The organism is Caldimonas manganoxidans ATCC BAA-369, from assembly GCF_000381125.1.
GTDB lineage: Bacteria > Pseudomonadota > Gammaproteobacteria > Burkholderiales > Burkholderiaceae_C > Caldimonas > Caldimonas manganoxidans.
Genome location: NZ_KB905929.1, coordinates 1 through 56,688, shown reverse-complemented (window position 1 = coordinate 56,688; position 56,688 = coordinate 1). Strand labels below are relative to the sequence as shown.

Sequence of the window (56,688 nt, the reverse complement as noted above, 5' to 3'; positions counted from 1 at the left end):
AGCCCGGCGTGTTGGCATTGGAGATGTTGTTCGCCGTGGTGTTGAGCTGCGCCTGCGCAGCGAACATCGTGCGTGTGCCCAGGCTGATGAGTCCGCTCATGATGGATCCTTAACTCATGGCACGCTGCAGTCGCAAGGTGGTGTTGATGACGCGCGTGAGTTTGTCGGCATAGGCCGGGTCGGTGGCATAGCCGGCCTCTTGCAGTCCTTGCGCGAAACCTTGGGCCGTTTGCCCCTGCTCGATCACGCGGGCATAGCGCTGGTTGTTCTTGATCAGGCGGGCGTAGTCGCGATAGGCCTCGTGCAGCGAGTCGTACGAACGGAATTTCTGCACCATCTTGCGTGGCACGCCGTTGACATACTCGGTGGTGACGACCTCGGCCACCTTGCCCTTCCAGCCCCCCGTGGCCTTGATGCCAAACACGTTGTACGAAGGGCTGCCATCGGCATTGCGGATCTCGCGCTGCCCCCAGCCGGATTCGTGGGCAGCCTGCGCCAGAATGAACTGTTCCGGAATGCCGGTCTCGCGTGCGGCCAGCTGTGCGGCCGACCAGTGTTCCCGCAGAAACTCACCCTGCGGCCCCACGGCACGCGGGGCGGACAGGGCTGCAGGCAGCGGGCGCGGCGCCGCCGGGCCCGGGGACGTGGCCGGCGGGCCGATGTGTCGCTCCAGCTGCCGCACGATCATGTCGGCCAATCCGCCGGGCAAGCCGGCCAGGCCATTGGCATATTGCTGGTCCAGCAGCTCGGTGCCCAGCTCGGCGCCGGCGTTGTCGGTCAGGCCAGAGGCCATCGTGGTGGCGCGCATGCTCTTGAGCAGTTCCTGCATGAACACGGCCTCGAACTGACGGGCCGCCTCCTTCACGGCCGCTCGCGGGTCCTGTCCTGCGCGAGCACGAAGCCGATCCAGCGACTGGACGTCGCTGGACAGGCCTTGCAGCGGCGTCAAGGGCGAGTTCATCAGATCACCTCGATTTCGGCCTGCAAGGCGCCGGCTGCCTTCATGGCCTGCAAGATCGCCAGCAGGTCCATGGGCGTGGCGCCCAAGGCGTTGAGGGCGCGCACCACCTCGGTGAGCTGCGTGCCGGCCGGCACCTCGATGAGCGAGCCGCCGTCTTGCTTGATGCGGATGTCGGCCTGCTCGGCCACCACGGTCTCGCCACGCGAAAACGGCGCGGGCTGGCTGATGACCGGCGTGGAACTGATGGTGACCGACAGGTTGCCATGTGCCACGGCCGCCGGCAGCAGGGTGACGGCCTGGTTCATCACGATGGAGCCGGTGCGGGCGTTGAGGACCACCTTGGCCGCCGGAGCCGCACCCTGTACGCTGAGGTTTTCGATGTCGGCCAGAAAGGCCACGCGCTCGCCCGGCGATTGGGGAGCACGCACGCGCACGGTACGCCCGTCCAGGGCCTCGGCCACGCCCTCGCCCTTGGCTCGGTTGATCGCCTCGGCCACCTGGCGCGCCGTATGGAAGTCGGCGGCGTTGAGGTCCAGTTGCAGATACTCGCCCTGGTGCAACGGGGTGGGCACACTGCGCTCGACGGTCGCCCCGCCAGGAATGCGGCCGGCACTCAAGTGGTTGACCTGAACCTTGCTGCCGCCGGCCGAGGCCCCGGCCCCGCCGACGATGAGGTGTCCTTGCGCCAGCGCATAGATCTGGCCATCCGCACCCTTCAGCGGGGTGGCGATCAACGTGCCACCGCGCAAGGATTTCGCATTGCCCAGCGAGGCCACGTTCACATCGATGGTCTGGCCGGGTTGAGCAAAGGGGGGCAATTGAGCCGTCACCATCACCGCGGCGACGTTCTTGAGCTGCATGTTGACGCCGGGCGGAATGGACACGCCCATTTGCTGCAGCATCGCGGTGATGCTCTGGGCCGTGAAAGGCGTTTGCGTGGTCTGGTCACCCGTGCCGTCCAGGCCCACGACCAGGCCATAGCCGACCAGCTGATTGGGGCGCACCCCCTGAACGGAAGCCAGCTCCTTGATGCGCTGGGCCTGCGCCGGCACGGGCCACCACAGCGCCGTGCTGGCGGCCACGGCCGCCACGGCGATGGCCAAGCGCAGAAATCGATCGTAGCGGGTATTCATCGGCCCATGTCCTCGAAACTTGAGGACATTGTTGGCCTCGCTTAGAAGGGAATAACGCTCAAAAAGAAGCGGGCCAGCCAGCCAATTCCCTGCGCTTCAGCCTGTTGGCCGCGGCCACGGTAGTCGATGCGCACATCGGCGATCTGCGAGGAATTGACGACGTTGCCGGGCTGGATCGAACGCGGATCGACACGGCCGGTGAAGCGCATCACTTCCACGTTTTGATTCAAGCCGATCTGCTTTTCGCCACCGATGATCAGGTGTCCATTGGGCAGCACCTCTAGCACGGTAGCGCTGATGGTGCCAGTGAAGTTGTTGGTGGCTTCCGTGCCCCCTTTGCCGGAGAAAGTGTTCTCGGACTTGCCGCCCACACTGGCACGCCCGAACGAGTTGGGATTGATGCCAGGCAAGGCCGTGATGCTGCCGGAGATGCTGCCGGTTTTCTCCACCGTGGAGGCCGAACGCTGACTGGCCTGCACGCGCTCGACGATGTTGACCGTGAGACTGTCGCCCACCAGACGGGCGCGATGATCTTCGAACAATGGTCGATAGCTGGCCGCTTGGAACAGCCCCCCGTTGTGAGCCGGCGCATAGGCCACGGCCTGGGGCCGTGCGGTCATCGTCTCGGGCATCTCGACCTTGGGGGCCAGGGTCTGGCAGCCGGCCAGCAGGCCCGCACCCAGGACCAGACTGCAGGAGATCCAGCGTTGCATCATCGGTCCTCGATCGGTGAGTCTCAGAGCTGAGCCAGGCGCTGCAGCATCTGGTCGGAGGTTTGGATGGCCTTGGAGTTGAGCTCGTAGGCTCGCTGGGTTTGGATCATGCCGATCAACTCCTCGACCACGTTGACATTGGACGTTTCGAGAAAGCCTTGCTGCAAGGTGCCCAAGCCTTCGCTGCCGGGCACGCCGGCCGTGGGCGGGCCGGATGCGGCCGTCTCGACGTAGAGGTTTTGCCCCCGCGGATCCAAGCCGCCGGGATTGACGAAACTGACCAGCTGCAAGGTGCCCAATTGCACCGGCTGGGCCGAGCCGGGCACCACGGCGGTGACCACACCATCGGCTCCGATGGTGATGCTGCTGGTATTGGGCGGGATGGTGATGCCTGGGGCCACCGGAAAGCCATTGTTGGTGACCAGCCGGCCGGTGGCATCGGTCTTGAACGAGCCGTCCCGGGTATAGGCCGAGGTGCCATCGGGCATTTGGATCTCGAAGAAGCCGTTGCCATTGATCGCCACGTCCAGCGGGTTGCTGGACTGTTGCAAGCTGCCTTGGGTGAAACTGCGTGCCGTGGCCACAGCGCGGGTGCCCAGGCCCACTTGCAATCCGGTGGGCAACTGGGCTTGCTCGGCCGTGTTGGCGCCGCTTTGACGCAGGTTCTGATAGATCAGGTCCTCGAATTGGGCGCTGGACCGCTTGTAGCCGGTGGTGGCCACGTTGGCCAGGTTGTTGGAGACATGATCCAGCTGGATCTGTTGAGCCTCCATGCCGGTCTTCGAGATCCATAGCGAACGCATCATGGCAGGAGCTCCTTCAGGGGTTGGTCGACAACAGCTTGGCCGAGACGTTTTCGTTTTGCTCGGCGGTCTTGAGCATCTTCATCTGATGCTCGAACTGGCGCGCCGCGGAGATCATGGCCACCATGGTCTCGATGGCGCTCACGTTCGATCCTTCGAGCGCGCCATCTTGGAGGCGGGCATTCGGGTCGGCAGGCAGTTCCTGGCCGTCGGCGCTGCGAAACAGGCCGTCCGCCCCCCGCTTGAGCGCGGCCTCGGGCGTCACCAACTTCAAGCGGGCCACCGGAAGGTTTTGTCCATTGGGGGCTCGCGCACTGACGGTGCCGTCCGGCGCGATGCTCAGCTGCGCATTGGGCGGGGCCTGTATCGGCCCGCCATCGCCAAGCACGACCAGGCCGCTTTGCGTCATCAACGTGCCGTCAGCCGCCACGGTGAGCGCACCGGCACGGGTGTAGGCTTCGGTGCCGTCCAGCGCCTGCACCGCCAACCAGGCATTGCCTTGCAGGGCCACATCCAGCGGCCGGCCGGTGTGCTGCACCGGGCCGGGCGCAGCGTCGTAGCCGGTGGTGGTCTCCAACGCATAGACCCGGGTGCTGGCACCGTCGCCGCGCACCGGCACGGCCCGGAACGCCTGCAACTCGGCGCGAAATCCGGTGGTGGACACATTGGCCAGGTTGTGCGCCAGCACATCCTGGCGCTGCATCGTGGCCTTGGCGCCGGACATGGCCAGATAGATCATGCGGTCCATGGAGGCTCCTGCGGTTTAAGCCTGAGGATCAACGCAGGCTGACCAGCGTCTGCAACACTTGGTCCTGCGTGCGGATGGTCTGGGCATTGGCCTGGTAGGCGCGCTGTGCGGTGATCATGTTGACCAGTTCGGCCGTCAGGTCGACGTTGGACTCCTCCAAGGCGCCGGCCTGAAGCACCCCCATGTTGCCCGAGCCCGGCGCACTGACGGTCGGGTCGCCCGAGGCATAGGTGGCCGCCCACACATTGCCACCCAGAGGCTGCAGACCCTGCGGATTGCGGAAGGTGGCCAACTCGACTTGACCGGCCGGGCGCGATTGACCGTTGGAGAAGCGGGCCATGATGATGCCGCTGCTGTCGATCGTCACCCCCACCAACTGACCCGGCGCATAGCCGTTTTGCGTCAGGTTGGTCACGCCGAAGGTGGTGCCATACTGGGTCGAGTTGCCCATGTTGAGCTCGATGCCGTTGATGGGCAAGGTCGAGCTGCCATCCGGACGCACGGTGGCCGGCACGTCGATGGGGATGCGTCCGTCCGTCGAAGTGCCACCCCCGCCCATGTAATAGGTGATCGAGCCGCCACCGGCGGCCGTGGGGTTGCCGCCCGAAGCCGGTGGGTAGTTGATCGTGGCCACCGGAGCCGGGCTGGCGCTGGTGCCCATCAGCGGCACGCCATTGGCCGTGGCATACACGTCCCAAGTGTTGGCCGCGGTCTTCTGAAAATAATAGGTCACGGCAACGTCTTGTCCCATCGCATCGAACAGCGTCACCGAGGTGGCATTGTTGAAGGTGGTCGGGTCGTTGAAGTTGATGCCGCCACCGCTTGGGCGGGTGATGGCCGCCCGCGAGTCGAGGTTGAATTCGAGTTCGATCGCCGTGGTGGGATTCGGGTTGATGCCCGCGGTGGGCAGCTGGATCGGGCGCGCCTGCTGAGGTGTGATGACCCCGGTGGCATTGGCCACATAGCCCAACAAGACCTGCCCTTGATTGTTGACGATGTAGCCGTTGCGATCGACCTTGAATTGCCCATTGCGCGTGTACAACGGCGGCCCATCCATCGTAGGCGGCGTGTTGGGAGCGGCATTGGGGTCGCGCACCACGTCGGCCACTTGGAAGAAGCCTGCGCCATTGATGGCCAGATCCAATGGGTTTTCGGTGGTGGTGATGTTGCCCTGGGTGAATTGCTGGGCCACCGCGGCCAGGCGAACCCCGATGCCGATGTTGGTGGCGCCAGAGCCGTTCATCGCGGCGGCATACATGTCGGCAAACTCGGCACGTGCCGTCTTGGCCCCGAAGGTGCCGGCGTTGGCCACGTTGTTGCCGATGACGTCCAGGTTCTTGCTCGAAGCATTCAAACCGGAGAGACCTTGCTGGAAGCCCATGGTGCGTTGTCCTCGTGGATGGTGAAGCGGGCTCGCTTCAGTGGTAGACCACAGCAGCGACCTTGTTGTACGGCACGGTCGCTCCGCTGAAGAGATCGAGTTCGAGGCCGTTGGCCGTGGTGCTGACGGCGCCGACGGTTTCACGGGCGAAGGTGTCGGCTTGGATCGTGGTCTTGCCCGATGTGGCGCTCACTTTGAAGCTCACCTGCGACGGCTGCGTGCCTTGCGGCGGCGTCCAGACGAAATGATGGCGGCCCTTGCCCAGGGCGCCCAGGCTGAGGCGGTCGATCACCTGGCCCGATGCATCGATGATTTCCACATTGACCAGGTCCGCATCGCCGTGCAACTCGAAGGCTGCGCGTGCCTCGCCGTCGACGATGTTCATGTGGTTGCCCGCGACCAGCACGTCGCGCCCAATGAGCGCCGCGCCTTGCAGCGCCTGGGCCTGGGTGAAGGAATACGCCATGGTCTGCAGGCTGGCATTGAGCTTTTCGATGCCGGTGACGGTCTGGATTTGCGCCATCTGGCTGGTGACCTGCGCGTTGTCCAAAGGATTGAGCGGATCCTGGTTCTGCATCTGTGCCACGAGCAACTTCAGGAAACGATCCTGCGCCCCGATGTCATTGCTCGTGGAGATGCCCGAGGTGCTGCTTTTGGTGGTGCCGTTGATGGCGGACAGGTCCATGGTTTGCCTTCAGGGGGTGCGGACTCACTGGCCCATTTGCAAGGTCTTGAGCAGCAGGCTCTTGGCCGTGTTCATGACCTCGACATTGTTTTGATAGGAGCGCGACGCGGAGATCATGTTGACCATTTCCTCCACGACGTTGACATTGCTGTAAGTGACATAGCCTTCGGCATCGGCCTGCGGATGAGACGGGTCGTGTACGCGGCGCCCAGGGGTGGCATCTTCGACGACCTTGGCGACTTTCACGCCGGCGGCCGAAACGTCGCCGGAGTGGGCGCCCATCAGCACGGTCTGGAAGACCACTTGGCGCGCCTTGTAAGCCTGACCGTCGGGGCCGGCCACGGTGTCTGCATTGGCCAGGTTGCTGGCCACCGTGTTCAGCCGTTGCGACTGAGCGCTGACTGCGCTGCCCGAGATGTTGAAGATGTTGAACATCGACATGCGTCGCTCCTCACTGTCCGGTGATGGCACTGAGCAGGGTGCGCACACTGCCATTGATGAAGCGCAGCGTGGCTTCGTAGCGCACGGCGTTGTCGGCAAAGGCCGCTCGCTCGCGATCCATGTCCACGGTGTTGCTGTCCAGGTTGGTTTGCGCAGGCCGTGCGTACAGCAACGTGGTGGGCGTGCGAGCGGGGGGCGCCGCAGCGATGTGTGCGGCATGGCTGGTGAGCATCACTGGGCCTGCGGCTGCATTGCTGCGCCCGGCGGTGGCTTGTTGGAGCGCCGCGGCAAAGTCCATGTCGCGCGCCACATAGCCGGGGGTGTCGGCATTGGCGATATTGCTGGCGATGATGCGTTGGCGCTCGGCCCGCAGCACCAAGGCCTCGGACTGGAAGTTCAGCGATTGAGTCAGACGGTCCAACATGGCGCCATTCCCGTGCGCCCATGCGGGGCGCGGCGTCCGGCTCGGCAGCCCCAAGGGGATGCAGGGCCGGCAGATTGAGGGCCATTGTTCTGCGCCAAGCCGCCGAACATTAGTGGAAATAGCCGCACAAAACCTGTCCATTTCCCGCCCCGCAGGCCACAGGCGCGGCACTAAAGTGCGCTGGGTCGAAGTGCCAAACGCCATGAACCCCGTCTGCACGCCCTACCACCGCCTCCTGCACCGACCGACGCTCGGATGCTGGCTCGTGTGGGCTGCCTGCGTGGGCATGCCCGCTGCCGCAAACCCCTTGGACATCGATCTGCCCACGCAGCTGCGTTCGCTGGCCCAGGCTCATCATCAGCAACTGTCGAGTGCCGCGGGCGCGCCCGCAGCCCGCCCCACCCGCATCGAGGTGGAGGTCGGTGCGCTCGATGCCCGGGTGAGACTGGCGCCGTGCTCACGCATGGAGCCCTATCTGCCGGCCGGTGCGCGGCCATGGGGCCGCACCCGCGTCGGGGTGCGCTGCGTCGAAGGACCCACACGCTGGAACGTGTTCCTGCCGGTGACGGTGCGTGTGTTCGGTCCGGCCGTCGTGGCCGTCAGCGCGCTGCCAGCAGGCACGCGGCTGCAAGCATCGCTGTTGCGCACCGTCGAAGCCGACTGGGCGGCCGAGCCTTCACCAGCGCTCAGCGATGCATCCGCACTGACCGACCGGGTACTGGCCCGGCCTCTGGCAGCCGGCCAGGTCTTGAGAGACAGTCATCTGCGGCCGATACAGTGGTTTGCCAGCGGCGATACGGTGCGCATCATCGCTCGAGGCCAAGGTTTTGCCGTCAGCAGCCAGGGACGAGCGCTGACGCCCGGACTGGCCGGTCGCCTAGCCCGCGTGCGAACGGACAACGGCCGCATCGTCACCGGCGTGGCCAGCGCCGAGGGCGTGCTGGAGGTGAATTTGTGACCAAATGTAAAAATTTCGAGATCGGGGCTCAAGTTCGCCATCGAGCGGTCGATACAGCGATCATGTCGGACCGGACTCGGTCCAGGAGCAGGTCATGAAGATCGTTCACACCACGGATTCCGCTGCCCTTGCAGCAGGCCAAAGCCGCCTGGCCGCAGGTGAGGCACGTCCGGCTGCCGCTGGCACCGCCACCGCAGCCTCCACCCCCAGCGAAAGCGCCACCGTGAAGCTGTCCAGCACCGCGGCCAGTCTCATGGCCAGCACGCCCGAATTCGATGCCGAAAAGGTGGCCGCCATCCGCCAAGCCATTGCCGACGGCACCTTCAAGCCCAATGCCGAGGCGATTGCCGACAAATTGATCGCCAACGCGCAGGAGCTGCTTCAACGCATGAATCGCTGATGCCTGCCCGGGGCCAGTTGCCCCGGCTCCTCTCTGATCCAGACCTTCTCCTCCGGACCGAGCCACCGATGTCTGCACACGCCCTGCCCCCGACCACGGCCGCCCTGGCGGCCACCGCTGCTTGCGACCTGGAACCCGCCATCGCCGAGGTGGAGACGCGATTGCAGGCCCTGGGCGATGCGCTGCTGTCACGCGATGCCACGGCGCTGGAACGCTGCGCCGGCGAACTGCATCGCGCCTTGACCGAGGCGGTGACACGTTTCAGCCTAGCGGCCCGCCACGGCGCTCAGGTGCCCCGTGCGTTGCGCCAGCGTCTGGTGCGGGCCACCGGCGCCGTGGCGGCCCAGCGTGAGAGCCTGTCGCGCGCCACGGCCGCGCTCGATCGCGCCATGGACGTGCTGATTCCCACCGAGCCGCAGCCCGTCTACCGGGCCGTGCCAGGGCGCGCCTTCGGCACCGCCACACGCGGATCGCTGCGGGTCTGAGCCTCGAGCCCCCTGTTGAAGCCGCCAGGCGCGGCCGCGCCCGGCCTCAGGCCGCAGGCGCCAATTGCGCAAGCAGCTCCCGGACATGGGCCGCCAGCTGCTGCACCTGGGGAGCGCGCAAGATGCTCAAATGGTCGCCGGGCACTTCGCGCACCACGAGCCGGCTGAGCACGTCTTGCCATCCCATATCGGGCGTGAGCGCTTCGGTCTCGAGCGCACGCACGAGCATCACCAAGCCGTCGTAAGGCCGCGGCTGGTAAGCGCGGCGGGCTCGCTGATACAGGCGTTCACGGGCGCGAAGCAGCTCGGCGTCGGGCCCCTCGCCTCCAGCGGCCTGCGGGGGGGCCACCGTCACGCGCCCGCGCCCCAGGCGTGCGGCCAGCGGCAGGCGGCCCCGCGCCAACCGATGGCCCTGACGACGCAGCCATTGCAAACCCTCCGGCACGAGGCGCAGGGGGCGGGCCGTATCGAACATCAGCACACAGTCCACCACTTCACCGGCCATGCGCAGTTGCCTGGCCATCTCGAGGGCCAACAGTCCGCCGAAGGACAGCCCGGCCAAGCGATACGGTCCGCTGCGCTGCCGTTCGCGCAACAAACACAGGTAGTCGGCCGCCAGACGCTCGACGGTGAGGCCGCCATGACAGGGATGCCCGTGCGCATCGAGGAATCCGAGCTCGGCAGGAACGAACAAGCCATACACAGGCATCTGCGGAGCCAAGGCGTCGGCCAGCGGCTGATAAATGTGCACACCGCACACACAGTGCAACGGTGGCTGCGTGCCCTGCGCTTGCAAGCACACCATCGTGGCTTCGTGCAGCCGGCACCCGCTGTCCAACGCCTCGCACAGGGTGGCCACGGTGGGATGCTCGAACACCTGAGCCAGGCTGCAGGGCACGCGCAGCCGAGCCTCGATGCGTTGGACCAATCGAACGGCCAACAAGGAATGCCCACCCAGGTCGAAAAAGTCTTCGTGCACGCCGAAGCGGCGGTGTCCAAGCACGTCGGCCCAAATGTCCCACAAGGCCTGTTCGGCCGCATGGCGAGGAGGCACCCACCGATCGGATGCCGTCGGCTCGGCCGGGGCTGGCAGGCGACGACGATCGAGTTTGCCATTGGGCAACACCGGCAGGCGGTCGATGAAGACGAGGTGCTGCGGCTGCATGTAGTCGGGCAGGCGGGCGCGCAACCGCTCGCGCAAGGCATGGCGCAAATCGTCGTGGGCGGCGGCCGGCACATCGGCCTGGACATAGGCCACCAGCCGAACATCACCCGGACGGTCTTCACGGCGGATCACGACAGCCCGGTGCACCTGCTCGTGCGCGGTCAGCACGGCCTCGATCTCGGCCGGCTCGATGCGGTGGCCACGCAGCTTGATCTGATCATCCCATCGGCCCAAGTGCTCGAGCTGGCCGTCGGCGCGCCAGCGCACCCGGTCGCCGGTACGATAGAGGCGCTGCGGCGGCTCTCCAGGGCCCATGCGCCACTGGATGAAGCGCTCGGACGTCAGTTCCGGGCGGCGCCAATAGCCCAGAGCCAAGCCTGCCCCCCCGAGATACAGCTCACCGGCCACGCCCTGCGGGCACGGCTGGCGCTGCGCATCCAGCACCCAGGCCACGGTGTTGGCGATGGGGCGTCCGATCGTCAGCTGTTCAGGACATGCGGAGACGATGCGCGCACAGGTGGACCACACGGTGGTCTCGGTGGGGCCATACAGGTTCCAGACTTCGGCCCCCGCCGCGAGCAATCGCGCGGCCAGCTCTTGCGGCAGGGGCTCACCGCCCACCAGGGCCTTCAAGCCGCCGGCAGGGCCATGCCAGCCGGCCTCCAGCACCGATTGCCAGCGCGACGGCGTGGCCTGCATGCCGGTGATGCGGCCGCTTTCAAGCCAGTGCCTGAGCGCGCTGCCGCTGCGAGCTTGCTCGTCCGTGGCCAGCACGATGCATGCACCGCAGCCCAGGGGCAGCAAGGTTTCCAGCACGGCGATGTCGAAGCTCAACGTGGTCACGGCCAGCCACCGCTGGCCCGGCGCCATGCCCGGCTCACAGGCCATGCTGGCCAGAAAGTTCACCACCGCGCCGTGCGGCACGACCACCCCCTTGGGGCGCCCGGTCGATCCCGAGGTGTAGATCACGTAGGCCGGGTCCTGCGCCGCGATGGACCAGACGGCGTCGTCCTCAGGCAGTGCCTGCCCCTGCTCCACCAAGGCGGCCACAGTGGCCGTGGCCACCCCCGCGGCCCAGGATGGCGCGGTCTCGGCAATCAGCAAGGCCAAGGCGGCGTCCTCGGCCATGTCGGCCAGGCGGGCGCTGGGATAGGTCGGGTCCAAGGGCACGTAAGCCGCCCCCGAGCGCAGCACGCCCAATTGAGCCACCAACAGGTCGGGGTGCCGGCGCAAGCTCAACCCGACGCGCTGCCCCGTGCCGATGCCACGCTGGCGCAAGGCGCGCGCCAAGGCCAGGCTGCGCCGCCCCAGTTGCTCATAGGTCAGCACGCCATCGGCGCTTTCCACCGCCGGCTGGGTGGCCTGCCGCTCGAAGGCCGGTGCCAGCCAAGACCACACGTCGCCCGCAGGCAAGGGCCGCACCGGCCCTGCGGCCCAGGCGCGCAAGGTCTCCAGCTCCTGCGGCGCGAGCATGGGCAGCTCGGCAATGGGCCGCGTCGGCATGCTCACGACGGCCTCGAGCAAGGCAAGATAGTGACGCGCCCAGCGCTGCACGGTGGACGGCTCGAACAAATCGAGCGCGTACTCGAAGATGACCGAGCGATCCAGCTCCGCATCGACGATGACGGCCACATCGAACTGGGCCGCCTGGCGGTCGAAATCCAGCCGTGACCAGCGCAGCCCGGGAAATTCGATCTCGCCCAGCGGAACGTTGACCATGTTGAAGAGCACTTGAAAGAGCGGGGAGCGGCTGCTGTCACGCCCCACCCCCAATTCGCGCACCAACAGCTCGAAAGGCATGTCCTGGTGAGCATAGGCTTCCAAGGCGGTGTGACGCACCTGTGCCAAAAAGGTCTCGAAGCTCGCGCAAGGGTCGAGCCGGTTGCGCAGCACCAGGGTGTTGACGAAGGTGCCCAGCAGGTCTTCGGTGGCCAAGTGGTGGCGGTTTGCGATGGGCATGCCGAGGGCCAGATCGGTCTGTCCGCTGTGCCGGTACAGCAAAATCTTGAAGGCGGCCATCATCACCATGGCCAGGCTCGCCCGATGGCTTGCCCCCAGGGCCGTCAGCCGGTGCAGCACGTCCGCCGTCAAGGGCAAACGCACGCGCGAACCTTGGTAGCCCGGCTGAGGCGGGCGGGGATGGTCGGCCGGCAGCTCCAAGGGCTCCAAGTCGGCCAGCTGCTCGCGCCAATACGCCAGCTCTTGGGCATGACGGCATCCCGCATACCACTGACGATGCCAAGCCGCGAAATCAGCGTACTGCCATGACGGGGCGTTCGGCGCAGGGCCCGGCTTGCCACCGTGGTGGCGGGCATACGCGGCCGCCAGCTCCCGAGCCAACACGGCAAAGGACCACTGATCCCCGATCAGATGGTGTTGCACGATCAGGAACACGTGCTCGTCGCTGCCCAAAGGCAGCAGGTACAGGCGCATCAGCGGCCCTCCAGCGAGATCGAAGGGCTGTTGCGACAGCCGTGCCAGCAAGGCATGGACGGCGGGATCGTCCGCCCCCCGCACCTGCCCCGGCGGCTGCACGGTCTCGATGGCGATGGGCGCTTCGGCCCGCACCCGGGGACGCACGGTCTGCCCCTCCAGCACGAACACGGTGCGCAGGATGTCATGTCGCCGCACCAGTTCGTCGACCGCGGCTTGCAAGGCCTGGGCATCGAGTCGGCCGAGCAAGCGCAAGGCCAGCGGCATGTGGTAGGCCGTGCTGGCCGGTGCCAGCTGTTGCATGAACCACATGCGTTCCTGGGCAAAGGACAGCACCGGTTCGACAGCCACAGGCAACGGCGTGGGCGCCAAGGCCGGGGCCCCCGTCGCGGCCTGTTCCAAGCACCGGCTCAAACCGGCCGGCGTGGGCGACTCGAACAGCTGACGAACCGACAGCTCGACCCCGCTGAGAGCCCGCAGCCGCGACACGAGCTGCGTTGCCGTCAGGGAGTCGCCGCCCTGCTCGAAAAAATGGGCCTGCGGGTCGGCCGCCCGTCCGGCCCCCAGGACCGCGTCCCAGGCGGCCGCAACGGCAGGATGCACCCCCTGGGGCGCTGCGGCCGCGACCTCGGGGCCAAGTGGCCAGGCCTGCGCCCGCCAGCCATCCTGCCGGTAGCGTTCCCGAGCCAGTGCCCGTTGGGGTTTGCCGCTGGCGGTGCGCGGCAAACTGCCTGCGCGCAGCACCAACACCTCGGCCACCTCGACCTCGAAGGCGGCCGACACGGCGGATCGAACGGCTTGCGCGATCGCCCTTGCCTCGGTGAGGGCCATGCGGCCGCGGGCTTCGGCCAAGACCACCACCGCCTCGCCTGCGGCGGCCTCGACGCCAAAAGCCAGCGCCGTCCCCTCGGCCAGCGCCGGGTGGGCCCCCAGCGCTTCGGCCTCGATGTCCTGGGGATAGAGATTGCGCCCGCCGACGATGATGAGGTCTTTGAGCCGGCCGGTGATGTACAGCTCCCCTTCGTAGACGAAGCCCAGATCGCCGGTGCGCAGCCAAGCCTCGCCTTCCCCCCGCAACCGTGCCGAGAACACCTCATCGGCCGCGCCCTGCCAATAGCGTTGCGCGACACTGGGGCCACGCACCCAGATCTCGCCGACCTGTGCCTCGCCCAGCGCATGCGCTGCCGCCGGGTCCACGACCTGCAGCATCAGCCCCGGCAAGACCGGCCCACAAGACACCAAGGTGCGCGCGTCAGGGGTATCGGGGGCGACCGGTTGGACCCGCCCCTGCTCGAGGGCGGCGGCCGACAGCACCAGACGCCGTGGCGCACGGACCTGCGGCGACAGGCTGACCGTCAGCACCGCCTCGGCCAAGCCGTAGGCCGGCGCGAAGGCGGCAGGGTCGAATCCGAAAGGCCCGAAAGCCGCTTCGAAAGCCGCCAGCGTCGGCGCCCGCACCGGCTCGGCGCCACAGCTGGCCAGTCGCCAACATCGCAAGTCGGCGCTCCACCCCGGCTCGCGAGACAAGGCGCGCACGCAAGCGGCATAGGCAAAATCCGGGGCCCCGCTGATGGAGATGCCATGACGCGCAATGGCTTCCAGCCAACGCAGCGGTCGCCGCATGAAGACCCGCCGCGGCATCAAATACGACACGCTGTCGCGCAGCAAGGGCTCGATCACGCCCATCACGAGCCCATAGTCATGAAACCAAGGCAACCAACTCAAGGCGCGTGCCGGCAGCGACGCCCGCTGGCCCACGACATGGGCCAGTGCCTGCCCATGCGCCAGCACCTGGGCATGGGTGATCACCACCCCCCGAGGGGCCTGCGTGGAGCCCGAGGTGTACTGCAAATACGCCGCATCCTGGGGCTGCACGCCTGCGCCATCGGCCATGCCCGCTGGGGCCGCCCCATGCGCATCCCACAGGGTTTGTGGCGTGACCCATGCCATCGGCCCCAAGGCTGGGGGGGCCTCGCCCCGATCGCCCCCCCCACACACGCCGAGTGCGGCGTCGGCATCTTCGGCGATGCGATGCAGACGGTCCCAGCCTCGCGCGCCCAGGCGCAGGTCCGGCGCGGGCGCGGGGATGGGCACCAGGGCAGCCAGCACACAGGCCCAGAACAGCTCGACCGCCTCGACTCCGCCCTCGAAGGCCAGCAACACCCGCGCGCCCGCCGGGGCCCGCTCACGCAACCCGTGAGCCAGGTGCGTGGCGCGCTCGAGCAATTCGCCACGAGCGCGCGTCCAAGCGACCTCCCCTCGCTCATCGAGCCCCACATAGGCCAGCGCCTGCCCATCGGCACGGCAGCGCGAAAGAAACAGCCCCGCCAGCGTCTGCGCCGATGCGCAAGCGGCGCGATCCGGCACCTTCGCAGTGGATGAACAAGCCCCAGGAACGAGGACGGACGACGACACGATGAGGACGCGGAGAAGGCACTCGCGCCCTCCCCGATGCATGGAAATCACCGACGATGATGACCGATAGGCCTGCGGCGTTCATCCTCCATTTGGGGGAGCGCCCCCGCCGGCGCAGGGCGGCACCGAGCGATGCCCGGGCCGCAGCGCCACGCCGGCGGCCCGGCCGTGGCTCAAAACTGGTAGGCCAGCCGCAGGCCTCCCCAGTGCCGCCCCAGCACCTCGATGGGTGCAGAAACCTCCTTCATCAACACGAAGCGGCCGCCGCCCATGTCGCGGCGGTAGGTTTGCAGCAGGAAGGGCCGACGGTTGCGGGCGCTGGCCAAGCCGGTGCGGTCATTGAAGATGCGGCGGTAGCGGCTGTGGGCGGTGTTCCACTCCACGTCACCGAGACGCTGGGGCTGGCAGTACTTGCGATTGTGGGTCGGCACATAGCCGTTGCGGTCCACGGCAATGCAAAACACCACTTTGGGCGACAGCTGCAGCATTTTCTCCTGCACCTGGGGAAACAGCCGGTCGGCCAAGGCCACGAAGCGGGTTTCACACTGGGGCGGATTGGTCCCAGGAAGCGGACGGTATTGCTCGTCGAACAGGTCCTCCAGGCTGATCGCGCCGCTGCGCACGGCCTCTTCCAACAACTGCGCGATCTCGGAGGCGGCTTGCTGAGCCGCTTGGATGTAGGGCGTGTCCTCGGTTTCGATCCCGCTGGCGGCGGTCAGCTCCATCATGCGTTCGCTCAGCTTGAGGAAGGATTCGCTGCGCTGCAGGGCCTGCTCCAGGGCCTGGGTCGTCTGAGCGGTCTCGCGCTCGATGAGCGCCATTTCCTCATTCATGCCAGTGCTGAGCTGCCGGCTGTGCGCCGCCGCTTGGGCGATGCGCTGCACGCCGCTTTCGACTTCGGCCAATGCGGCGTGGAATGTGCCTTGTCGGCCTTCACTGCCGTCGCTACGAATCTCACGCGCCAGAGTGCCGATACGCTCGTCCAGCGTGCCAACCGTGCTCATGATTTGTTTGGAAGAAGCCTCCACACGCGCGGCCAAGTCCTTGACCGCGTCGGCCACGACCGCGAATCCTCGGCCGGCCTCGCCGGCCCGCTTGGCCTCGACCGACGCATTGAAGGCCACAAGCCGCGTCTGCATGGCAATCTGCGTGATCTGCTGCGCAGCATCGGCGACTTCGCGCAGCGTATCGACCACGCCAGCCACACCGTGGCCCACGCCTTCGACCGCCTCGCGCGCGCGCCCCACGGCCTGCAGACTGTGCTCGGTGACGTGGCCAATGCCATCCTGCGCTTCGACGATGGCGCGCAGATGTTGGGCCAGCGTCGAGACCGCCTGCTGCTGGCGTTGTGCACTGCGAATGCTGTCATCGAGCACGCCGCGCACCTCGGCGGCCTCGCGGCCGAGGCCCGAGGTCTCCTGCTGCAGCGACTGCACCAGCGTGCGTGCATCCATCGCGGCGCCCACGGCAGGCTCGGTCATCGGGGACTGGGGGGCGGGTGCCGGTTCAGGTCGGCCTTTGAACAACATCAACATCGTGTGCCTCCTCACCGTGCAGCGCCGCAACGGCTCGTTTCAAAAACTGGACTCACCAATCGCGCAGCTTGACCCGCAGCCGGGCGATCGACTGGCTGTGCAGCTGGCACACCCGCGATTCGGTCACGCCCAGCACGGCGGCGATTTCCTTCAGGTTCATGTCGTGTTCGTAGTACATGCTCATCACGAACTGCTCGCGCTCGGGCAGGGTCTTGATGGCCGCGACCAAGGCCTCGCGCAGTCGCCGGTCGTTGAGCTGGCTCAGCGGATCGGCCTCTTTGTCGACCACATGACGATCGAGGTAGTCGTGGTCCCCCTCCTCGCCACTCATGTCCTCCAGGTAGACGAGCTGGGTGCCACGCACCTTGTTGAGCAACTCCTGGTACTCCGCCAAGCTGATCCCCATTTCCTGGGCGATCTCGCTTTCCAGTGGCGCGCGGCCCAGCTTTTGTTCGAGCCGATGCACGGCCGCCTCGATGGAACGCTGCTGCTTGCGGCTGCCACGACTCATCCAATCGGCCCCGCGCAGCTCATCGAGCATGGCGCCACGGATGCGCTGGGTCGCGAAAGTCTCGAACTGCACGCCCTGGCTGGTATCGAAGCGGCTGAGCGCCTCGCTCAGACCGATCATGCCGACCTGAATGAGGTCGTCGATCTCCACGTTGGCCGGCAGCTTGGCGATCATCTGGTGCGCCAACCGACGGACCAACGGGCTGTATTGCTGCAGCATCGCGTGGTGGTCGAGGCGGCCTTTGGCGGTGTACATGGGCAAGCGCTCCACAATCAATTGAACGCATGAGCGGTGGCCGGATTCGTCACGAACCGGGCCGAGCCACCCCAGTCTTCGCTTGGGTCCTCAGGCATCGAGAACGACAAGGCGTGGTGCAACAGGGTGGTGGACAAGGGGTGCAACGCGCGGGCCAGATCGGCCTCGGACTGCAGTGCCGTGCAAGCCACGGCCTCCAAATACACCGTGCCGCCCAGGAACTGCTTCACACAATGCGCCAGGCGAGTCGCCGCCACAGGCACCCCCAAGGTCGGCGTGCCCAGGTCCATCACGACGGCATGCTCTCCCAGGCCGGCGTACTGCAGCAAGATCTTGATCGACGCATAGGCCTCGGTCAGGCTCGCGGCATCATCGCCGGCAAAAATCAGAGGGCGCACCCGCCTGCCGGCGAACAAGCCACTGAGCAGCGCGGCATCGGCGTGAAAGACGATCACATCGGCACTGGGGGCTGCTTCTCGCAAAGCTTCGAACAGCAGCGCGGCCGAGCCGGGCGCCTCGCCGAACCAGGCCAAGGTCGGGCTGGCCGCCAGCACACTGGTGTGGGCATCGAGTGGGTCGATCCACTGGCCCAGGTCGAGATCCCGAGCCACGGCTTCGGCCACGTCCACCCCGGTGGTGTAGGGGCTGGGCGCCGCATCGACCACCAAGGTATGCAAATCCTGGGCCGCAAAGCCATGGCACAGTCCTTCGAGGAGCACATGCGCCCCCGGCGTGAACGGATTGGCCGCCACTGGCAGCAAATGCACGGTGTGGTGGGCGAACAGGCGTCGCAGCCCGTAGGCCTGATCGACGGCACGCTCAGACATGCACCGCTCCGGCAGCCAGCGCCCGCGAGGTCGGCGGCGCAGTGAAAACAAGATTCACGTCATCGCTGTCCAGGCGGTAGGCCGCGCTGCCTCCGCCCCGCAGCGCCCGGTGCACCAAGGCCTGGGCCGACATGCGATGCCAGTCCTCGGGCACACGCTGCCCGTTGGCCACGCCCAGCACCGGCAATTTGTGGCGGATCATCGCGTCCAGCGCCGGCCCGAGCTTGACCGCCTCATCGATCTTGGACAGAACCACTCCCTTGCACTGGTTGGCGCGGTACCCGATGAGCACGTCCTCGATGGTCTCGCCCTGCGCCGCAGCATTGACCACCAGCAGGCGCTGGATGCGCCGGTGACTGACCATCTCCAGCAGTTCCTGCGTGCGGGTGTCGCGCTGCGCGATGCCCGCCGTGTCGATCAACACCATGCGCTTGGAGGCCAGCAGATCCAGCAAGTCTTCCAACGCGGCACGATCGTGCGCCGTGTGCACCGCCACCCCGATGATGCGACCATAGGCCCGCAATTGCTCGTGCGCGCCGACACGGTAGGCATCCAAGGTCACCAGCCCGAGGTTCGCTGCACCATAGCGCGCGGCAAAGGCCGCGGCCAGCTTGGCCGTCGTGGTGGTCTTGCCCACGCCGGTGGAGCCCACCAGGGCGTAGACACCGCCCTCGTCCTCCAGCGCCGGGCCATGCTCGCTGGTCAGCAAATTGCGCTCCAGCACATTGGCCACCCAGGCATGCAGGTCGGCCGCATCCTGCGGAATGTGGGAAGCCAGCTTGCGAATCAGCGCCGGGGAAAAGCCGCAATCGAGCAGCTTTTGCGTCAGCTGGGCCTGAGCCGGATTGCGCTGCATCTTCTCCATGAAGGCCAGCGCCCCGAAGCGCTCCTCGATCAGGCCTTTCATCTCACGCAGCTCCGCAAGCATCGCGCGGTCCTCGGCCGACGGCGTGGCCTGAGCCGCCGGGCTGCGCAGCGGCTCGTCAGCCAGCGCGGGCACGGGCGCTGCGGCGGCCGGCTGCGGTGCCACGCCGAACTCCTGCGCCGCTGTCGTCATGCGGGCCGCCTTGCGTTGCGCGGCCCGCTCGGCCAGGCGTTGCTCCACAGGCACACTGGCTGCCGACGGCGCGGCCGCAGCCGGCGCGGCCGAGGGCATCGCCGCCGGATGCGTGGCGGCGGCGGCCATCTGCGCTTGTTGTTGCAAGGCCGCCTGCCGCCGCTTGAGCATGCGCTCACGGACATAGTCCTGGAACGACAGCGTGCTCATCGCCAGCTGCTCCACGTCCTTGGCCACCGCGGGGGCCGCAGGAATGGTCTTCGGTGCGCCCTCCGGATGGCGGGTCGGCGCCTTCGCAGCCGCCGTCGGTTGACTGAAGGTCTCCAGTGCGGCGATGCTCTCGGGTGCCATGGCCAGCACCTCCACCCCTTCCTTGCAGGGGCGGGTGGACAGGATCACGGCATCCTGGCCGAAAGCCTGGCGCACCTGCACCAAGGCGTCGCGCGACGTTTTCGCGACAAAGCGTTTGACGTTCATGCGGTGCCTCCAATCACGGAGCCGATGCGAATGGTGTGGGTATCAGGAATTTCGCTGTGGCCCAGCACAGCCAGACGCGGGGCCGCCCGCCGAAGCAGCCGGGCCAACGCGGGTCGGATGGCATCGGGCACGAGCAGGCAAGCCGGCACCCCCAGATCCTCTTGCTTCTTGCTGGCCTGGGCTGCAGCCTGTGTGAGATGCTCGGCCACGCCGGGATCGAGGGTGGCGCCGGCAGGTGAGGTCAGGGCCTGGGTGACCAAGCGCTCGAGCTCCGGTTCGATGGCGATCACATTGAGCTCCTTGACCGGACCGAAGATCTGCTGAACGATGGCTGGCGCCAAAGCCACTCGAATGCGGCGCACCAGCTCGGCCGGATCGGTCACGCTGCCGGCATGTTCGGCCAGCGTCTCCACGATGGTGCGCATGTCGCGGATGTGCACCGACTCCTCCAACAGCATCTGGAGCACCTTTTGCAGCGTGGCAATGCTGATCATCTTGGGTACCACGTCTTCGATGAGCTTGGGAGCCAACTTCGTCACGTGATCCACCAGCTGTTGCACTTCGGTGCGGCCAAGCAGCTTGGCGGCATGGACTTGCATCAAGTGTGAGAGATGAGTGGCCACCACGGTCGAGGAATCAACCACGGTATAGCCGGCCATTTGAGCGCTTTCTCTTTGGGCTTCTTCGATCCACACCGCCGGCAGGCCAAAGGCCGGATCGGTGGTGGCCGTGCCGATCAAGGGGGTGTTGGCATGCCCTGGGTTGATCGCCAGCAGCAAGCCTGGGAAACATTCGCCTTCGCCGACCACGGCGCCGCGCAGCGTGATGCGGTAGACGCTGGGCTTGAGCTCGAGGTTGTCGCGGATGTGCACCGACGGCGGCAGAAAACCCACTTCCTGCGCGAACTTGCGCCGCACGCCCTTGATGCGCGCCAGCAAATCCCCCTGCCGATCCTTGTCCACGAGCTGAATCAGCCGGTAGCCCACCTCCAGGCCCAGAACGTCCACGGGCTGCAAGTCGTCCCAGCTCGCCTCGGCATTCGGGCTGACTTGCTGGGCGGCGGCCGACGTATGCTGGGCTTGGCGGCGCGCCCGCTGCTGGTGCTCATGCAAACGGTAGGCGGCAAAACCCAGCCCGGCGGCAATGGCCAGAAACACCAGGTGCGGCATGCCCGGGATCACCCCCAACAGCCCGATGACGCCCGACGTGATCCCCAAAGCCTTGGGCGACTGCAGCACCTGGCCTGTGATTTGTGTGCCCACATCATGCTCTTTGCCCACGCGCGAGACCACCATCGCAGCGGCAATGGAAATCAACAATGCAGGGATCTGGGCCACCAGGGCGTCGCCGACGGCCAGCAAGATGTACGAGTTGGCCGCTTGCGAGGCACTCAAACCGTGCTGGACCATGCCGATGACCAGCCCTCCCACGATGTTGATGATCAAAATCAAGATGCCGGCGATCGCATCGCCACGCACGAACTTGGACGCACCATCCATCGAGCCGAAAAACTCCGCCTCCTCGCCGACCTCGGCGCGACGGCGTTTGGCCTCTTTTTCGTCGATCAGGCCGGCGTTGAGGTCCGCGTCGATGGCCATCTGCTTGCCTGGCATGGCATCCAGCGTGAAGCGCGCACCGACCTCGGCGATGCGCTCGGCGCCTTTGGTGACCACGACGAAATTGATCACCACCAGAATCGCAAACACGATCAGGCCCACGGCGAAATTGCCGCCGATCAGGAAGTGCCCGAAGCTCTCGATCACCTGGCCGGCTGCGCCCGTGCCGGTATGCCCCTCCAGCAGCACGACGCGCGTGGACGCCACGTTGAGCGACAGGCGCAGCATCGTGGTCAACAGCAACACCGCGGGGAAGGCCGCAAAGTCCAGAGGCCGCACCATGTAAGCCGACACCATCATCACCATCAGCGCACAGGCGATGTTGAAGGTGAACAGCAAATCCAGCATGAACGGTGGCAGCGGCAGCACCATCATGGTCAGGATCAGCACGACCAGCAACGGCGCCGCCAAGGCCTTCAGGGGCAGGCCGCCCAGCAGATCCTGCAAAGGGCGAGGCAGGGCAGGAATGGAAGCGTGGCTCATCATTCAGTCTCGGCAGTCTCAGCCGGCGTCTTGCCGTGGTGTGGGTCCAGCTCGGGCGGCACGTGCAGGGCCGGCAGCTCTCCCGGCATGGGCGCCTGTCCGGCCATCGCCGCGCGCAGCTGATACACGTAGGCCAGCACTTGCGCCACCGCGGCATACAAGGACGCCGGGATCTCGCGGTCGAGTTCGGCGTGGGCATACAGTGCCCGCGCCAGCATCGGCGCCTGCAGCACCGGCACCTTGGCCGCCTGGGCCACGTCACGGATGCGCAAGGCCAACAAATCTGCGCCTTTGGCCACCACCCGCGGTGCGTTCATGCGGCCTTCCTCATACTTCAGCGCCACCGCGTAGTGCGTGGGGTTCATCACCACCAAGTCGGCCTTGGGCACTGCGGCGATCATGCGGCGCTTGACGTTCTCACGCATCAGGGCCTTGACCTTGGACTTGACTTCCTGGTTGCCCTCGACTTCTTTGTGCTCGTCCTTGAGCTCGCGGTGGCTCATCTTGAGCCGGCTCTTCAAAAGATGCCGCTGCAGCGGCACATCGATGGCAGCAAACCCGCCCAGGGCCAGCAACAACAGGGCCACCCCGGCCACGATGAGGTCGGTTGCCTGCGCCACCGCAGCCGGCAGCGCCATGCCCAAGACGGCCGGAAACGCATCGAGCCGACGGTACAAGTAGATCGCGCCGATCAGCCCCAGGATCACGGCCAGCACGCTGGCCTTGAGCGCCTGAACCAAGTTGTCTTTGGAAAACAACTGCCCCAGCCCCTGGACGGGATTCATCTTCCCGAACTTCGGCCTGAGGGCCTTCATCGTCCAGTTCCAGCCTCCGCTGACCACCGCGCCCAAGGCCGCGACACCGGCCACCACCAAGCCCAGCGGTACCGTCAACGCCAGGAATTTGGCGATCGCGCCAGCCAGACGCTCGGCCATGCGGGCGCTGTCTTGCACCTCGGCAACGCCAAATCGCAGCTCCGTGGCCATCATGTCCAGCAGCCAGCCCGTCATCCACGGGCTGGCGGCCATCACCACGACGATGCCACCGGCCACGATGAGGAAATGGCCCAAGTCACGCGAGCGCGCAACCTGGCCTTCCTCACGCGCCTTGCGAATCTTGCGCTCGGAGGCTGGTAGGTTACGGTCTTGGGCGTCGCTGGACATGGCGATGGTCGGATAAGCTCATCGCCATTGTGAAAAGCCAAGCCCCACTCTTGAGCCGGAATAGCGAGGAAATTTCGGCCAGTTCCGCAGGCATCAGGCAGGGGCCTGGCAGCGGATTGGCAGCGGATTGGCAGCGGCCCGGCCGCCGCCCGCATGGCACCCCAATCTTTAAGGGCGATCCAGCGCCATCAAGCGGCGCTGCTTCTGCGTTTGGTCGATGAAACGCTGCAGCGCGCGCAACGACTCGCCGCTCATGCCCTCCATCTCGCACCCCATACGGACCCCCTGGCCCGTGTCATTCACGGCAGAGATGTGCGCGATTCTCAAGCTGGCATTGAAACGAGTATCGTCATCGAGTTCGATGAACGACTGCGCGATGACGGTCCCCGGCTCCAGCAGCGGCGTGCCCTCAGGCACGAAAACGGCCAAGCCGCCGATACTGACATCGATGATGCGCAAATCCAACCACACATCTTCCAGCGCGGGGTGCCGCATGCGCAACGAAGGTCCGACCTTCGACAGCGGACGCACCCGGTAGCTGGCACGGCGTTGAAATCGGAACAACTCGCGCGGCAATTTGCCATTGAGGGCGGTTTCACCACGAGTGCCGTGCACATGGACCAAGCCTTCCAGGTCGAACTGGATCTTCACACTGTCCAGGTAGCCCACGGCCACCACCTCATCGGCGTCGAGCACCCGCTCGAGTTGCGGCTCATGCGCATCGACCGCAAAGCGCAACACGCCCTTGGCTTTGTTCACCTCGAAAATGGTCGTGACGAAGCTCGCACCACGTGGCGTCGCAATCGTGAGCAAGGACCTCTGCTCCTGCATTTGGCGAAGCAAGGCCACGATCTCGAACGGGTCGGTGATGCGGAAGTCGTCCAGGGCCGAGCGTGCCTCGGGCTCCGAGGGCTGCAACGGCATGGGCATGGTTTCCATGGCAAGCTCCCGTGGCGCGCCCGCGGCCTCCGGTGGCACCGAGGCCGGCGCGCTCAATGCAGTGTACGCGGCGAAGCAGCCAACAGTCGATCCAGGTCATCCAACCAGGGCTCGGCCAATTGGCGAATCTGTGCGTCATTGTGCAGGATGCGCATCATCATGCGGTGCTTGGCGCGTGCCTGCTCTGGATCGAGTTGTCGTCCGACGGCAGCCTGCTTCAGGCGCGAGATCAGCACGGCGCAGGCACCTTCGAGGTGTACCACCCGGTCCCAATCGCCACGTCGCGCCGCTTCGAGCATCTCCTGACTGGCGCGCTCGATGGCCTCGTAGCAGTCCAGCAGCGCGTTGTCATCCATGGAAGGCTCCGGTGCAAGGGAAATGTTCGTGAACGACTCGGACCACATCGATCGCAGCACTCGGTTCATGACTTGATCGACGACCTGATGGCCACCCAGGCATCCCGAATCGGTGACAGCAGTCTGATGCATTCCTGCAAAGCAGCGTCGTCGTTGTGCAAGTTGGCCTGCGTCAGCCGGGTCGTCAGATACAGGTAGGTCTGATTCAGGTTCTCGGCCAACTCGCCACCGTCTTTGCGATTCAAGGCGCTGCGCAGACCTTCCTCGATGATGCGCACGGCTTGGCCAATGGCTTGGCACTTGCCTTCGATATCCCCGCGAGCCAAGGCGCCGCGGGCCCGTGCGATCGCGTCCAGCGCTCCGTCATACAGCATCTCCACCAGTTTGTGCGGGTCGGCTGCGGCTACACCGGTTTCGACTTGGACATGACCGTAGGCCGTGGCTTGGCTTCGGAAGGGTGCAAACATGGTCATTGCTCGCTGTGATGGATGTCTTGACCGTGATATCGACCACTGCAAGCCCCACTTGAGATCAGAATGAACCCTTCCCCCCTTCCCACGAATACACGAAGGGCCTGCAATGCAGGCCCCCATGCTGAGCGGTGCCACGCAGCGCGCGGCCTCACTTGGACTTGTTCCAATTGTTGATCGCGCTCATTTGCTGACTCACATAATTGCTCAGGCTATTGAGTTGGCCAAGGCTGGCGTCCAGCGCCTGGTACTGGCGCAACAGCCGCTGCTCCACCAAAGCCACTCGGTCTTCATAGCGCGCTTGTTGCTGTTCATTGCGCCGAATGGTCTCTCGCAAGCCTGCCGTGCGCGCGGTCAATAAGCCCTCGGTCCCCACGATCGCATTGGTCAACAAACGGAAGCGCTCGCCAAAGCCGTTCAAGCTCGGATCCAGCGAATCCGACCGGCTGAACGCTGCCGCCAATTCGCTGCGCTGATTGAGCGCCTCGCTGAAGCGAGACTCCTTCAGTGTCAGCGTGCCATCACGCTGCATCTCCACGCCAACGCTGGACAATGTGGCAAACACGCTCGACGCCGCCGAGGACTGAGACACCAAAGTGCGCAGTTGGGTCACCAAGCCCACGGCAGTGCGGTCGCCCTGCAAAGACCCCGCCTTCTTGGTGGCTTCGTCATAGGCGGTTTCCTTGGCCAGAAAGCGGCTGAGGTCGTTGTAGGCATTGACGAAATCCTGCACCGCCTTCTTCACGGCCTGGTCATCGGCCGACACTTGCACCTCCACCGCCGACGTGGTGGTTCGCGACAGCGTGAGCGTCAATCCATCGACCACGCCATTGAGAGTGTTGGAAACGGATTCGATGTCCAGCCCGTTGATGCGAGCCAGCGCGTTACGGGCCGCTTGCGTTTCCTGCACTGCGCCGGGCACACCGGCCTCGTACGCCAAGGCTTGCAAGCCTGGATCTCCGCTCACGTCGATCCGTGTGACCGCCGCATCCAGCCCGGTGGCCGAGGAGGTCAAGACCAGGCGTGCCCCTGAGGCATCTCGCACGATGGACGCACTGACGCCGACTGCAGCCGCATTGATGCGGTCGCGAATGCCCGCCAGCGTGGTGTCCGTCGGGCCGATCGTCACGCTGGCCGTGCTGCCATCGCCTTTGGTGAAGGTCAGTGTCCCTTGGCCCAGGACGACCGAGCTGTCCGCGTAGGCCGACGAGGCCAGCGACTGCGCCCTGGCCAGCTGCATCACCTCGACGTTGTAGCTGCCGGAGGCCGCAGCGGCCGAGGCCGTGACGCTGACGGCGGTAGTATCCGAGGATGTCGCGGCGGTCTGGCTCCAAAGGCTGGCACGCGTCAGCTGCGTGGCGGCCGATTGCAGGTTGCTCACATAGCTTTGCAACAGACCGAACGACGACAACTGCGTCGACAGCTTGGACGCCTGTTGCTTGAGCAAGTCGATCGGCCGACGTTCGAGCGCGACGAGCTGGGACACGATGCCCTGCACGTCCAAGCCGCTGCCTATCCCTGGAGACGAAATCGTCGCCATCGGTCACACTCCTGATCGGGACCGCAGCGCGCGGCTTGCGGTCGCACGCTGCGTCGCTCAGATTATCGGCCGCTCGCGGACGGACTTGAACGGTACTCTTTAACGTTGCAGCAACGAAAGCACCTGTTGTGGCAGCTGGTTGGCCTGCGCCACCATGGCCGTGCCGGCTTGCTGCAAGATCTGCGCTCGCGACAGCTCCGACGTCTCGGCAGCGAAGTCGGCATCCATGATGCGACCTCGCGCGGCGGACTGGTTCTCTGCAGCCACCTGCAAGTTGGCGATCACGCTTTCGAAACGGTTCTGCGCCGCACCAAAGGTGGCTCTCAAATCATTGACCACGTCCAGCGCCCGATCGATCACGTTGATGGCTTCGTCGATTTCGGCCCCAGGATCGGTCGGCGCCGTGGTCCAGCCGCCGATCGCAATGCCGTTGGCCCCCGAGGTCGCTGCCGTGGTCGTGACCGTGGCGAGCACGTCGGCTGCCGCCGATGCGCTGGTGATCGTGCTGCCCTCGGCTGGCGTGCCAGACAAATTGACCGAATCGACATCGATGCGATCGTTGGCCGTGGTGTTGGCGCCCACTTGAAAGCTCAAGGTCGCCTCGAAGGTGGCATCCGTCCCATCGAACAAGGATTTGCCATTGAACCGTGACGATTTCACGGTACGGAAAATCTCTTCCTGCAGTTCCTGGAATTCTTTTTGCAGATTGGCCCGGTCGCCAATGCTATTGGTGGCGTTGCGCGACTGCACGGCCAGCTCGCGCATGCGCTGCAGCATGTCCCCCATCTTGCCCAAGGCGCCTTCGGCCGTCTGCGCCAGCGAAATGCCGTCGTTGGCATTGCGGATCGCCACGTTCATGCCCTTGATTTGGGTGTTCATGCGCTCGGCAATCGCCAAGCCGGCGGCATCGTCTTTGGCGCTGTTGACCCGCAGCCCGGATGACAGGCGCTGCATGGCCGTGGCCAACGAGGACTGAGAGGCATTGAGGTTGCGCTGCGCGTTGAGCGAAACCACATTGGTGTTGATGGTCTGAGGCATGGCAGCTCTCCTTCAAGAATCAAGACTGACTCCGGCTTCGAGCGCCGGCGCTCCACCATTTCGGTTCGGATCATTGTGAGACCGCGCCTCACGCGCCGAATCTCGAAAAAGCAAGGCATTTGCGCCTCAGATCTGCATCCAGATCCGCATCGACAAAAAAATGCCCGGCCGAAGCCGGGCTGCGAAGCCAACTGCCGAGCGTGGATCAGCGCAGCAGCGACAGGACCTGCTGGGGCAGCTGATTGGCCTGCGAGACCATGGCCACGCCGGCCTGCTGCAAGATTTGCGCTCGCGAGAGATTGGCCGTCTCGGCCGCGAAGTCCGCATCCAAGATCCGTCCGCGGGAAGCGCTTTGGTTTTCCACACTGACCTGCAGGGTCTGGATCACCGCTTCGAAGCGGTTTTGCACCGCACCGAAGGTGGCCCGCTGATCGTTGACGACCTCCAGGGCACGATCGATCACGTTGATCGCTTCGTCGATCTCAGCCCCCACGTCGCTGGGCGCGGTCGTCCAGCCGCCGATGGCAATCCCATTGGCGCCAGAGGTCGCGGCCGTGGTCGTCACGGTGGACATCACCTCATCCGCCGCCGACGCGCTGGTGATCGTTCCGCCTTCGACTGCCGTGCCGGAGAGATCCGCTGACGTCACATCGATGCGGTCATTGGCACTGGTGTTGGCCCCCACCTGGAACGACAACGTGGCTTCATAACCCGTGGCGTTGGAGTCGAACAAGGCCTTGCCATTGAAGTTCGACGACTTGATCACCCGGCCGATCTCGTTTTGAAGCTCGGTGAATTCCTTTTGCAGATTGGCGCGGTCGCCATCACTGTTGGTGGCGTTGCGCGACTGCACGGCCAACTCACGCATGCGCTGCAGCATGTCGCCGATCTTGCCCAGGGCGCCTTCGGCCGTCTGCGCCAGCGAAATGCCGTCGTTGGCATTGCGGATCGCCACGTTCATGCCGCGCACCTGGGCGCCCATGCGCTCGGCAATGGCCAGGCCAGCCGCGTCGTCCTTGGCACTGTTGACACGCAGCCCCGAGGACAAACGCTGCATCGAGGTGGCCAGCGACGATGCCGTGCTGGAAAGATTGCGTTGCGCATTGAGCGAAACGACGTTGGTGTTGATGGACATAGCCATGATGTGTGCTCCTTCAATGTCGATGACTCCCGGCATGGACGCCGGCTTTGCCTCAGCCCCGCCGCCTTGCGGCTGCTGGGCCTTGCCAGCTCACGCTGGCTGCGTCCGGCGGCAGTCACCTCAGATGCGATCGAAGGAAGGTGCCCCTCGTCGAACCATCGGCCGGCTGGTCCCCGGACCACGGGTTGCCGATCGCTCGGGCCCGTTAGTGGAGATATCGACAGGCTGCACAACAACTTTAGGGCTTTGTCAAGGACGAGAAAAAGGAACTTCTCCGCACAATCAGGCGGATCCACCGGCCTGATCTCTACAGACTATCGGCACTCACGTGCCATCGCTTGAACGAGGTGCCGCCGGGTTGCCCCCCAGCCCGTGAGAGAAGCTGGCAATGACCGGTTTATTCCTTCTTCTCAGGGCGCCGTCCATCCCTATAGTGGCAACCGTGCCGCCCCTGCCGGGGGATGAACGCTCCCACTTTCGTGAGGAACTACGTCATGACGCGAGAATCCGCCGAACACCATCTCATGATCCTTTGGGAGCATGCTCGCCCCAAGCAGCAACGCATCATCGACGATGTGCGGCGCCGCATGCAGATTCTTGCCGCCTTCGAGGTCCAATGGAGCAAGCACAGGGTCTCTGAAAACTTCAGTAGGTTTTACGGCCAAAACCTGCCTCCAGGATCGTTCAAAGAAGACCATTGTGGCCGCGGCCCGTTCCTCGCGTTGATCTTGCGCGACCCCCATCCCCGCTACGAGATGCGCGAAACGTCCAAAGGGAAGCGCATCGTCAATGTCAACACCTTCGATGCCAAGCAATGCTATCGACAGTGGACCGGTGGCGGGCACCGCATTCACGCCACCGACAGTGAGGCCGAAGCACGTCATGACATTGCATTGCTGTTCGGAATGGCAATGAGCGAGTTGATCGAGCGATTGCCAAAGCAATGGAACGGTCGCATTGCACAGATGTCGGTCGACCTCGTTGGTGCCGCCGGATGGAAAGACTTGACACAGCTCTTGCACGTGCTGAACGAAACCATCCCATATGTCGTCCTACGCAACTTTGAGCACTTCCCAGATGCATACACATCTGAGGCCCATGGTGACATCGATCTGCTGACGACATCCGATGTCGAGATGGCCTACGTGATGAACGCGCACCGCGTATTTCCGCAAGCCCATCGCGTTCACTATGCCACCTACATCGCAGGCCAAGAAGTCCGCTTCGACTTTCGTTACATCGGGGATGGATACTACGATGCTCGTTGGCAACGCGAGATGCTGGAGCGCCGCGTGCGGCACGAGGGAGGCTTTTTCACCCCCGCCGCCTCGGACCATTTCTACGCACTGCTATATCACGCACTGGTTCACAAGCCGAAAATCTCCGACGAATATGCGCACAAGCTGGCCGCTCTGACCGCTCAACCCGACGCTCTCGCCGGCCCCGACACACACCCGCTGACTCCCACCGAACTGCAAGACCCTCAGCGAGCCAAGCAACTGCTCGACCAGTATCTGCAGCAGCATGGCTATCGGTACACACGCCCTGCAGACACTTCGGTTTACTTCAACTCGAAAGCTCTCGAACGCGACGCTCCTGATACCGACACGTGTGCTCTTAAAGAAAGTGACGAGTCGGCGCCAAGCGCCTTGAGCACCGAAGCACGTGTTCTCAGCGCACTGCAGTCGACCAATGACCGTTCATTGGCCTCAGAGGACATCGCGAGAATGTGCCTGGACGCGTCCATCGATCACTGTCTCGGTTCTGCGTGTGCGAACACCTTGCGTCCACTCGAGAGGTTGCTTCGTGGACGCAAAGTGCTCGAGATCGGCGCACGCTTTGGCACCCGCAGCAGATTCATGGGTGAAATTGGCGCCCAGGTCACAGCCTATGAAACGCATCCGTTGATGATGCAAGCGGCTGAAATTCGATGCGCGGACCTTCCTAACGTGTCTGTCACGTCCGATCTCACCCGCGCAAGCACAGGCCCCACCTGTAACGACTACGACGTGGTACTGATTGCCGACCCAGGTGCAGCGACGCAACTGAGCGCAGCCATCCAGACGGCTCAGCGCCACTTGCGTCCCGGTGGTTGCCTGATCCTGATGAGCGACAACCGCCTTGGACTTCGATATTGGGCAGGTGCGGCACAAGCCGGTTCGGCTTGGGACTTTGCCGGCATCCAAGGCCTGACCCAAGACGGACGGCTGACGGCTCCTGGCCGACGAGAGCTGATTCGAGCATTGAATCAGCATGGGTTGGTACATCAAAAGTTCTACTACCCGTTCCCAGACCACCGAAAAGCGTTTTTGGTTTTGAGCGAAAACGCACGGAGCGCGCCTGCCGAACTCTTGTACAACCTGCTTTCGGCATGCCATACGGTGGGCCACAACGCGGGCCGAGACCCGCTTTTTTCCGAGGGATGTGCCTTTCGATCCTTGATCGAGAATGACCTCTTGGGCGACATGGCCAATGCGTTCGTCGTGATCGCTTCTACATCGCCTTTGCCTCCGGTTGACCAAGAAGACATTGCCTACACATATTCCGGCCTTCGACGCAGCCATCTGGCCAAAGAAGTAGCGATCCATCGCGTCGAAGGAGCGCTGCGCGTACGACGGCGTCTATTGAATCCCACATCGGCCACGCCATGGATGCGATTCGAAGCGGATGAGCCGCTGTTGCCGGGTGAACTTTTGTTCAACCGTTTGCTACCTGTGATGAATCAACCAGGGTGGCATACGGAACTGATCGCACAGTGGATGCGACCTCTATATGAGCACTTGGCTTCAAAAACTCATCACATCAACGGCCAATCCTACTTGGATGGCCAATATCTCGATGCCACCCCCTTCAACTTCATTGGGCACGGAAGCGAATATCAGCTGTTCGATCTGGAGTGGTGTTATTGGCCCAAGGTTCGATTGGAGTATGTGCTACTTCGCGGGATCTACTACAGTTTGAGGAAACTCGGTTCCGTTGCCGAACCTCGTGTCGGAACACCTTTGGAAATCATCCATTTGGCCGAAGAGGTCATCCGACTGCTGACCGGGGAACCCTGCGACGCAAGACCACTGCTCGCACAAGAGATTGAACTGCAAGCAGCCGTCACAGGAATCAAATTCAGCATCAACGGGTTTTATCAAACCCTCCCCGTGAGAAGTCACGCCAAGCTTCCCGGGGGAAGCTGTGAGCAGAAAGGCACGGCTCATCAACCGTTGAACCAACCTCCACTCCGCCTGCCAGACCAACAGTCCTCCGCCGAGCTTGGGGAAAGTGACAAAAACCAGCACCGACCACAGACACGTCCAGCCACGCTGGAACAGTGGCTGGCCGCACGGACATTGTCTCCCTCCCAGGAAGCAGAGATTTCACGCCGTCTGGCCGCAACCTCGGGCACCCCACCGTTGGCAGTGTTCATCACCGCGCAAGCAGGCGCACGGGAGGCATTGGTAGCCACCTTGCATAGCCTCGAACAGGCTTGTCGCCTGGGCGCCAAGGTCGAGATTCATGTGGTGTTGGACGCTTCGATCGACGCCACCGATCTTCCGGGCACCCCTGTCGTTCATTTCCATGCGCCGGGGGCCGAGATCCATGCGCTGAACGACGCCATTCGCCACAGTGGTTGTGCATGGGCCTTGAGGGTTCAAGCCGGTGATCTGTTCACGCCCAACGGCCTGTCCATCCTCGCGCTCGAACTCTGCGAAGCCAAGGACTGCCGCGCGGTGTATGCAGACCTTTTGTATCGGTCTGCCGATGGCTCACTCGGTGCCGCATTTCGTCCGGATTTCAATCTGGATCTCTTCTTGAGCTTTCCGGCCGCGATGGCATCGCACTGGTGTTTCCACCGCGCGCATTTCGAGGCGTTGGGGGGCTTGGATCCGGACGCCGGCCCAGCCGCGGAGTTCGACCTGCTGCTTCGCCTGATCGAAAAGGACGGATTGACGGGTCTGGGGCATGTCCACGAACCTTTACTCATCGGTTCTCCTCCCCTGCCCATCGACGTGCCACAAGAGCGTGCCGCCCTTCTTCGGCATCTTCGGTCGCGCGGCTACGAATTTGCCCAGGTGCATCAAGACCATCCTCGACTGTACCGCATCGAGTACGGGCACGCCTCGCAACCGCTGGTCAGCATCATCATCCCAACGCGCGACCAACTGGCGCTTCTACGACGCTGCGTCGAAAGTTTGTTGGAAAAGACCCGCTACCAGAACTACGAGCTGCTCATCGTCGATAACCAAAGTGCCACCGAAGAGGCGCGTCAGTGGCTGGAAGGGGTGGCCTCCTTCGGGGAGGATCGCATTCGAGTGCTGCGTTACGACCACCCCTTCAATTTCTCGGCCATGAACAACTTGGCCGTCGAGCATGCGCGAGGCGAGTATCTGGTGCTGCTCAACAACGACACCGCGATCATCGACCCTCATTGGCTGGACGCGCTGCTCAACCACGCGCAACGTCCAGAAGTCGGCGCCGTTGGTGCCAAGCTTCTCTATCCGGACGGCACTATCCAGCATGCGGGGGTGGTCTTGGGGCTGCGGGGCCCAGCAGAACATCCTTTCGCGGGAGAGGCTCTGGACTCTCCCGGCACGATGCAACGCCTTCGGGTCGACCAAAACTACAGCGCCGTCACGGCCGCCTGCCTGATGATCCGCAAGTCCGTCTACCAAGAGGTCGGTGGCATGGACGAGGTCGACTTCAAGGTGTCTTACAACGATGTGGATTTGTGCCTGAAGGTCGCATCGGCCGGCTATCTCAACGTGTGGACGCCCCATGCCTTGGTGATGCATGAAGGCAGCGTGAGTCAAAAGCAACTCGATCCTCAAGCGGCCGAGGCCAGACGACAGCGTTTCGTTGCAGAGCAAGACGCTCTGTATGCAAAGTGGATGCCCATCATTGCCAACGATCCGGCCTACAACCGCAACCTCTCGCTCAACGACAAAGGTTTTTCCTTCGAATCGAGGGTCGATCTGGTCTGGCATCCACTGAGCTGGCGCCCCGCACCCATCGTGCTGGCCCACATGGCCGACCATTGGGGCTGCGGTCATTACCGGGTGATTCAACCTCATGAAGCCATGCGCCGCAGCGGCCACATCGAAGGCCTGCTGTCGGACACCATGCTGCTGCCTGCCGAACTGGCGCGCTTGGATCCGGATGCCATCGTGTTGCAGCGCCAGCTCACCGAGCAACAACTGGAGTCCATGCGTCGGATGAAGGCCTTCTCTCGAGCCTTCAAGGTGTATGAACTGGACGACTACTTGCCCAACCTTCCGATCAAAAGCGCCTACCGCAAGAACATCCCCAAGGACGCGGTCAAGTCTTTGCGGCAAGCCCTCGGGTATGTCGATCGGTTCGTCGTCTCCACCGATGCGCTGGCCGAGGCTTTCGAGGGTTTGCACCCCGACATCCGCGTGGTCAAGAACAAGCTGCCGACGGCTTGGTGGTCGGATATGAAACCGCGCCGCCGACGGGGCAAGAAGCCGCGCGTGGGATGGGCCGGAGGTGCGGGCCATGCCGGAGACCTGGCGCTGCTCATCGATGTCGTGAAGGCACTTGCCGGTGAGGTCGAATGGGTCTTCTTTGGGCTGTGCCCGGCAGAGATTGTCGATGTGGTCGACGAAGTCTATAAAGGTGTGCCCATCGATCAATATCCCGCCATGCTGGCAGGCCTGGACCTCGACCTGGCGCTGGCCCCACTGGAACACAACCAGTTCAACGAGTGCAAGAGCAATCTTCGCCTGCTCGAATACGGCATCTGCGGCTATCCCGTCGTTTGCAGCGATATCCGCTGCTACCGGGACGACGAGCTGCCCGTCACACGCGTGAAGAACCGCTTCAAGGATTGGGTGGAGGCCATTCGCATGCACACCCATGATCTCGATGCCGCCGCGCGCGCTGGAGATGCGCTGCGGGAAGCGGTTCGCTCGCAGTGGATGCTCGAAGGCGCCGCGCTGGAGGAGTGGAAAGCCGCCTGGACGCAGCCTTGAGAGCACCGCATGTAGGAATTTTTCCGACACGCCCTACGAAAACTGCGACACGACGAACAGAAAGGCCCTGATATCGGCTCTTTTCGTCTCCTCCTAAAGTGCGTCTCACGGGATCAGCCACATCAAGCCCAGGATCCCATCTCACACCGCAGGAAGAAACGAAGGAGCCGACCATGAACCCGCAGACCGAACAGATCCTCGCCGAGATCCGCGAAGCCAACCTGTCTTATCTGATGTTGGCGCAAAACCTGATCCGCACCGACCGTGCCGAAGCCCTGTTCCGCCTGGGAATCTCCGAGGAAACCGCCGACCTGATCGCCGCTTTGACGCCCGCCCAGATCATGCGCATTGCCTCGGGCAATACGCTGCTGTGCCGCTTCCGCATGGATGACGATCTGGTGTGGGGTCTGTTGACCAACCATGGCAAGACGGCCGCCAACGATGCCACGGCCCGCCTGCACGCCAGCATTCTGATGGCCGGCCGCCATCAAGAGGCTGCCTGATCCCCCCCCGTTGGCCTGAGCACCAGGGAGCCTGTCATGCGCACCAAGAGCATCCTGTCCGAAGCCAAGCAAATCGAGCGAGCCGTCACGCTGATCCAGCTCGGCGCCCGGCTGCAAGTGCTGGAATCCGAAACGGACCTGTCCTACGAACGGCTGCTGCGTCTGTACAAAGAAGTCGCCGGCAAGTCGCCATCCAAGGGTCAGCTGCCGTTTTCAACCGATTGGTTCATGACTTGGCAGCCCAACATTCACGCGTCGCTGTTCCTCAACATCCACGAATATCTGAACAAAGCGGTCGAGCTTGACGACATCGACTTGGTGATCAAAGCCTACCGCTTGTACCTGGAGCAAGTCCGCTCGCAAGGGCTGGAGCCCCAGCTGTCGATCACCCGCGCCTGGCGCTTGGTGAAGTTCATCGACAACGGCATGCTGAGCATGACCCGGTGCTCGAAGTGCGGTGGGCATTTCGTCACCCACCCTCATGAGATCGCCAAACATTTCGTGTGCGGCTTGTGCAATCCACCGGCACGTGCCGGCAAAGGCAAGTCCGGCGGCCTGCAGGTGCACTGATTGCCGCCGCGGCGAAGTTTCATCCGTCGTCTCCTCCTGAGCGCCTCGCTGGCGCCTTGACCACGGGCTCCCCGCGAGCCCGTGCTTTTTGGTTCCCCCAAGACGGGCTCAAGTCAGAGGCCAAGCGGTCGATATCCCCTGGGACCCCGGTCAAAGCGCGCACTGCCCGTGGTGCGTCAACCCACCTGGAAAGACCCGCAACATGTTCGTCATCGTCGGTTACATCGTGGCGCTGGGCTGCATCTTTGGCGGCTTCATCATCCACGGCGGCAACATGGCTGTCATCTTGCACGCCTTGCCCACCGAGTTGATGGTCATCGGAGGGGGGGCTTTTGGGGCGTTCATCGTCAACAACCAGCCCAAGGTGCTCAAAGCCACGTTTGCAAGCATCCCCAAGCTGCTCAAGGGGTCCAAATACACCAAGGCCAGATACATGGAGCTGATGGCTTTGCTCTATGACATCTTGCAAAAAGCCCGCAAGGAAGGGCTGATGGCGATCGAAAAAGATGTCGAGGCTCCGCACGAATCGCCACTGTTCAAGAAGTACCCCACCGTCGGCAGCGACCACCATGTCGTGGAATTCATCACGGATTACCTGCGCATGATGGTCTCCGGCAACCTGAATGCCCATGAAATCGAATCGCTGATGGACAGCGAGATCGAAACTCATCACCACGAAGCCCATGCACCGGCTGCGGCGATTCAGCGTGTCGCTGGCGGCTTGCCAGCGTTTGGCATCGTGGCCGCGGTGCTCGGGGTGGTCAACACCATGGGCTCGGTGGGCCAGCCTCCGGCCGTGCTGGGCGCCATGATCGGCTCGGCCCTGGTCGGGACGTTCCTGGGGATCTTGCTGGCCTACGCCATCGTCGAGCCCTTGGCCGGCCTGTTGGAGCAGAAGAACGACGAGGCCACCAAAGAGTTGCAGTGCATCAAAACCACCTTGCTGGCCAGCATGCAGGGTTATGCGCCGCAGATTGCGGTGGAATTCGGTCGCAAAGTGCTGTATTCCACCGAGCGGCCGAGCTTCTCGGAACTCGAAGGCCACGTCAAGGGCAAGAAAGCCTGATCGGAACCCACCATGGCCGGCGACTCGAAAAAGCTGCAACCGATCATCATCAAGCGGGTCAAGAAGGGAGGCCATGGCCATCACGGCGGCGCCTGGAAAATCGCATATGCCGACTTCGTCACGGCGATGATGGCCTTCTTCCTGCTGATGTGGCTGCTGGGATCGACCACCGAAGGCGACCGCAAGGGCATTGCCGACTATTTCTCCTCGCCCCTGAAGATCGCTCTGCTCAGTGGAGGCAGCGGCGCCGGTGATGCCTCGCACGTGATCAAAGGCGGCGGCACCGACCTCACGCGCACGACCGGACAGGTCCGCCGTGGCGACATCGAAGCCGAGCGCAAGACCATCAATTTGCAAGCCCTCAAGGAGCAACTCAAGCGCGAGGAAGCCGCCCGTCTGGAGGAATTGAAGCAGCGCATCGAGCAATCCGTCACGAACAATCCGCTGCTGGTGCAGTTCCGCTCGCAAATTCGCCTGGACATCACCCAAGATGGCTTGCGCATCCAGATCGTCGATGAGCAAAACCGACCGATGTTCGATACCGGCAGCGCTTTGGTGAAAGATTACATGCGCTCGATCCTGCGCGAGATCGGCAAGGTGCTGTCGGAGGTGGACAACAAGGTGACCTTGGCCGGCCACACCGATGCAGCGCCGTACAGCAGCGGCGAGCGCGGCTACAGCAATTGGGAGCTGTCGGCCGACCGGGCCAATGCCTCGCGCCGGGAGCTCGTGGCCGGTGGCTTGCGCGAAGGGCAGGTGGTACGGGTGGTCGGTCTGGCCTCCAGTGCGCTGCTGGACAAGGACAACCCCCTCAACCCGATCAACCGCCGCATCAGCATCATCGTGATGAACAAAGACGCCCAAGAGCGCTTCGAACGTGGCGCCGACATCGAAGCCGGAACGGCCCCGGCCGTGCATGAGGCCGTCGCATCCTCGGCGGCGGGAGAAAACTTTAGTTTTCCTGCCCCCGGCCGATAAGCCTGCGAACATCTGTTTTCCCTGCGAGGACACTCCCCATGAGTACCGCCACCGATCTGAAATTCCTCATCGTCGATGACTTCTCGACCATGCGCCGCATCGTGCGGGGCTTGTTGAAGGAGATCGGCTACAACAACGCCGAGGAAGCGGAAGACGGCGCCGTGGCCCTGCAGATGCTGCAAAACGGCCACTTCGATTTCGTGGTCAGCGACATCAACATGCCCAATATGAACGGCTTCGAGCTGTTGTCGGCCATCAAGAAAGACGACAAGCTCAAGCACATCCCGGTGTTGATGGTCACGGCCGAGGCCCGCAAGGAAGACATCGTGCGCGCTGCGCAGGACGGGGCAGCCGGCTATATCGTCAAGCCCTTCACCAAAGCCACCCTGGAGGAGAAGGTGCAGAAAATCCTCCAGAAACTGGGCAAGTGAGGCTGGCCATGAGCGACACGCACAACTCCCAAGGCGCCAGCCCTCCCCTGACCACCTCGCCGGAGGTGTATCAACGCATCGGCGAGATGACCCGCAACCTGCATGACACGTTGGCACAGCTGGGCTTCATGCCCAAGCTGGGCGAGATCACCGAAAGCCTGCCCGATGCCCGCAGCCGACTGAACTATATTGCCATCAAGACGGGCGAGGCCGCCGAGAAGGTGCTCAATCTGGTGGATCAGGCCAAAGCGGAGCACGAACAAATCGCCGCCGAGACACGTCGCATCGCCCAAGCCATCGTGGCCGACCCGGTGCGCGCCGTTGCCAGTGGCAGCGTGATGAACTTCGTCAGCGATGTGGAAGCGCGCTCGGCACGCATCGACCAGTACCTCACTGACATCATGATGGCCCAGGACTTCCATGATCTGACCGGCCAAGTGGTGGCCCGCGTGGTCAAGCTGGCTGCCGACATCGAAGACCAGCTCGTCAAGCTCTTGCTACAAACCGCCCCGCCAGACCAGGTGCACAAAGTGGAGCAAACCTTCCTGAATGGCCCGGTGGTCAACCCGGAAGGACGCACAGACGTCGTCACCAGCCAGGAACAAGTCGATGATCTGCTGGCCAGCCTCGGGTTTTGAGCCGCCTCACACCAACCCGTCTCACACCGACATGTTCATGATGTCGGTGTAGGCTTGCACGAGCCGGTTGCGCACCTGCAGGGTCGCCTGGAAGCCGATTTGGGCCTTTTGCATCGTGACCATGGTCTCTTCCAGAGACACGGTGGGATTGCCCAATTGAACCTGACGCTGCATCTCGGAGGCTTGCATCTGGGTGGCGCTGACCGTCTTGAGCGCTTGATGCAGGGCTTGCGAGAAGCCCACGGCAGGGGCGCGCGCCTCGACCTGACCCGCCTTGGATGCTTGCGACGGCAGCACCATGCCGCTTTTGGCCAGGGCCTGCTGAAAGTTGAAGGGCTTGAGTCGAACGTCCATGGTGCACACTCCTGCGCGCGGGACTTCCGGGACTTCCTCTAGCAAGCCTCTCAAGAAAGGGCTGCGCGCGCCGATGAACCTATCGTAAGGGCACGGGGCCGGCGCGATGCATCGAACTGACGGCCGTTTGCTGCCCTCTTCCGCCCTTGAGCGAACCCGGCCGTCCGAATAATCGGTCCCCAACGACACCCTGGGGACCGCAGCTGCGCGCCTGGCCTCCCGGGGTCTGCCCAACACTCCGGGATGCTGAACGATGGACAACGCCGTCGCCCTGCCTCAGAACCAGCCACCCGCACTGGCCGCCCCGCCTGCTGCAGGCAGCTTCATCCAGCGCATCAACGCTTTGCCATCCTCACGCAAGCTGCTGTTGGGCGCTGGCCTGGCCGGCCTGGTGGCCATCGTCGTGGCCCTGTCGCTGTGGTCGGTCAAGCCGGACTACAAGGTGCTCTACGCCAACCTGTCGGACAAGGATGGCGGAGCGATCATCGCGCAGCTGTCGCAGATGAACGTGCCCTACCGGCATGCCGACGGGGGCTCGGCCATTCTGGTGCCTGCCGACCGGGTGCACGACGTGCGGCTGCGTTTGGCCTCGGCCGGATTGCCCAAAGGCTCGACGGTGGGCTTCGAGTTGATGGACAACGCCCGGTTCGGCATCACGCAGTTTCAGGAGCGGCTGACCTTTCAGCGCGGCTTGGAAGGCGAGTTGACCCGATCGATCGAAGCCCTGGCCGCCGTCAGCAGCGCCCGAGTGCACCTGGCCCTGCCCAACCAGAACGGCTTCTTCCGCGAGCAGCAAAAGCCCTCGGCTTCGGTGCTGGTGCATCTGCATCCTGGACGCAGCTTGGACCGCGCGCAGATCGCTGGCATCGTGCACCTGGTCTCCAGCAGCGTGCCCGAGCTTTCGCCCAAAGCCGTCTCGGTCGTCGACCAAAACGGCAATCTGCTGACCGACTCTCCTGAGGGCAAGGCCCAGGGACTCGATGCCCAGCAACTCCAATACGTGGCTCAGATCGAGTCCACGCTGACACGCCGCATCACCGACATCCTGGAACCGGTGGTCGGCCGTGACAACCTGCGCGCCCAGGTCACCGCCGAAGTGGATTTCTCGCAGAGCGAATCGACCTCCGAGCAATTTCGGCCGAACCAAGGCGGTGAGCCGGCCGCCGTGCGCAGCATGCAGCACATGGAGTCGACCCAAACCGACGGCCCCGTCCCCACCGGCGTGCCGGGTGCGGTCTCCAACCAGCCGCCCGTGCCGGCCCAAGCGCCCATCAACGGCCCGGCCCAGGCCTTGCAAGCGGCCAACGGTGGCGGTGGAGGCAACGCCCAAGTGCGCCGCGAGGCCGTGACCAACTACGAGGTGGACAAGACTGTGCGCGTCACGCGCAACGCCACAGGCACCATCAAGCGATTGAGCGCGGCCGTGGTGGTCAATCACCGCACCCAGACCGACGCGCGCGGCCGCACCACCCAAGTGCCTTTGAGCGAAGAGGAGCTGCAAAAGCTCACCACCCTCGTGCGCGAGGCCATCGGCTTTTCCGCCGAGCGCGGCGACTCCCTGCAGGTCATCAATGCCCCGTTCCAAATCACCAAGCCCGAAGAACCCACTGAGCCTGCGTGGTGGCAGCAGCCCGAGATGCTGGAGCTGTTGCGTCAGTTCGCCGTGCCCTTGGCGCTGAGCCTGGTGGCATTGCTGATCGTGCTGGGCGTGGTGCGTCCGGCGCTCAAGGCCGCAACGGCCCCGGCCCCCACAGCGACCAAGGTGGATGCCGTGATCGACGAGCCGCAGGCCCTGCCGCCGCTGGCCGCCGGCGAGCAAGCGCCCGCTGGCATGCCGCTGTTGGCCTCCCCCGACAACAACGACAAGCTCGAAGCAGCGCGCCGCCTGGCGCGGGACAACCCCGCGGCCGTGGCCAACATCGTGCGCAGCTGGGTCAGCAAGGAGGCTGCTGCCTGAACCGAGGCTCGGTCTCACACTGCATCGAAAGACACCATGGACGAAGACGGACTGCAAGACTCGGCCATCCTCCTCATGTCGCTCGGCGAGGAGGAAGCCGCTGAGGTCTTCAAGCACCTCACACCGAAAGAGGTACAACGCCTGGGCGAGACCATCGCCAAAATGAAGGTCGTCCCCCGCGAGCGGGTCGAGTCGGTGCTGGACCGCTTCACCGCCGACGCCTCCGATCAAAGCATGCTCGTCAATGACACCGACGAATACGTCAAGTCAGTGCTGCGCAAGGCCTTGGGCGAGGACAAGGCCAACTTGCTGATCGACCGCATCTTGCAAGGCGGCGATGTCTCCGGGATCGAGAGCTTGAAGTGGATGGACCCGGCCTCCGTGGCCGAGCTGCTGCGCAACGAGCATCCGCAAATCATTGCCGCCATCTTGGTGCACCTGGAATTCGACCAGGCCGCCGAAGTGCTCAAGCACTTCGCCGAGCGCACCCGCCACGAGGTCATGATCCGTGTGGCCACGCTCGACGGCATCCAACCCTCGGCCTTGAAAGACCTCAACGAGGTGCTCTCCAAGGTGCTCGCCGGCGGAGACAAGCTGCGCAAGGCCTCGCTCGGCGGCGTGAAAACCGCCGCCGAAATCATCAATCTGATGGGCTCCACCGTCGAAGGTCCGATGCTGGACTACATCCGTCAAATCGACCCCGACTTGGCCCAGAAGATCATGGACAACATGTTCACCTTCGACGATCTGATGAAGATCGACGACCGAGGGATCCAGACCCTGCTCAAAGAGGTGCAGACCGAGTCGCTCGTCATCGCCCTCAAAGGCGCCTCGCCCGAGCTGCGCGAGAAGATCTTCAGCAACATGTCTTCACGCGCGGCCGAAACACTGCGAGAGGACTTGGAATCCCGCGGCCCGGTGCGCCTGTCCGAAGTGGAAGCCGAGCAGAAAGAGTTGCTCAAGATCGTGCGCCGCCTGGCCGACGAAGGGCAGATCGTGCTGTCGATGGGCGGCGATGACGGCTTCGTCTGAAACCCCACCACATGCCCATGGCCACCCCACTGTACAGCCGCTTCATCCCACGAGAAGAGCTGCACTCGTTCTCGGCTTGGAGTCCCGACTCCTTTTCCGACGAGTCGGCCGCTGCGCCCGCCGCAGGTGTGCCGCCGGCTCCGCAGCCCACCGAACAAGAGCGCGAAGCCCAGTGGCAGGCACAGATCGCCGAAGCCCGACAGGCCGGCTACAAAGACGGCTACCGTGACGGGCTGGTCGCGCTGGACGGGTTCAAACAAAGTTATGCCACCCAGGTCACGGCCCAAGTGGCCGCCGTGGCAGCATCGTTCCGCGCACAGCTCGATGCGATGGAGCAACAGCTCGCGCAGGGGCTGTCGCGGGTGGCCGTGGAAATCGCCCGCCAAGTCGTGCGCAGCGAGTTGAGCACACGCCCCGAGCTGATCCAGGCGGTGGCCCAAGAGGCTCTCAATGCCCTGGTGCATTCGGCCCGTCACATCCGCGTGCGACTGCACCCTGACGATTACCAGTTCCTCACCCAGCAGGGTCAGCTCGACCTGGACAGCCGAGGCGCCCGGCTGGTGAGCGATCCGGACATTCGCCGTGGCGGCTGCATCGTGGAATCCGACATCGGCCTCATCGATGCCAGCCTCGAAACCCGCTGGCGCCGCGCGGCCGCCGCCCTGGGCCACGACAGCCACTGGCAGGACGACGATGGCCCCACCCCAGGAGAGGACAGCACATGAGCGGCCCCGACACGGCTGCGGTCAAACTCGCAGCCTGGCATCAGTACCTCGAAGACTTGCGCAGCTTTGCCGCCGCGCCGCTGGGCTTGGAGACTCAGGGCACCCTCGTCAAAGTCGCCGGCCTGGTGCTCGAGGCTGCCGGCATCCGTGTGCCCGTGGGCTCGGTATGCGAAGTGCGCATGGACGGCCAGCCTCCGGTCCAGGCCGAGGTGGTGGGCTTCGCCGGTGACCGTGCCTACCTGATGCCCACCGGCGAGGTCCACGGGCTGGCCAGTGGTGCCCGCGTGGTGCCACTGGCCAGCCCCATCACCCCGCCGAAGCTCGGGCAAGTCAGCCACCCCTGGCGCCGCAGCGAAGACCGCAGCCTGCACCTGCCCATGGGCGATGGACTGCTTGGCCGTGTGGTCGACTCCCACGGCCGGCCGCTGGACCGCAAAGGGCCGATCACCGACGTCCACAACGAACCCCTGGTGCGCCGCCCCATCAACGCGATGGACCGGGACCCCGTGCGCGAACCGCTGGACACCGGCGTGCGAGCGATCAACGCCTTGCTCACGGTGGGCCGCGGCCAGCGCATCGGCTTGTTCGCGGGCTCGGGCGTGGGCAAATCGGTCTTGTTGGGCATGATGGCGCGCTACACCCGTGCCGATGTCATCGTCGTGGGTCTCATCGGTGAACGCGGCCGCGAGGTCAAGGAGTTCATCGAAGACATCCTCGGCGAGGACGGCTTGGCCCGCTCGGTCGTGGTGGCCGCCCCGGCCGACGCGCCGCCGCTGATGCGCATGCAAGGCGCCACCTACGCCACCGCGATCGCCGAACACTTTCGCGACCGCGGCCAGCATGTGCTGCTGCTGATGGACTCGCTCACCCGTTACGCCATGGCGCAACGCGAAATCGCCCTGGCCATCGGTGAGCCCCCCGCCACCAAAGGCTACCCCCCGAGTTGTTTTGCCAAGCTGCCTCAGCTCGTCGAGCGCAGCGGCAACGGACTCAACGGCCTGGGCTCCATCACCGCGTTCTACACCGTCCTCAGCGAAGGTGATGACCAGCAAGACCCGATTGCCGATGCCGCGCGGGCCATTCTCGATGGCCACATCGTGCTGACGCGCGAGTTGGCCGAATCGGGCCACTATCCGGCCATCGACGTGGAAAAGTCCGCCTCGCGCGTGATGCACAACGTCGTGACCGCCGATCACCTCGAAGCCGCGCGCCGTCTGCGCCAGATGCTGGCCCGCTACAACCGCAGTCGCGACCTGTTGCAGCTGGGCGCCTACGTGCCTGGCCAAGACGCCGAACTCGACGCCGCCGTTCAGGCCTGGCCTGCCATCCGCGCTCTGCTGCAACAAGACATGCGTGAATGCGCTCCCTTGGCCGACAGCGTGCGCCGCATGATGGACTGCCTTGCCCCTCGCTGACTGCCCCCCCCACTTAGCCCCCAGGACACACCATGCACCCTCGGCTCCATCCCTTGACCCTGGCCCTCGAAGTGGCCGAAAAGGAATGCCAGCAGGCCCACCAGGTCGTGCTGCGCCTGCAGCACCAGATGGATGCTGCCCGCGCACAGGCCCGACAACTCGACGACTACCGTCGCGACTACCAGCAGCGCTGGAGTGAGCGCTTCCGCATCGAAGGCACGGCATCGATCCTGCAGTGCTACCAAGACTTCATGGCGCGCCTGGATCAAGCCAGCACGCAGCAGCAAGCCACGGTGCAACGCCTGCAACACCACCTCGAGCAAGCCCAACAATCCTTGCGCGAACGCGAGACGCGGGCAGCGTCCATCCGCAAGTTGATCGAACGCCGCCAAAGCGAGCTGGCGCTGGCCCGCCAGCGGCAAGAGCAAAAGCTCACGGACGAACAAGCCGCACGCATGGCCTGGTCCCGTGGTGCCGCCGACTCCGGCGACTTGGCGCTGGCCTGAAGGAAGCCCCATGTCCGTCACCGCCCTGCCCTTTGCGCTGACGCCCACCCCCGGGGGTGTGGGAAGCACGTCCCCGGTCCGCGCCGGCAGCGCCCGAGCCGATGCGGAGGCATCCGATTTCGGCCGCTGGCTGCAACACGCCCACGGGGCGGCACCCGCCCCACGCGCCGCAGTCCAAGCCACGCCGCAGACCCCACCCCCCCGGCCCAGCACGGCCGAGACTCGGCCCCCCCTGCCCGACCGAGTCGCGCAGCCCATGGACGCAGCCGCAGCGCCTGCGCAAGCCGATCCCGACTCGCCACCGGCCGAGGACACCGACGACGAGGAGCCGGCCTCGACCTCCGGCAACGGCGAGCCCATGGCGGCATGGTGGTGGAGCCCGCCCGAGCCCCCGGCCTCGCCGATCAAGCCCGAGGCAGGCGCCGAAGGCCCGCACAAAGCAGACCCGCTGTCCCCCGCGCGCGAGGGCAAAGCCGCCCTCCCGACGCAGGCATTCGAGCTGCAAACGCCAAGGCCCGAGGCCCCGCCCGAGCCGCCGGCGGCCGCGCCCTCGGATCCAGCCGCGCCAACGCTTTTCATGACGGAGGCCACCGAGCCCCCCCCGGCCGGCGCCCCCCTCCCGAGCCCGCCCCCCCTGGAGGCGCACGGCGCCGATGCGGCAGGCCCAGGCCCGATGCCGTGGATGGTCGGTGCGGTCGCCCCCGCGCACGCCACACCCCGCGCCGAAGGAACAAGTGCCCCGCCCAGCGCCACGCTGGCCACGCCCGTGCACGACCCGGATTTCCCGGATGCGCTGGCACAGCACATCACCGTCCTCACCCGGCAAGGCGTCCACGAGGCCCAGCTCCACCTGCGTCCGGCCGACATGGGCACGGTGAGCATCCACATCGCCATTGCGGGCCAACAAGCCCAGGTGGAATTTGCCGCCAGCGCCAGTGCCACGCGCGCCGCGCTGGAGGCCAGCTTCTCGCATTTGGCGGCGGCCCTGCACGAAGCCGGGCTGACCCTCACCGGCGGTGGCGTCTCCGGCGAGACCCTGCCGCGCCGCCAGGCCCCCAGCGACACGCCCGGTGCAGCGGGTCGGCCCAGCGACGAACCATCGCCCACGCCTGTGGCGGGCGTGCGCACGCGCATCGTCCCGCTGGCGGGCCGGCTAGACCTCTATGTTTGAGCATGGCCACGCCAAAACCGGCGAAACCTCACGGCAACCCCCGTTTTCCGCCCTTATTCGCCGGTTCGGGCGCCCCATCCCCTCGAATAATCAAGTGACATGCCCCAAAGCCTCCACAGGCATGGGGCCCCGACTCGAAGGAAATGACCATGTCCACAGCCGCAGCCGCCGATGCCGCCCCGGCCAAAGGGGGCAAGAAGCTCTTGTTGTTCGCCATCATCGGAGTGGTCGTGTTGGCCGTGGCCGCCGTGGCGGCCGTGCTCCTGCTCAAAAAACACGGGGCCCAGGACGAAGACGAAGCCCTGGACGAACCGCCTGCGGCCACGCAAAGCACCAAGAAGAAAAAGGCTGCGGTCGCCCCCACGTTCTTGCCCTTGGACACCTTCACCGTCAACCTGGCCGACCGCCAGGCCGAACGCTATGCGCAAGTGGGCATCACGCTGGAAGTGGAATCGCCCGAGGTCGTCGAACAACTCAAAGCCTTCATGCCGGCGATCCGCAGCAACATCTTGATGCTGTTGTCGCAGAAAACCGCCACCGAGTTGTACGACCGAGCCGGCAAAGAACAGCTGGCCATGGAAATCATGCGCGAAGCGGTCCGCCCCCTGGGCATCGAATTGGACGAAGAGCCGCCGGCAGCCCCCAACGGCAAGGCCCGCAAACGCCCAGCCGTGCACAACCCGATTCTGGCCGTGCACTTTTCCAACTTCATCATCCAGTGAGCCTGCGGCCGTCCCCATCGCCCAGGGAGATGCACCGATGAGCCAGCAAATTCTGTCGCAAGACGAGGTCGATGCCCTGTTGCAAGGCATCACCGGCGAAAGCCAAAAGCTGGAAGAAGAGGAGGTTCCGGCCGGCGGCATCCGCGACTATGACATCGCCAGCCAGGAACGCATCGTGCGTGGGCGCATGCCCACGATGGAGATCATCAACGAACGATTCGCGCGCAACATCCGCATCGGCTTGTTCAATCTCATCCGCAAAAGCCCCGAAGTGTCCGTCGGGGCCATCAAGGTGCAAAAGTACAGCGCCTTCCTGCGCGAGATCGTCGTTCCCACCAACTTCAACATCGTCTCGGTCAAGCCCTTGCGGGGCTCGGGTCTGGTGGTGTGCGACCCCACGCTGGTGTTCGCCGTCATCGACGCGCTGTTTGGCGGCAACGGCAAATTCCACACCCGCATCGAAGGCCGCGACTTCTCGCCCACCGAGCAGCGCATCATCAACCGGCTGGTCGATGTCATCCGCGAGGAATACAAAAAAGCCTGGCAGGGCATCTACCCGCTGGAGCTGGAATACCAGCGCTCGGAGATGCAGCCGCAGTTCGCCAATGTGGCCACGCCCAGCGAGATCGTCGTGGCCACTTCGTTCACCCTGGAAATCGGCGACACCACCGGCACGGTGCATTTCTGCATCCCCTATGCCACGCTGGAACCCATCCGCGACATCCTGTATTCCACGGTACAAGGCGATTCGGCCGAGCCCGACCGCCGATGGGTCAAGCTGCTCACCCACCAGATCCAGGCCGCCGAGGTCGAACTCGTCGCCGAGCTGGGGACCGCCCCGGCCACGGTCGAGCAACTCTTGTCGCTCAAGCCGGGCGACTTCCTGGAGCTGGACCTGGCTCCGGCCATCGAAGTCAAGGTCGACGGCGTACCGGTTTTCGAATGCCAATACGGCACATCCAACGGCAAATACGCCGTGCGCATCGAGAAAGTATTGACCGGCCAAGAACTCGGCTGGTTGGGAGAGCACCATCATGTCAGTTGAGCATCAGCAGCCCACCGACGAGCAAGACGCGATGGCCGCAGAATGGGAAGCGGCCCTGGCCCAGCAGAAAGGTGCCGCCGCTGCGGCCGAGGAGGTGGTGACCACGGCGGCCGAGCAGGTGGCGCCGGCCTCGTTCACCAACTTCACCCCCACCACCTCGAACGCTGCGGGCAACGACATCAACATGATCCTGGACATCCCGGTGCAACTCACCGTGGAGCTGGGACGCACCCGCATCCCGATCAAACACATCCTGCAGCTGGCCCAAGGCTCGGTGATCGAGCTCGACGCCCTGGCCGGCGAGCCCATGGATGTGCTGGTCAACGGCTACCTCATCGCACAGGGCGAGGTGGTCGTGGTCAATGACAAGTTTGGCATCCGCCTCACCGACATCGTCACGCCGTCCGAACGCATGCGCCGCCTCAGCCGTGGCGGCTGAGCCTGCGCGGCCGTGACGCGGTGCACGCGCCACGGCACAAAGCCCAAAGCAAGGGGCCATCGGCCCCTTTCTTCTTGGCTTCCAAGGCCCGCCAGGCTGCCCACAATGAGCGGCAACGGTTCATTGCCCTTGCTGCCCATGCCCACCGCCGGCTCCTTCCTCCTGTGGTTCCTGCTCATCGTCGCGGCCATCCCGCTGACGCTGTGGTTCCTCAAGCGCAGCCCTTTGGGGAGCCTCGGCCAGACGCAAACCACCCGCATCATCTCCAGCACGCCCGTGGGACCCGCGCAAAGACTGGTGACCGTCGAAGTCGGCCACGGCGATGAGCGCCGCTGGCTGATTCTGGGCGTCACCGCCCAGAGCATTCGCACCCTGCACACCCTGCCCGCACAAGACCTGCCGCAGGCCCCACCGGCGCCTCAAGCGCCGGCCTTTGCCAGCTTGTTCCACACCATGCGCAAGGATCGCTGATGCAGCTCGAACGCCCTCTGGCTTGGCGGCGCCTTGCCCATCTCGGCGCGATCGCCGTCTTGTCGTTGATCTCGGCATTGCCGGCAGCCGCTTGGGCCCAGACGAGTGGCGGTGTCGGCACCGGCACGCTGCCCGTGCTCATCGGCCAGGGGCCCGGTGGCACGAGCTACTCGGTGCCGATCCAAACCCTGCTCTTCTTCACCGCGCTGAGCTTCATTCCAGCCGTGTTGCTGCTGATGACGAGCTTCACGCGCATCGTCATCGTGCTGAGCCTGCTGCGCCAAGCCCTGGGCACCCAGTCGGCCCCGCCCAACCAGGTCATCATCGGACTGTCGCTCTTCCTCACGCTGTTCGTGATGGGGCCCACCATCGACCGCATCTACTCCGAGGCCTATCAGCCCTACACGGCCCAGCAGATCGACTTCGACACCGCCGTGCAACGCGCCGAAGCGCCGATGCGTGAATTCATGCTCAAGCAAACGCGCGAATCCGACTTCGCACTGTTTGCCAAGCTGGCCAAGCTCGACCCCTCGGTGACCGCCCAACAGGCCCCCTTGCGCGTGCTGGTGCCTGCGTTCGTCACCAGCGAGCTCAAAAGCGCCTTCCAGATCGGTTTCATGATCTTCATTCCTTTCTTGATCATCGACATGATCGTCGCCAGCGTCCTGATGAGCCTGGGCATGATGATGCTCTCGCCCGTGTTGGTGGCCCTGCCGTTCAAGCTGATGCTCTTCGTACTGGCCGACGGCTGGAACCTGCTGCTTGGATCGCTGGCGGCCAGCTTCGTCACTTGACTGCAAGGACACACAGATGGACGCCTCCCATGTCTTCACCCTCGGCCAGCAGGCGCTGTACATCCTGCTGATGCTGTCCGCGCCACTGTTGCTAACCGTGCTGGCCATCGGCTTGGTGGTCAGCATCATCCAGGCGGCCACCCAAATCCACGAGGCCACCCTGTCGTTCGTGCCCAAGCTGGTGGGAGCGGTGATCGTGCTGGCCATGGCCGGCCCGTGGATGATGACCACCCTGGTCGAATACATCCAGCGCACCCTTGGCGGCATCCCCGGCATGGTCCAGTGAGCCCGATCGCGGCGCGGCCCCATGCTCACCTTCACCGACGCCCAGCTCAGCGCCTGGCTGTCACCGTTGCTGTGGCCCTTTTTTCGGGCGCTGGCACTGTTCATGACCGTGCCGGTGCTGTCGCAGCGCGCCATACCTGCCCGCGCGAAGATTGGCCTGGCCTTCTTGGTGGCCCTGGCCGCACAAGCATCGATGCCACAAGTCACGCCGGTGGCGCTGGACGCGCCAGACGCCCTGTTGGTGCTGATTCAGCAGCTGCTCATCGGCGCAACCCTGGGATTTGCCGTACGACTGATCTTTGCCGGCATGGAGTATGCCGGCGAGCTGATCGGCTTGCAGATGGGCCTGGGCTTTGCGGCCTTCTTCGACCCCGCGCAAGGCGGCGCGACCAATGCCGTCAGTCGCTTGTTCGGCACCCTCAGCGCCTTGCTCTTCGTGGTCATCAACGGCCACCTGATCCTCGTGGCGGCCGTGGTCCAGAGTTTCCAAACGTTTCCGGTCGGCCCCGAACCCATGGCTTTGCCGCGCCTGCTCCAAGTCCACAGCTGGGGCGCCGAGGTGTTCAAGCTCGGCCTGTGGATCGCCCTGCCGCTGCTGGCCATGCTGATCTTCGTCAACCTGGTGCTGGGCGTAATCTCTCGCGTGGCTCAGCAGATGAACATCTTTGCCATCGGATTTCCGATCACCGTATCCGTCGGATTGCTGGGTCTGTTGCTGACCCTACCGACCATGGAGCAACCGTTCGTGATGGCCATCGAGCGTGCACTGAGTCACTTCCGATGAGGCCGCCCGCACGGGCCGGACGCCGCGATGCGCCGCCGCAACGGCGACCGGCCACGGCGCTTCACACCAAGCCGTTGCGAATGGCGTAGACCGTCAACTCGGAATTGTTGCTCAGGCCGAGTTTCTCGAGCACCCGCGCACGATAGACGCTGACCGTCTTGGGGCTGAGCGTCAGTTCCTCGGCAATGTCCGACAAACGCTTGCCCGAGGCGATCATCACCAGCGTTTGCAACTCGCGATCCGACAAGCGTTCGTGCGGCGCCTCGGTGGTCGGGGCCGTCAGGCTCTCCACCAACATCTGTGCCATGTCGGGCGTGACGTACTTGCGCCCTTGAGCCACCGTGCGCACGGCAGCCACCAACTGGGACGGGTCGCCCCCCTTGTTCACGTAACCATAGGCCCCGGCCTTCAAGGCCCGGATGGCGTATTGATCCTCGGGATACATCGACACCACCAGCACTTTCACTGGCGAGCCTTCTTCCTTCAGGGCGTGCAGCACGTCCAGGCCGCTGCGGCCTGGCAAGTTGATGTCCAGCACCAACACATCGCAGCCCTGGCGTCGCATCAGGGCACGCAACTCGCCGTAATCGCCCGCCTCGCCCACCACCTCGATGTCCGGGGCATCCGACAAGGTGTCTCGGATTCCCCGGCGAATCAGCGCGTGGTCGTCGCACAGGATCACTTGAATCACAGTTCCCCCCAGAACGTCGGGTCTTCGCCCGAGCGTACATCATGCAAACGCGGAATGTCTTCTTCCCCCCCACGATCCACTGGCCCCCGCAGAGGCACCGACAGGATCAAGGTCGTGCCGTGCGGACCGCTGCTGAGGTCCACCCAGCCCCCCACCGTGCTGGCCCGCTCATGCAGCCCGCGGATGCCAAACGAACGGGCCTTGGCCAGATCGGCACGGCTCAATCCCCGGCCATTGTCGCTGACCTCCAAGGACAGCACGCCAGCGGCGATGGTCAAATCCACATTCACCCGCGTGGCCTGGGCATGCTTGGCCACATTGGTCAAAGCCTCCTGCGCGGTCCGGTAGGCCACCAAGGGCACACCGGCGGGCAAGCGGGGATGTTCCTGGCTCGAACGGAAACGCGTCTCAATTCCGGTACGCTTCTCGAACGTCGCGGTCATCCATTGCAGCGCCGCCACCAAGCCCTGCTCCAGAATCGCCGGGCGCAGGTTGTGCATGATGCGCTTGCTCGACTCCAGCGCTTGGCTGACGGTCTCCAGGGCCTCATGCGCGCGCCGCACGATGGCAGGCTCGTTCGAATGGCAAGCGATCCAGGCCAAGTCGAACTTCAGCGCGGTCAACGAGCCCCCCACGTCATCATGGATTTCGCGGGCGATGGCTGCGCGCTCGCGCTCCACGCTGGTTTGGAGATGCTGGGCCAATTCACGCAGGCGCTCTTGCGACTGTGCCAAAGCCACATCGGCCTGCCGCTTGTCGCGCAAGGCTTGATGCGCCTCGATGGCATGCAGCATGGCCGGCACCAGCCGGGTCAGATTGTTCTTGAGGAGATAGTCGGCCGCGCCGTTGCGCATGGCCTCCACCGCGGTGTCTTCGCCGACTTCGCCCGAGACGATGATGAACGGAGTCAAGATGCCCCGCGACTTGATCATCTCCAGCGCCACCAGCCCCGAAAAGCCCGGCAGGCTGTAGTCCGACAAGATGACATCCCAGGACGCATCGCCCCCTTCCGCCAAGGCCGCTTCGAATTGCGCCGCCGTCTCCACGCGACGCGCATGCACCGTCAGGCCGGCACGGCGCATCTGGGTCACCATCAGCTCGTGATCCAGCTCCGAGTCCTCGATGTGCAGGACCCGCAGCAGCCGCGGGGCATCAGCAGTGGGCATCTGAGGGTTTTCCCGTTGGCGACCTTCAGTGGGCCATCGTGCGGCCGATATAGCGTCAGGTCCGGACCGCAAGGTCCGCGCTCAAGACGTGCAAAGGACTGCCGAAAATTCTAGCGCTAGGCCTCAATGTATGCCCGCATGCCTTCGCCGAGCCACGGAGACCCCATGCTGACCACCCCACCGCCCAGCCCCGATCCGGGGCCCACCCTGCCCTTGCCTGTGGCCGCCGACTTGCAGGACCACCTAATGACGGCCACGCACGACCTGGAGCGACTCCAGGGCCTGCTGGCCGATGCCTGCGACGGCCTGATGCTGCGCTTTTCGACCGCCGTCCAGCAGATGGAAGGGCTCATGCAAGCCGCCAGCGACCACCGCATCCAGACCAGCGAGCTGGTCCCGGTGCTGCGCAACCTCAGTGGGGCGGTCACCGCATTGCAGTTTCAGGACATGGCCTCGCAACTCATCGCGCACACCAACCGGCGTCTGCGCAACTGCGCCGATCGAATCGCGCGCGAGACCATGGGCGATGACGAAGACGGCCAAACCGTCGTCGAAGACGCGCCGCTGAGGCCCAACCCAGTCACCCAGTCCGAGATGGACGCCGGATCGATCGAACTGTTCTGAACCCGAACTCAAGTTTTCGCCCCAGGTACCGATACCCAGCCAGACACATCGGAGAGACAGCCATGCATTCCATCCTTGCGGTAGACGATTCCGCCTCCATGCGCCAGATGGTCGCCTTCACCCTGAAGAACGCCGGCTACCACGTGGTGGAGGCCGTCGACGGCCAGGATGCCTATGAAAAAGCCGGCACTCGCACCTTCGACCTCGTGCTGACCGACCAGAACATGCCCCGCATGGATGGCATCAGCCTGACGAAAAAGCTGCGCGAGAACCCGCAATTCAAAAGCACGCCCATTTTGATTCTGACCACGGAATCCAGCGACCAGATGAAACAGGCTGGTCGGGCCGCGGGTGCGACCGGCTGGTTGGTCAAGCCCTTCGATCCGAACAAGCTGATCGAGGTGATTCAAAAAGTGATCAAGTGAGCTGGCCCGCCGCCGCACTGCTGCCATCCGTCCCATCATCCGACCGCACCAGGAGTACACCGTGGGCGAAATGACCTCCGAAGGCGCCCAGCTGGGCGCCAGTTTCGACCTCAGCCAGTTCTACCAGGTCTTCTTCGAAGAAGCCTCGGAGAACCTGGAGCGCATGGAGCAGCTCTTGCTCGAGCTGGACATCGAAGCCGCCGATGACGAAGAGCTCAACGCCATCTTCCGCTGCGCGCACTCGATCAAAGGGGGGGCGGCCACCTTCGGCTTCACCGACGTGGCCGAGCTGACCCACCAGATGGAGACGCTGCTGGACAAACTGCGCCGCCATGAGCTGCAACCCACGCCCAGCATGGTCGACGTGCTGTTGGCCTCGGGCGATGCCCTCAAAGCCCAGCTCGCACGCCACCAAACCGGCGCTGGCGACGTGATCGACACCACCGAGTTGCTGTTCAACATCCGTGCCCTGGCCGCCGGCGAGGCGCCCCCGGCCCCGGTGGCCGCGCCCCCCGTGGTCAGCGCGCCCGCCGAGCCGCCGGCACCGGCGGCAGCAGCCCAAGGCGAACGCACCCTGGAACTCGTGGTCGGTCCGCTGCCCGACCCGTCGGTGGCCGACAACCTGGTCGAGCTCTTCAAGGAAATCGTCGATTTGGGCCACATCGAACCGCTGGATGGGGGTGTCGCCCAGCAGGGCATGCGGCGATTCAAGGTCGTCACGCGCAGCTCCGAGTCTGAACTGCTGGATCTGTTCACCTTCCATGTCTCCAAAGAGCATGTGCAGTTCAAACCTCTGAGCCCGGCGTCCACGGCACCGGCGGCCCCGCCGTCCCCGGCCTCGGCCGCCCCCGACCCCGGCTACGGCTTCTTCGAGAACGCGCCCGGCGCACCCGCGCCCGCCGCCCCGGACCCCGGCTATGGCTTTTTCGAAAACGCCCCTGGGGCTCCGTCGTCCACGTCCACGCCAGCGCCGGCCAAACCCGCGCCCAGCCCCAAGCCGGCTGCGCGCGGCGAGGCCCGCAGCAGCGCCTCGCTCGATGCCGCCACGATCCGTGTTTCCGTCGAGAAAGTCGACCAGCTCATCAACCTCGTGGGCGAACTCGTCATCACTCAGGCCATGCTGGCGCAAACCAGTCGCAACCTCGATCCGGTGGTGCACCAGCAATTGCTCGCTGGCCTGACTGACCTGGACCGCAACACGCGCGACCTGCAGGAAGCCGTGATGTCGATCCGCATGATCCCCATGTCCACGGTGTTCAGCCGCTTCCCGCGCATGCTGCGCGATCTGGCCAACAAACTCGGCAAAAAGGTCGAACTGGTCACGCACGGCGAAGCCACCGAGCTGGACAAAGGATTGGTCGAGAAGATCACCGACCCGCTGACCCACCTGGTGCGCAATTCCTGCGATCATGGCATCGAGCTGCCGGCCGAACGCCTGGCCGCCGGCAAACCAGAGACCGGCACCATCACCCTGTCGGCCTCGCACCAAGGCGGCTCCATCGTGATCGAAGTCCGTGATGACGGTCGCGGCCTGAGCCGAGAAAAGCTCTTGAAGAAGGCCCGCGAACGCGGACTGCACGCGCCCGACACGCTCACCGACCAGGAAGTGTGGAACCTCATTTTCGAGCCCGGCTTCTCCACCGCCGAGCAAGTCACCGACGTCTCTGGCCGCGGGGTGGGCATGGACGTGGTGAAGAAAAACATCGCTGCGCTCAACGGCACGGTGGAAATCGACTCGGCCGAAGGCTATGGCATGCGCGTCTCGGTGCGCCTGCCGCTGACGCTGGCCATCATGGACGGCATGAGCGTCGGCGTGGGCGACGAGTGCTACATCCTGCCCTTGTCCTCCGTGGTCGAGAGCTTCCAAGTCGAGCCCGGCATGATCAAGACCGTGGGCACCAGCGGCCGCGTGGTCGAGGTGCGCTCGGAGTACATGCCCGTCATCGAACTGGAACAAGTCTTCAAAGTACCACGCTTCGACTTCGAGCACGCCAGCTCCATCATGGTCGTGGTCGAAGCCGAAGGCGGCCGCGTCGCGCTGATGGTCGATGAGCTGCTCGGCCAACAACAGGTGGTGGTGAAAAACCTCGAGGCCAACTATCGCAAAGTGCCCGACGTCTCCGGCGCCACCATCCTCGGCGATGGCCGCGTGGCCCTCATCCTCGACGTGGCCAGCCTGGTGCGGCGCTCCCGTCACTGAAGATGGCAGGCCTCCGCCACGGGAGGCCTTGCCGTTGCTGCCCCATACCCCCCATGAAAATCGGAACCAAGCTGTGGTGCGCCACAGCCCTCATCGCGGCCTGTCAGCTCAGCCTCGTGGCCATCTCCGGTCTGCGCTCGGCCTCATCTACCCAGTTTTTCGACACCCATCAAGCGGCCCACGAGGCCAAACTCGATGCGGCCATGCAGTGGCAAGCCCAACGCCAAGCCTATGTCGAGCGCCTGCAAGCCCTGGCGCTGGCACCGGCCGAGGCGCCCCAGGCCCGCCGCCTCCACGAGGCCCTGGACACCAGCCACCGCGAGATCGAAGCCTTGATCGCACGACTGGAAGCGGCCACGCAGTCGGCGCCCGAGCGTTCCGCATTGCAGCAAGCCCGCGAGCACCAGACCCAATTGGCCCAGCTCAGCGAGCGCATCACCCAACTGCGCACCCAAGGCGATATGGCCGCCCTCACCCGCCTGCTCGATCACGACATCAGCGCATCGGTCCGCCGCAACCAAGACGTGCACCGAGACCTGCTGGCGGCGCTGTCCGCATCGGCCGCGCAGTTCAAGGCCGAATTCAAGGCCCAGCGGCAGGCCACGATCGCCCTGGCTGCCAGCGCCGCCGTGCTGGTCTTGAGCCTGCTGGCCGCCGGCACCTGGTGGTTGGTGCGCTCCATCCGCGATCCGCTGCGCGAAGCGGTCGCCGCTGCGCGCCGCATCGCGCAGGGCGACCTGGCCACCCCGGTGCACGGCCGTCGCGATGATGAAATCGGTGAAATGATGCAGGCCCTGGCGCAGATGCAACAGGCTCTGCGCGACACCGTCGCTCAGGTGCGACTGTCCACCGACAGCATCTCCACCGCATCGAGCGAGATCGCCCAAGGCAACCAAGACCTCAGCCATCGCACCGAGCAAGCCGCCAGCAGCCTGCAGCAAACCGCCTCCTCCATGGAGCAGCTCACCGGCACCGTCAAACACTCCGCCGACGCCGCACGACAAGCCAACCAGCTGGCCTCCAACGCCTCCAGCGTCGCCCAGCGCGGCGGCCAGGTCGTCTCCCAGGTCGTCTCCACCATGGAAGACATCAACTCCGCCTCCAAAAAAATCGCCGACATCATCGGCGTCATCGACGGCATCGCCTTCCAAACCAACATCCT

General features: G+C 64.7%; 53 protein-coding genes (1 of these 53 only partly in view). 27 read left to right on the top strand and 26 right to left on the bottom strand.

Translation table 11 applies throughout. The features are described 5' to 3' along the window. The 10 genes in view from flgK to flgB are tightly spaced (at most 41 nt apart) and all read right to left on the bottom strand, a layout consistent with a single transcriptional unit that may run on beyond the window. A protein-coding gene (gene flgK / locus F615_RS0100265) for a flagellar hook-associated protein FlgK (protein WP_019559167.1) crosses the window boundary here: on the bottom strand, window positions 1-100 show its 5' portion. 1,790 nt of this gene lie to the left of the window's left edge; the window shows 100 of its 1,890 coding nt (coding positions 1-100); its start codon is at window positions 98-100; its stop codon lies off the left edge, out of view. A 9-nt stretch (window positions 101-109) separates the two neighbouring features. Next, entirely contained in the window at window positions 110-961 is an 852-nt protein-coding gene (flgJ, locus tag F615_RS0100260) for a flagellar assembly peptidoglycan hydrolase FlgJ (protein ID WP_019559166.1), read from the bottom strand. Beyond that, window positions 961-2,094, bottom strand: coding sequence for a flagellar basal body P-ring protein FlgI (locus tag F615_RS0100255; RefSeq protein ID WP_019559165.1), 1,134 nt, complete (start codon window positions 2,092-2,094; stop codon window positions 961-963). Before F615_RS0100255 ends, flgJ begins: the two co-directional genes overlap by 1 nt. A 41-nt stretch (window positions 2,095-2,135) precedes the next feature. Then, window positions 2,136-2,810 (bottom strand): flagellar basal body L-ring protein FlgH, encoded by a 675-nt coding sequence (locus tag F615_RS0100250; RefSeq protein WP_019559164.1) that lies wholly within the window; start codon window positions 2,808-2,810, stop codon window positions 2,136-2,138. Between the two features lie 20 nt (window positions 2,811-2,830). Then, entirely contained in the window at window positions 2,831-3,613 is a 783-nt protein-coding gene (gene flgG / locus F615_RS0100245) for a flagellar basal-body rod protein FlgG (protein WP_019559163.1), read from the bottom strand. A 13-nt stretch (window positions 3,614-3,626) separates the two neighbouring features. Then, a complete protein-coding gene (gene flgF / locus F615_RS0100240) occupies window positions 3,627-4,358 on the bottom strand; it encodes a flagellar basal-body rod protein FlgF (RefSeq protein WP_019559162.1) in 732 nt (243 codons plus the stop codon). Window positions 4,359-4,386: 28 nt separating this feature from the next. Continuing rightward, window positions 4,387-5,739 carry a flagellar hook protein FlgE gene (gene flgE, locus F615_RS0100235; RefSeq protein ID WP_019559161.1) on the bottom strand — a complete coding sequence of 451 codons (1,353 nt, stop codon included), beginning with the start codon at window positions 5,737-5,739 and terminating at the stop codon, window positions 4,387-4,389. Window positions 5,740-5,776: 37 nt separating this feature from the next. Continuing rightward, window positions 5,777-6,424, bottom strand: coding sequence for a flagellar hook assembly protein FlgD (locus F615_RS0100230; RefSeq protein WP_019559160.1), 648 nt, complete (start codon window positions 6,422-6,424; stop codon window positions 5,777-5,779). Between the two features lie 24 nt (window positions 6,425-6,448). After that, window positions 6,449-6,865: a flagellar basal body rod protein FlgC gene (flgC, locus tag F615_RS0100225; protein ID WP_019559159.1), complete on the bottom strand. Its 417-nt coding sequence runs from the start codon at window positions 6,863-6,865 to the stop codon at window positions 6,449-6,451. 10 nt (window positions 6,866-6,875) lie between these two features. Then, window positions 6,876-7,289 (bottom strand): flagellar basal body rod protein FlgB, encoded by a 414-nt coding sequence (gene flgB, locus F615_RS0100220; protein ID WP_019559158.1) that lies wholly within the window; start codon window positions 7,287-7,289, stop codon window positions 6,876-6,878. Window positions 7,290-7,575: 286 nt separating this feature from the next. Between flgB and flgA the strand changes: the two genes are divergently transcribed. The 3 genes from flgA (at window position 7,576) to F615_RS17445 (ending at window position 9,132) form a co-directional block, all read left to right on the top strand. Then, entirely contained in the window at window positions 7,576-8,247 is a 672-nt protein-coding gene (gene flgA / locus F615_RS0100215) for a flagellar basal body P-ring formation chaperone FlgA (RefSeq protein ID WP_156824482.1), read from the top strand. A gap of 94 nt (window positions 8,248-8,341) precedes the next feature. Further along, a complete protein-coding gene (gene flgM, locus F615_RS0100210) occupies window positions 8,342-8,647 on the top strand; it encodes a flagellar biosynthesis anti-sigma factor FlgM (RefSeq protein ID WP_019559156.1) in 306 nt (101 codons plus the stop codon). A 68-nt stretch (window positions 8,648-8,715) separates the two neighbouring features. Next, window positions 8,716-9,132 carry a hypothetical protein gene (locus F615_RS17445; protein WP_019559155.1) on the top strand — a complete coding sequence of 139 codons (417 nt, stop codon included), beginning with the start codon at window positions 8,716-8,718 and terminating at the stop codon, window positions 9,130-9,132. Window positions 9,133-9,178: 46 nt separating this feature from the next. Here F615_RS17445 and F615_RS17440 read toward each other — a convergent pair whose 3' ends face one another. The 13 genes from F615_RS17440 to F615_RS0100140 form a co-directional block, all read right to left on the bottom strand. After that, window positions 9,179-15,097, bottom strand: a complete 5,919-nt coding sequence (locus F615_RS17440; RefSeq protein WP_019559154.1) for a non-ribosomal peptide synthetase — start codon at window positions 15,095-15,097, stop codon at window positions 9,179-9,181. A gap of 221 nt (window positions 15,098-15,318) precedes the next feature. Then, window positions 15,319-16,626 (bottom strand): methyl-accepting chemotaxis protein, encoded by a 1,308-nt coding sequence (locus F615_RS0100195; RefSeq protein WP_245558300.1) that lies wholly within the window; start codon window positions 16,624-16,626, stop codon window positions 15,319-15,321. A gap of 106 nt (window positions 16,627-16,732) precedes the next feature. Continuing rightward, window positions 16,733-17,446 carry an RNA polymerase sigma factor FliA gene (locus F615_RS0100190; protein ID WP_019559152.1) on the bottom strand — a complete coding sequence of 238 codons (714 nt, stop codon included), beginning with the start codon at window positions 17,444-17,446 and terminating at the stop codon, window positions 16,733-16,735. Window positions 17,447-17,463: 17 nt separating this feature from the next. After that, window positions 17,464-18,273, bottom strand: coding sequence for a hypothetical protein (locus F615_RS0100185; protein ID WP_019559151.1), 810 nt, complete (start codon window positions 18,271-18,273; stop codon window positions 17,464-17,466). Continuing rightward, window positions 18,266-19,807 (bottom strand): flagellar biosynthesis GTPase FlhF, encoded by a 1,542-nt coding sequence (gene flhF, locus F615_RS0100180; RefSeq protein ID WP_019559150.1) that lies wholly within the window; start codon window positions 19,805-19,807, stop codon window positions 18,266-18,268. Before flhF ends, F615_RS0100185 begins: the two co-directional genes overlap by 8 nt. Further along, window positions 19,804-21,906 carry a flagellar biosynthesis protein FlhA gene (gene flhA / locus F615_RS0100175; RefSeq protein WP_019559149.1) on the bottom strand — a complete coding sequence of 701 codons (2,103 nt, stop codon included), beginning with the start codon at window positions 21,904-21,906 and terminating at the stop codon, window positions 19,804-19,806. Before flhA ends, flhF begins: the two co-directional genes overlap by 4 nt. Further along, complete coding sequence (locus tag F615_RS0100170; protein WP_019559148.1) at window positions 21,906-23,069, bottom strand: EscU/YscU/HrcU family type III secretion system export apparatus switch protein; 1,164 nt, start codon at window positions 23,067-23,069, stop codon at window positions 21,906-21,908. Before F615_RS0100170 ends, flhA begins: the two co-directional genes overlap by 1 nt. A 168-nt stretch (window positions 23,070-23,237) precedes the next feature. After that, the gene (locus F615_RS0100165; RefSeq protein WP_019559147.1) at window positions 23,238-24,008 is read right to left on the bottom strand and encodes a flagellar brake protein; all 771 of its coding nucleotides are present in this window, start codon (window positions 24,006-24,008) and stop codon (window positions 23,238-23,240) included. A 53-nt stretch (window positions 24,009-24,061) separates the two neighbouring features. Then, on the bottom strand, window positions 24,062-24,364 hold the full coding sequence (locus tag F615_RS0100160; RefSeq protein WP_019559146.1) for a flagellar protein FliT: 303 nt from the start codon (window positions 24,362-24,364) through the stop codon (window positions 24,062-24,064). A 65-nt stretch (window positions 24,365-24,429) separates the two neighbouring features. Continuing rightward, entirely contained in the window at window positions 24,430-24,831 is a 402-nt protein-coding gene (gene fliS / locus F615_RS0100155; RefSeq protein WP_026329879.1) for a flagellar export chaperone FliS, read from the bottom strand. Between the two features lie 154 nt (window positions 24,832-24,985). After that, window positions 24,986-26,374, bottom strand: coding sequence for a flagellar filament capping protein FliD (gene fliD / locus F615_RS0100150; protein WP_026329878.1), 1,389 nt, complete (start codon window positions 26,372-26,374; stop codon window positions 24,986-24,988). A 99-nt stretch (window positions 26,375-26,473) separates the two neighbouring features. Then, window positions 26,474-27,412 (bottom strand): flagellin N-terminal helical domain-containing protein, encoded by a 939-nt coding sequence (locus F615_RS0100145; protein WP_019559143.1) that lies wholly within the window; start codon window positions 27,410-27,412, stop codon window positions 26,474-26,476. 205 nt (window positions 27,413-27,617) lie between these two features. After that, window positions 27,618-28,553: a flagellin N-terminal helical domain-containing protein gene (locus tag F615_RS0100140; protein WP_026329877.1), complete on the bottom strand. Its 936-nt coding sequence runs from the start codon at window positions 28,551-28,553 to the stop codon at window positions 27,618-27,620. 494 nt (window positions 28,554-29,047) lie between these two features. Here F615_RS0100140 and F615_RS19265 point away from each other — a divergent pair, with 494 nt between their 5' ends. From F615_RS19265 to F615_RS0100105, 7 genes are all read left to right on the top strand, one after another. After that, window positions 29,048-34,534 (top strand): glycosyltransferase, encoded by a 5,487-nt coding sequence (locus F615_RS19265; protein WP_019559141.1) that lies wholly within the window; start codon window positions 29,048-29,050, stop codon window positions 34,532-34,534. A 173-nt stretch (window positions 34,535-34,707) separates the two neighbouring features. After that, window positions 34,708-35,037, top strand: coding sequence for a flagellar transcriptional regulator FlhD (gene flhD / locus F615_RS0100130; protein WP_019559140.1), 330 nt, complete (start codon window positions 34,708-34,710; stop codon window positions 35,035-35,037). A 36-nt stretch (window positions 35,038-35,073) separates the two neighbouring features. Continuing rightward, complete coding sequence (gene flhC, locus F615_RS0100125; RefSeq protein ID WP_019559139.1) at window positions 35,074-35,607, top strand: flagellar transcriptional regulator FlhC; 534 nt, start codon at window positions 35,074-35,076, stop codon at window positions 35,605-35,607. Between the two features lie 202 nt (window positions 35,608-35,809). After that, window positions 35,810-36,673 (top strand): flagellar motor stator protein MotA, encoded by an 864-nt coding sequence (gene motA / locus F615_RS0100120; protein WP_019559138.1) that lies wholly within the window; start codon window positions 35,810-35,812, stop codon window positions 36,671-36,673. A 12-nt stretch (window positions 36,674-36,685) separates the two neighbouring features. Beyond that, window positions 36,686-37,651, top strand: a complete 966-nt coding sequence (gene motB / locus F615_RS0100115; protein ID WP_019559137.1) for a flagellar motor protein MotB — start codon at window positions 36,686-36,688, stop codon at window positions 37,649-37,651. A 38-nt stretch (window positions 37,652-37,689) separates the two neighbouring features. Then, window positions 37,690-38,082: a chemotaxis response regulator CheY gene (gene cheY / locus F615_RS0100110; protein WP_019559136.1), complete on the top strand. Its 393-nt coding sequence runs from the start codon at window positions 37,690-37,692 to the stop codon at window positions 38,080-38,082. 8 nt (window positions 38,083-38,090) lie between these two features. Beyond that, window positions 38,091-38,720: a protein phosphatase CheZ gene (locus tag F615_RS0100105; RefSeq protein ID WP_026329876.1), complete on the top strand. Its 630-nt coding sequence runs from the start codon at window positions 38,091-38,093 to the stop codon at window positions 38,718-38,720. 21 nt (window positions 38,721-38,741) lie between these two features. On the opposite strand, the gene fliE is transcribed toward F615_RS0100105, so the two are convergent. Further along, window positions 38,742-39,074 carry a flagellar hook-basal body complex protein FliE gene (gene fliE / locus F615_RS0100100; RefSeq protein ID WP_019559134.1) on the bottom strand — a complete coding sequence of 111 codons (333 nt, stop codon included), beginning with the start codon at window positions 39,072-39,074 and terminating at the stop codon, window positions 38,742-38,744. A gap of 253 nt (window positions 39,075-39,327) precedes the next feature. On the opposite strand from fliE, the gene fliF reads away from it, so the two are divergent. The 13 genes from fliF (at window position 39,328) to fliR (ending at window position 50,420) form a co-directional block, all read left to right on the top strand. After that, on the top strand, window positions 39,328-41,031 hold the full coding sequence (fliF, locus tag F615_RS0100095) for a flagellar basal-body MS-ring/collar protein FliF (protein ID WP_019559133.1): 1,704 nt from the start codon (window positions 39,328-39,330) through the stop codon (window positions 41,029-41,031). Window positions 41,032-41,067: 36 nt separating this feature from the next. Beyond that, window positions 41,068-42,063: a flagellar motor switch protein FliG gene (gene fliG / locus F615_RS0100090; RefSeq protein ID WP_019559132.1), complete on the top strand. Its 996-nt coding sequence runs from the start codon at window positions 41,068-41,070 to the stop codon at window positions 42,061-42,063. A gap of 17 nt (window positions 42,064-42,080) precedes the next feature. Next, entirely contained in the window at window positions 42,081-42,788 is a 708-nt protein-coding gene (locus F615_RS0100085) for a FliH/SctL family protein (RefSeq protein ID WP_245558299.1), read from the top strand. After that, entirely contained in the window at window positions 42,785-44,203 is a 1,419-nt protein-coding gene (gene fliI, locus F615_RS0100080) for a flagellar protein export ATPase FliI (protein ID WP_019559130.1), read from the top strand. The genes F615_RS0100085 and fliI overlap by 4 nt, the downstream gene beginning before the upstream one ends. A gap of 32 nt (window positions 44,204-44,235) precedes the next feature. Continuing rightward, on the top strand, window positions 44,236-44,709 hold the full coding sequence (gene fliJ, locus F615_RS17430; RefSeq protein ID WP_019559129.1) for a flagellar export protein FliJ: 474 nt from the start codon (window positions 44,236-44,238) through the stop codon (window positions 44,707-44,709). A gap of 10 nt (window positions 44,710-44,719) precedes the next feature. After that, entirely contained in the window at window positions 44,720-45,880 is a 1,161-nt protein-coding gene (locus F615_RS0100070) for a flagellar hook-length control protein FliK (protein ID WP_156824480.1), read from the top strand. Between the two features lie 149 nt (window positions 45,881-46,029). Beyond that, on the top strand, window positions 46,030-46,602 hold the full coding sequence (locus F615_RS0100065) for a flagellar basal body-associated FliL family protein (RefSeq protein WP_019559127.1): 573 nt from the start codon (window positions 46,030-46,032) through the stop codon (window positions 46,600-46,602). A 37-nt stretch (window positions 46,603-46,639) separates the two neighbouring features. Further along, window positions 46,640-47,647 carry a flagellar motor switch protein FliM gene (gene fliM / locus F615_RS0100060; RefSeq protein WP_019559126.1) on the top strand — a complete coding sequence of 336 codons (1,008 nt, stop codon included), beginning with the start codon at window positions 46,640-46,642 and terminating at the stop codon, window positions 47,645-47,647. Beyond that, window positions 47,637-48,086 carry a flagellar motor switch protein FliN gene (gene fliN / locus F615_RS0100055; protein WP_019559125.1) on the top strand — a complete coding sequence of 150 codons (450 nt, stop codon included), beginning with the start codon at window positions 47,637-47,639 and terminating at the stop codon, window positions 48,084-48,086. The genes fliM and fliN overlap by 11 nt, the downstream gene beginning before the upstream one ends. A gap of 105 nt (window positions 48,087-48,191) precedes the next feature. Further along, complete coding sequence (locus F615_RS17425; protein WP_019559124.1) at window positions 48,192-48,557, top strand: FliO/MopB family protein; 366 nt, start codon at window positions 48,192-48,194, stop codon at window positions 48,555-48,557. After that, the gene (fliP, locus tag F615_RS0100045) at window positions 48,557-49,351 is read left to right on the top strand and encodes a flagellar type III secretion system pore protein FliP (protein WP_019559123.1); all 795 of its coding nucleotides are present in this window, start codon (window positions 48,557-48,559) and stop codon (window positions 49,349-49,351) included. The genes F615_RS17425 and fliP overlap by 1 nt, the downstream gene beginning before the upstream one ends. 16 nt (window positions 49,352-49,367) lie before the next feature. Next, on the top strand, window positions 49,368-49,637 hold the full coding sequence (gene fliQ / locus F615_RS0100040; RefSeq protein WP_019559122.1) for a flagellar biosynthesis protein FliQ: 270 nt from the start codon (window positions 49,368-49,370) through the stop codon (window positions 49,635-49,637). Window positions 49,638-49,658: 21 nt separating this feature from the next. Then, window positions 49,659-50,420, top strand: a complete 762-nt coding sequence (gene fliR / locus F615_RS0100035) for a flagellar biosynthetic protein FliR (protein WP_019559121.1) — start codon at window positions 49,659-49,661, stop codon at window positions 50,418-50,420. A gap of 61 nt (window positions 50,421-50,481) precedes the next feature. Here the strand turns inward: fliR and F615_RS0100030 are convergent, their stop codons facing one another. Further along, window positions 50,482-51,111, bottom strand: coding sequence for a response regulator (locus tag F615_RS0100030; RefSeq protein ID WP_019559120.1), 630 nt, complete (start codon window positions 51,109-51,111; stop codon window positions 50,482-50,484). Further along, on the bottom strand, window positions 51,108-52,277 hold the full coding sequence (locus F615_RS0100025; RefSeq protein WP_019559119.1) for a hybrid sensor histidine kinase/response regulator: 1,170 nt from the start codon (window positions 52,275-52,277) through the stop codon (window positions 51,108-51,110). The genes F615_RS0100030 and F615_RS0100025 overlap by 4 nt, the downstream gene beginning before the upstream one ends. Window positions 52,278-52,442: 165 nt before the next feature. Between F615_RS0100025 and F615_RS0100020 the strand changes: the two genes are divergently transcribed. From F615_RS0100020 to F615_RS20670, 4 genes are all read left to right on the top strand, one after another. Beyond that, on the top strand, window positions 52,443-52,901 hold the full coding sequence (locus tag F615_RS0100020; RefSeq protein WP_019559118.1) for a hypothetical protein: 459 nt from the start codon (window positions 52,443-52,445) through the stop codon (window positions 52,899-52,901). Window positions 52,902-52,963: 62 nt separating this feature from the next. Further along, a complete protein-coding gene (locus F615_RS0100015) occupies window positions 52,964-53,326 on the top strand; it encodes a response regulator (RefSeq protein ID WP_026329874.1) in 363 nt (120 codons plus the stop codon). Between the two features lie 61 nt (window positions 53,327-53,387). Further along, entirely contained in the window at window positions 53,388-55,526 is a 2,139-nt protein-coding gene (locus F615_RS0100010) for a chemotaxis protein CheA (RefSeq protein WP_019559116.1), read from the top strand. Window positions 55,527-55,579: 53 nt separating this feature from the next. Further along, a partial coding sequence (locus tag F615_RS20670) for a methyl-accepting chemotaxis protein (protein WP_019559115.1) occupies window positions 55,580-56,688 on the top strand: 1,109 nt, incomplete at its 3' end.

What these genes read in the sequence shown, in the direction of transcription:
- F615_RS19265 (WP_019559141.1), top strand. Translation starts at nt 29,048, where the DNA reads ATGACGCGAGAATCCGCCGAACACCATCTCATGATCCTTTGGGAGCAT.
- fliJ (WP_019559129.1), top strand. Translation starts at nt 44,236, where the DNA reads ATGCACCCTCGGCTCCATCCCTTGACCCTGGCCCTCGAAGTGGCCGAA.
- F615_RS0100250 (WP_019559164.1), bottom strand. Translation starts at nt 2,810, where the DNA reads ATGATGCAACGCTGGATCTCCTGCAGTCTGGTCCTGGGTGCGGGCCTG.
- flhD (WP_019559140.1), top strand. Translation starts at nt 34,708, where the DNA reads ATGAACCCGCAGACCGAACAGATCCTCGCCGAGATCCGCGAAGCCAAC.
- F615_RS0100190 (WP_019559152.1), bottom strand. Translation starts at nt 17,446, where the DNA reads ATGTACACCGCCAAAGGCCGCCTCGACCACCACGCGATGCTGCAGCAA.
- fliF (WP_019559133.1), top strand. Translation starts at nt 39,328, where the DNA reads ATGGACAACGCCGTCGCCCTGCCTCAGAACCAGCCACCCGCACTGGCC.
- flgF (WP_019559162.1), bottom strand. Translation starts at nt 4,358, where the DNA reads ATGGACCGCATGATCTATCTGGCCATGTCCGGCGCCAAGGCCACGATG.
- flhA (WP_019559149.1), bottom strand. Translation starts at nt 21,906, where the DNA reads ATGAGCCACGCTTCCATTCCTGCCCTGCCTCGCCCTTTGCAGGATCTG.
- flgM (WP_019559156.1), top strand. Translation starts at nt 8,342, where the DNA reads ATGAAGATCGTTCACACCACGGATTCCGCTGCCCTTGCAGCAGGCCAA.
- F615_RS17445 (WP_019559155.1), top strand. Translation starts at nt 8,716, where the DNA reads ATGTCTGCACACGCCCTGCCCCCGACCACGGCCGCCCTGGCGGCCACC.
- flgG (WP_019559163.1), bottom strand. Translation starts at nt 3,613, where the DNA reads ATGATGCGTTCGCTATGGATCTCGAAGACCGGCATGGAGGCTCAACAG.
- F615_RS0100015 (WP_026329874.1), top strand. Translation starts at nt 52,964, where the DNA reads ATGCATTCCATCCTTGCGGTAGACGATTCCGCCTCCATGCGCCAGATG.
- fliG (WP_019559132.1), top strand. Translation starts at nt 41,068, where the DNA reads ATGGACGAAGACGGACTGCAAGACTCGGCCATCCTCCTCATGTCGCTC.
- F615_RS0100255 (WP_019559165.1), bottom strand. Translation starts at nt 2,094, where the DNA reads ATGAATACCCGCTACGATCGATTTCTGCGCTTGGCCATCGCCGTGGCG.
- F615_RS0100085 (WP_245558299.1), top strand. Translation starts at nt 42,081, where the DNA reads ATGGCCACCCCACTGTACAGCCGCTTCATCCCACGAGAAGAGCTGCAC.
- F615_RS0100160 (WP_019559146.1), bottom strand. Translation starts at nt 24,364, where the DNA reads ATGGATGACAACGCGCTGCTGGACTGCTACGAGGCCATCGAGCGCGCC.
- F615_RS0100065 (WP_019559127.1), top strand. Translation starts at nt 46,030, where the DNA reads ATGTCCACAGCCGCAGCCGCCGATGCCGCCCCGGCCAAAGGGGGCAAG.
- fliI (WP_019559130.1), top strand. Translation starts at nt 42,785, where the DNA reads ATGAGCGGCCCCGACACGGCTGCGGTCAAACTCGCAGCCTGGCATCAG.
- motA (WP_019559138.1), top strand. Translation starts at nt 35,810, where the DNA reads ATGTTCGTCATCGTCGGTTACATCGTGGCGCTGGGCTGCATCTTTGGC.
- fliD (WP_026329878.1), bottom strand. Translation starts at nt 26,374, where the DNA reads ATGGCGACGATTTCGTCTCCAGGGATAGGCAGCGGCTTGGACGTGCAG.
- flgA (WP_156824482.1), top strand. Translation starts at nt 7,576, where the DNA reads ATGCCCGCTGCCGCAAACCCCTTGGACATCGATCTGCCCACGCAGCTG.
- flgE (WP_019559161.1), bottom strand. Translation starts at nt 5,739, where the DNA reads ATGGGCTTCCAGCAAGGTCTCTCCGGTTTGAATGCTTCGAGCAAGAAC.
- flgB (WP_019559158.1), bottom strand. Translation starts at nt 7,289, where the DNA reads ATGTTGGACCGTCTGACTCAATCGCTGAACTTCCAGTCCGAGGCCTTG.
- F615_RS0100230 (WP_019559160.1), bottom strand. Translation starts at nt 6,424, where the DNA reads ATGGACCTGTCCGCCATCAACGGCACCACCAAAAGCAGCACCTCGGGC.
- F615_RS0100170 (WP_019559148.1), bottom strand. Translation starts at nt 23,069, where the DNA reads ATGTCCAGCGACGCCCAAGACCGTAACCTACCAGCCTCCGAGCGCAAG.
- motB (WP_019559137.1), top strand. Translation starts at nt 36,686, where the DNA reads ATGGCCGGCGACTCGAAAAAGCTGCAACCGATCATCATCAAGCGGGTC.
- F615_RS0100185 (WP_019559151.1), bottom strand. Translation starts at nt 18,273, where the DNA reads ATGTCTGAGCGTGCCGTCGATCAGGCCTACGGGCTGCGACGCCTGTTC.
- F615_RS0100025 (WP_019559119.1), bottom strand. Translation starts at nt 52,277, where the DNA reads ATGCCCACTGCTGATGCCCCGCGGCTGCTGCGGGTCCTGCACATCGAG.
- fliR (WP_019559121.1), top strand. Translation starts at nt 49,659, where the DNA reads ATGCTCACCTTCACCGACGCCCAGCTCAGCGCCTGGCTGTCACCGTTG.
- F615_RS0100070 (WP_156824480.1), top strand. Translation starts at nt 44,720, where the DNA reads ATGTCCGTCACCGCCCTGCCCTTTGCGCTGACGCCCACCCCCGGGGGT.
- F615_RS0100165 (WP_019559147.1), bottom strand. Translation starts at nt 24,008, where the DNA reads ATGGAAACCATGCCCATGCCGTTGCAGCCCTCGGAGCCCGAGGCACGC.
- F615_RS0100020 (WP_019559118.1), top strand. Translation starts at nt 52,443, where the DNA reads ATGCTGACCACCCCACCGCCCAGCCCCGATCCGGGGCCCACCCTGCCC.
- cheY (WP_019559136.1), top strand. Translation starts at nt 37,690, where the DNA reads ATGAGTACCGCCACCGATCTGAAATTCCTCATCGTCGATGACTTCTCG.
- fliP (WP_019559123.1), top strand. Translation starts at nt 48,557, where the DNA reads ATGCAGCTCGAACGCCCTCTGGCTTGGCGGCGCCTTGCCCATCTCGGC.
- F615_RS0100145 (WP_019559143.1), bottom strand. Translation starts at nt 27,412, where the DNA reads ATGCCTCAGACCATCAACACCAATGTGGTTTCGCTCAACGCGCAGCGC.
- fliE (WP_019559134.1), bottom strand. Translation starts at nt 39,074, where the DNA reads ATGGACGTTCGACTCAAGCCCTTCAACTTTCAGCAGGCCCTGGCCAAA.
- flhC (WP_019559139.1), top strand. Translation starts at nt 35,074, where the DNA reads ATGCGCACCAAGAGCATCCTGTCCGAAGCCAAGCAAATCGAGCGAGCC.
- F615_RS0100105 (WP_026329876.1), top strand. Translation starts at nt 38,091, where the DNA reads ATGAGCGACACGCACAACTCCCAAGGCGCCAGCCCTCCCCTGACCACC.
- fliQ (WP_019559122.1), top strand. Translation starts at nt 49,368, where the DNA reads ATGGACGCCTCCCATGTCTTCACCCTCGGCCAGCAGGCGCTGTACATC.
- flhF (WP_019559150.1), bottom strand. Translation starts at nt 19,807, where the DNA reads ATGAACGTCAAACGCTTTGTCGCGAAAACGTCGCGCGACGCCTTGGTG.
- fliN (WP_019559125.1), top strand. Translation starts at nt 47,637, where the DNA reads ATGTCAGTTGAGCATCAGCAGCCCACCGACGAGCAAGACGCGATGGCC.
- F615_RS17425 (WP_019559124.1), top strand. Translation starts at nt 48,192, where the DNA reads ATGAGCGGCAACGGTTCATTGCCCTTGCTGCCCATGCCCACCGCCGGC.
- fliM (WP_019559126.1), top strand. Translation starts at nt 46,640, where the DNA reads ATGAGCCAGCAAATTCTGTCGCAAGACGAGGTCGATGCCCTGTTGCAA.
- flgC (WP_019559159.1), bottom strand. Translation starts at nt 6,865, where the DNA reads ATGTCGATGTTCAACATCTTCAACATCTCGGGCAGCGCAGTCAGCGCT.
- flgJ (WP_019559166.1), bottom strand. Translation starts at nt 961, where the DNA reads ATGAACTCGCCCTTGACGCCGCTGCAAGGCCTGTCCAGCGACGTCCAG.
- F615_RS0100195 (WP_245558300.1), bottom strand. Translation starts at nt 16,626, where the DNA reads ATGACCGAGCCTGCCGTGGGCGCCGCGATGGATGCACGCACGCTGGTG.
- fliS (WP_026329879.1), bottom strand. Translation starts at nt 24,831, where the DNA reads ATGTTTGCACCCTTCCGAAGCCAAGCCACGGCCTACGGTCATGTCCAA.
- F615_RS0100140 (WP_026329877.1), bottom strand. Translation starts at nt 28,553, where the DNA reads ATGGCTATGTCCATCAACACCAACGTCGTTTCGCTCAATGCGCAACGC.